Below are 57671 nucleotides of genomic sequence, written 5' to 3'. Positions count from 1 at the left end.
AATCGACGCGATTAAGATCAGCTTTCGCCGAAAGTAAGTGCTCCGGCAGGACGACTCCGTTGCTTCCACCGGCGAAGGCCGTAAGGGCTGGCGCCCAGGGACGCGTCAAGACGATCCGTACCGTACGCTTATCCGGCGTTTCGATGCGAACGATATTGTCGAAGTGGCTGTTGCTGCCGGCGTTCAGTTTCGGATTGCGATAGGCGGCCAGCGAGAAGGCTACGTCCCTTGATGTCACCGGCACGCCATCATGCCAACGCGCATTCCGCACGAGGTGATAGGTCAGCACCTTCCCATCCGCTGAAATGCCCCCATTCTTCAGCGTTGGAACGGCTTCGGCAAGGTCGGGGATCTGATTGCGACGGTCATCGAAGCGCGTCAGCCCGTCATAAACGAGCGCAGAGATATCGTTATCGACTACCAGCGTGCCGGTGAGCGGGTTCACCGAGTCGGGTTCCTCAGCGAGCGCGACACGAAGCTCCGGAGTCGCCGCATAACTTGCACTCGATGAAACGAGCGCTAGACAGCCGATGAAGAAGGCGGCACGGTCGATCATCTTCGCTTAACGATATGGATTAAACGGACGATAAAACGATTGACGCCCGTCGATCGACAACGGGATCGGCTTCTGCGCGCTCGTCCATGAAATAAAGTTGAATGTCGGATTCTGCCGGCTCAGAATGGTAAGCCGAAGGTTATCGTATCGCAATGGTTGACCGCGCCGAATAACCGTTGGCCTTCTCCCGACGACGAGATATGCGCGCGCACCGGCGTCATCCCCCATGATATGTCCGACGGAGTGCCGATCGATCACGATCGCCGAGCCCTCGTCGACACCGACGCCGAGAATTCTGGCCGGTCGCGTTTTCACCATGTGGTCAGCGATCAATCGAGCCATGAAGACGGTCATACGTCCAAGGCGATCGCGCACGGCGAGATGCGTGTCCGCAATGGCGTTGCGCAACGCCGGAAAATTGAAAAACGGCCCGGACACGCTGATGCGAGGTTCGTACGGATTCTCGACAGCGTCTGCACTCGTCGTGTACGCTTTCAACGCGGTTGCCGCAGCTGCGTCGTAAACGAAGTTTCCCAAAATCGCGAGACCCGCGCTGACGCCGCCCACCACACCACCACGCTGATACAGTCGATCGATTGCGGCAGTGATCGGAGAGTGGCGCCACGAGACGTAATCTGATTGAGCGCCGCCGTCAATATAAACGCCTTCGGCACCGTCGATGGCTTGCGCCACTTGAACGTATGAATCCGCGGAAGCGCATGTCGGGATATTGAAGGCGACCACGGCGTTGAAATCTCCCAGGCGCCGCAATGTGTTGCTCGGGACGCGGTCATCCGGATACGCCATCGCGGTGATGAACACGACATCCGCCTTGGGCGAACCATCGCCACGGATCGTGCGCCCCATCCAGGCAAGCGACGATTTTCCATAACTACCTCCTCCGTTGAGCACCAAACCGGGACCGCCAGGGGGAAATGGCGCGGGATTCGGAGTTCCCGCAACCGGATAGACGTGGATACTGCAGCTCGCCGCAGCGGGAGCCGCAGCGATCCCGAAGAGCATGGCTGCACATGGGATGACTAACGATGTTATGCGCGCGCGAATACCCACGGGTTCTATTTCGTGGAGAGAACGGAGACATGAAAATTCAAGTATTGTTCACCGTACGAGCCTGACCCATTTAGCGACTTCCATAGGATCGAGTTAAGGTTTCGTTCTACACGAAAACGTAATACACGCGGCGCACTGTGCTCGTAGCCGCTAGGCAATGCGCTAATATCGGCACGAGCACTGGAAAGCGGAAGCCTCGCCGCGGGACCTTCGAAAACCCACGCCGCGCCCGGACCTTGAACGTCGTTGTCGGCATTGCTAGGCTGCACTGGCCCGAGCATCGAGTTGATCTTTCCCACACGCAGCACCGCAGGCCAGTTTCCTCGAGACCGACGTGGACGCACCAAGACTGCTCCGATCTCGAATTCCTGAGTGGTCGAATCGTAATCGAAGGACGTATAATAAAGCTCCGCGATCTTTACACAGCATCTTGCATTTGCAATGAGACTGCGTCGCCGACTCGCGACGACACCGTCTTCGTGCTGATCCCGAATACGCGTCACGTGCAATTGGTCATTTACTGCACCGGGTGGTGACCATAGCGCATAAAATGACCCATCCGGCGCGGCGACTAAGGAGTTCCCCCGTAACACCGGTTCAAAGGATCTTCTAAAATCGGCGATGCCCAGGTCAGCAATGCGAAAGGCTGAAGCGGTATTCCCTTGCCCGTACGTAACGGTGCCACTCTTGGAAAGAATGTACACGTGTTGGGCAAGCGCTTGCCCAACCGTTAGTTTCGGATAGTCTTCGCACGGGTTGAGCGGAAGGCTGTTTCCAAAATGCTGGCCACCGTCGCGCGAGAATGCGACGCGCCAGCACCCACCACCCTCGAGCCAGCTTACAGCGACAACGCCGTACTTGTTAACAGCAATGCTCGCATCCGCCGGAGCGGCGTTACGTCCAAGACGGATTGTCGCATCGTCTATGGGACGAGCCGGCGACCAATGTATGCCTTGATCATCGGACATCGTCACGAAGATGCGCAGCCGGCCATCGATAATGTTTCGTTCCGTTACGTAGAGCCGACGCACCTCGGAACCTGGGACTGAACCGAACGCGACTCCCGCTCGCGAGGAATCATCAAACACACCACTCATAGCAAGCATTTTCTTAACGTTATTGGACGCAAAGCTTGCGACGAGGAGGGGCGTGCCGATCGGCCGGCCATCGTCGGCCAATCGTGAAAACGTCAACGACATGGCACCACTCTGAAGTCGCCACTCCGTGAACAAGGCACCGAGCGCGCTCGGCCCCAAATCCACTACGGACTCCGTCGCAACCCCGTTGATACAAACGCCCGGTCGTGCCGGCAAGGCGGCTGTGTCGAATATGCCGACGCTCTTTTTTGGCGAAACGCCGCAGTGAACGTGAAACACGCCGAGTGGTTGCGCAGGCGCGGGATTCCACGAGTGTAACTTTCGGATCGATGTAGCGTCGTTATCGAAAATAGTTAGATAACGATCTTCGGAGTGATGTACGCTGTCCGCGAAGTCGAAGACCCGATCGCGACCTGCAGCGTTCTTCTTGACGAGTAATAAAGCCGCGTCGAAGTGGGAAATGTGCGGGCTTAATTTCCACGTCCGACCGAAGTCCGGCGAACGCCAGAGATACATCGCGCCGCCTCTTGATCCATGCACCCCGAGCTTTATAACGGACATGGCGAAATAGATCGTGTCGTCGCCCGACATCGCGCATGACACTTCCGAATTGCTCGGATACGCTGAAGTCGACTTGAGAATCCGCCAACTTTCGCCGCCGTCTACCGATCCGTAGAGAATCGCTTGGACGTCGTGTCCCGTCTTAGCGGATAGCCGTAATGCGCAAACTGCAACATGCTCGGCATTGGTCCGGCTTACGGCAATCTGCCACCAAAAGTGTGGTCCGTCGTCCGCCCAGGAGAGCTGAGCGTCTTTCATTACCACCTGCGGTGGCTGCGCGGACGCTGCGAGTCGAGGAAGAACACACAACGCAGCCAGAGACAGAGCCGTGAGTATACCGCGGCGAAGCTGCGCTGCTAGACGCACTCGCTCAGGCTCCTCGGCGCGTATTATGCCGCTTCAGCCACGTCAGCGTGCGAATCAAGAGATCTCTTTGATTCGCCGGCTTTGCGAGGTTATGGCCCTCGCCGAGGTACAGTACGTATGAAGAATCGATCCCCATTCGACGTGAGGCCGCGGACATCCAAGGCATGGATGGTGCGTCGAGCCCGAGTTCCCCGTTCACAAACAGCGTCGGTGTTGTTATCTTCGCAGCGTGCGCCACAGCCGAGTTCTCAACGTATGCTTGCATATGGTTCATTGGTGTCCCGCGCAATCTCCACTCATCAATACTATTCACACCGTAAGCATTTGCATAATCCCAGAGAACGTCCGCGCCTTCGTAGGAGACGGCAGCGGCGAATGTCGACGTATGGGTTATGAGCCAGTTTACTTCCATGCTGCCATAACTATGTCCAAGCACAAAAATGTGACGGGGATCGGCGATACCTTGGCGTTCGAGGGAGTGAACTCCCGAGAGAATGTCGTCTTGGTCGCCCTGAAAAATCTGACGCTTCTGACGCAGCTTTAGCAACTGATCAAAACCCTCGTAACCACTTTCGCGATAGTCGGGCTGAAAGATCGCGTAACCGTGTTGTGCCAGATATTGTATGAAATGAGCTCCGCCAGGCCACTCCCCATTTGGCCACACCCCGCCGCCCGGTCCGCCGTGCACTAACACGACAACCGGATATCGTTTTCGAGCGCTATACCCGACAGGCAGCGTTAGGGCGCCATCGACTGCAAGACCGTCGCCGCTGCGCCACCCGATTGCTCTCGACCGGCCTGCATGCAACCCGAGAGTCGGATCGTCAATGACCGCAGCCCGTCGGATATTCTCGATACGATTATGCGCAAAGGTTCCGACGTACAATCGGGTGACGTCGCCTGCGTCGAGATTTGCCCATGCGATCAACGTGCCGTGCGGTTCTACGGCGATGCGCAAGATGCGGCTTGTCGTGGAGAGCACTGCAATGGTTCGAATTCCATCTGTGGCGTAAAGGCTCTGGTGAAGTGATCTCCCTCTGCTGTACAGCAGCCAACGCCCGTCGGGCGTCCACGCCTTCGGTCCAAGAGTAGACTCGAAGTGCGTGAGCAGTTTTATGCTTCCGGAAGTAAGGTTTTTGATAGCGAGCTCTCGCCGAAACGGCAGAAACGCCAGCTCGCCCGGGTCCGCTTGAAAAGCCATCCTCGCGCCGTGAGGGTCTAATACTGGCTCATCGACACATTGTTGATTGTAGCCGGACAAAAGCCGTTTTACGCGATGTGTCCCGACGTTTTCCGATACGATCTCGCAGTCCCAATGTGAAGACGTCATCTTATCATTGCGCTCAATCAGAACGTGATCGTTGTCAATCCACGCGAATGCACCCGTCCAAACGCCCACAATCAATACACGATCGGCTCCGGTGCTAAGGTCGATCATGTGAAAGACGCTCGTTCGTGCCGTGTCTTTGAATGGTAGCGGATAAACTCGGGGAGTTTGAGGGGGAGGTGTCGGCTTGAGCCCGCCTATTGCGCCTCCGGGATCCAATGCGTATCCAAGAACAAGCGTATCGAACAATAGCCGCTCTGAGTCAGGCGACCAAACGATTTGATTCTGCGGTATGCCTACCAGCCCGATTCCACCCTTAATGTGCGATATCTGCAGCGGATCACTTCCATTGGAGTTGGCGACCCATACCTGGGTTTCTCGATCGATGCCACCAATGAGCGCGGTCTCGCGCAAGAAAGCAAGATGCCGTCCGTCGGGCGACACTGACGGATCGCTCCCCTGAATGACGCGCACCGACTCCCCAGACGCAGGCCTGTAGCGGAATATCCATGGCTCATCGCCGACATAGGATGAAAAAAGAATTTCCGGACGCAACGGATTCCAGACAAAATCGGAATGAATGTTCCGTCCTGCCCGGCTTTGCGCAAAATCAACGACCGACGCGATCGTCAACCAACCATCACCAGCGGTTTTGTCCGACGAGATTGGAGAGGCGATCGCTGTTAGCGACATCCCCATGAATGCGATACCGAGTAGGGCCAGAACTCGAGTCATAGGCCAAGACTGGCGGTAAGAATCACTGCCCGCGGTCCATACGGTGCAGAATAAGGGGCGGGATAAATGAACGGTCCTACAGCACCTGGGATGACCGGATTCGCGTAGTTGGAATAATAGTGCGCAACGCTTTCGTCGTAAGCGCCCGTGATGTTCTTGAAGGTCGCCAGGAGAGAGATTCTCTTATTGAAAGCATACGCGATGTGCGCGTTCAGCCCCACGAATGCCGGCTCGAAGTACGCATTGTTATTTCCGTAATAGTTTGACTGCAGATCTATCGATCTGCCCGGGCTCCACCGATAACCGAAACCTGCGGAAGCCGTCGCATACGGCACGGTCGCAAGGTAGCCCGCGCTACTATTGAAGTTTAGACCGGGGACGATGCTTTGATTTGCGCACTTTATGCACGGCACCGTGGGATTGTCGTAAAGAGCCGAAGGGACACTTACAACGTAGGCTCGAGTCAATCCGAGATCCGCATTCCAGTAGTAGCCGGATGCGACGTCGTGCTTTGCAGTTAAGTTGACGCCTTCCATCCGGCTGGTACCAAGGTTAGCAAACTGGGAAATAAACAGCGGTAAACCATTGTATGTCGATTCTGCATAAGAATCGAAGAACTGCCCGTAGAGATTCGTGAGGTAAAGATCCGCTGAGAGCAGCGTGTCTCGATGTAGTCGAACATCAGATCCAATGTCATATCCGAATGATTCTTCCGGCTTAATGTTCGGATTCGCGATGCTCTCGTTACAAAGCGTCGGCTGGCAAGTAAGACTGGAACCTGTGAGATTGTATAGTACAGGGAGAGCGTAGCCGCCACCGGCGGATGCTCTCAAGGCAACGTCGGGACTCGCTTTCCACACCGCACCGAACCTTGGCGCATTATACGGAAAGCTGACATCCGTATAGCCGACAGCATTGAGTCCAGGCACGTGGTAATCACCGTGCGCGAAATACCACGAAAGACCAAGTGAGAGTTTATCTCCAATGTCGGTGTTAATGTGCGTCCGAATCTCGCTCGTGGATTCCGCAATATCGGATCCTTGGCTAAACGTGAACAGCGGCGCGCCACTGAAATACAGCGCGCCAGCACCAGGCGAATCGTAATACGACTTAACATACGAAACCCCGACGCTCGAGGAAGAGCCAATCTGTGTCGCATAGCTCGCCAAAATATCGCGGGAAATTGAATTGTTCGTGCTGCTAAGATATTCGTTTGGAAATAACAGACTCGCAGGCGTTCCGTTGTAGACTGTGGTTGTCCCCGGCGTACCGACATTCGCTGTGCCCCAGAGCGTGTATTCGCCGCTAGGCGGATTTTGCGGGGAATAAGGCTCAGAGTTGTACGAATAGTACTGCAGGGCAGCTAATCGGAGGACACCCGCACCTATTGAAGCGGTCACCTTCTCCTCGAAAAGACTGCTCGCTTGCGAGTCCATGGCCAGTCCTTGCGTTTGCATGAGTGCGTAATTCGTTTGACCCGCCGGACTCGGTTGAATACTTCCGCTATAGGCGGGGACGTTGCTTGATGGAGCAAACGAAACAGGGAAAAAACCATACTGCGCGCTTTGCATTGCGCTGGAAGCAGCGTGGAATGCCTCCGCCGTGATGGCCGGGGTAACATCGTAAACCAAATCGACGGCACCGTTATGCGCAGTCCAAGCCGTCGATTGAGGAATCGACGAATACAGCAACGTGTTTGTAGTCGAACAATAGCTGTTCGCAATCCCGCAACCGTTGACGTTATATGTCGCCGTAGGGAGATTGACGACTTGCCCATTGATGGCGGTGGGCGTGCTAAGGCCTCCGAGAACAGGTTTCGTCCCCAGCGGGCCAGGACTATTGTTGATGCCATAGACGAGCGTCGCCGACAGCTTCCCGAAACGTAGTGCGATCTTCGCATTTTCGATGCTTCCCCCATAGGGATCGTTGCTCGCCGAAAACTCGAAGTGATTCGCATTCACCGCTCCGAGCGTGTGAAGCACGAAGCTTCCGCCAACGGAGTCAACGATGCTTGGCGCATTCGCGCCGGGGCCGCGGACGACGTCAGCGGTGCTGAATGCGTTTAACGGTAAAGTACTCAAATCGACGCCGCCGCCCGCCGATAGTGTGGACGAAATCCCTTGGAGAGGCATGCCATCAAGTGTCGTGGACGTCTCGTACGGCAACGCTCCGTTGAGTGAGAGGATCACAGGAGACAACGGCGACCCGACCACCGATGTAACTCCACTCAAGCCATTTGATTCGTTCCCGGAGGTCGCCACCCCCGGGATTTGGTCGAAGACGTGCTTCCACGTGCCTTCACCTTGAAACGCAGCGTCACTTGGACTTATCGAGTCGACGCTCGACGAGCTCGTGTTGATGTGTACGCCAGCGTTGCTCGTCGATACGCGCCCAATTGTCCGGAGTTCACTCTCGGGCGGAAACGCGATTGTAACAGAGATGTCGTTGCTAAGGGTGATGTTGTTGCGAGACACCGTTCGGCCGCGGAATCTCGCCGCGATTTGATAGGTTCCCCATGGCACGCTCGTAAACGCAAACGTTCCGCGTTCGTCGCTCTTTGTGGAACGCCGGGCCGAACCGGTGAGCTCGATGTCGGCACCGGCGATAGGCGCACCGTCGTTTCCCGTGACTCTACCGGTAATATTGGCTGTCTGAGCCGCTGATTGCGTTGCTCCCGGTGCAATCTGCGAAAACGCCGGCTGTATTGCGGCCATCAGCAGCGAGACAGTGCATAGAGTTAACGCCACCGTCCTGCGAAACCACGTGAATTCCGGCGATGATTTCATTGTGAGCAACTCCCGGCAATAGCGAAACGCATTGGACTATAAGCGCCCAGAGGCAAGCCGTATAGCACCTTAAGTTGCGTTAAACTATATCGCCTCGCTCGCCGGCCTACATGGTGCAGATGCCCCATCATGCGGCCTCCCTATGTGTGGGCGGCACGTATCTGTCCAACGATGTCGCCCGCGACGTTATGCACTTGGACAACCCCGAAGGGTTCCAGCACATCCAATGTTGCGTTGCTTGGAAACAGCTTGCGAAGCACTGCCACCGTCGCGGAAGGCAGAGCCCGAAGATTGCCATCCTCTACTTTAATCGCCACGCCGACGCCAGCCGCAGGATACGCGACGCCCGTAACGCCCTCGGCGCCCCCCTTTAGGAGAAGTGCTTCACGCATCGCATGCATCGCCTGAGTATCGAAAGAGCCCACCCCTCGAACGAGTTCGGGATGTAAAAGCATTGCATCACGAACAAGACCCAAAGGGCCGGCATCTTCATCGGACAGGCCATCGAGAGTTGCCAGCCTCGCGAAACCTATGGCGATGTTACGAAGCGGTGTCGCCATCACGGGAAGTCCGCATCCGTCAATCACCAACAGCGGAGCGTCAAATGCCAGCACGCGACGGCAATAATCAAGCACGTGGTGCTGCACAGGTCCGCTCAGCTCGCGATATTTTTTGACATCTGACTTGAGCAAAATGGCGAGGGCGAGCAGGCCGGCATGTTTACCGGAGCAGTTATTGTGCAGTTGCGAGAGAGGCTCGCCCGCGCGCTGCAACCGCGTTGCTTCGGCTTCATCTCGAGGTGCGTGGACGCCGCATTGTAAATCGCTTTCGGAGAGTCCGATCTTTTCAAGCAGCCTCTGGACTGCTGCAACGTGGACCTGCTGTCCCATATGCGAGCCGGACATGATCGCCAAGTCGCGAGAATGCAGACCAAAGCGATGAATCGCGCCCAATCGAGCCACAGCGGCTGCGATGAACGGCTTCTGCACGGAGCGAAGAACAACGAGATCGTCCTGACAATCTGACTGCAGCAATGTCTCGCCGTTCGAGTTGACGGCGAACACTTGGATACGATGACGAGACTCGACAATGGATCCGCGAGTTACCTCGACCAGCATACTATCGACCGTAACGCCTGCGGGCGAAACTTTCGCGGGGTATTCTCCCCATCAATTTTGGGAGAGCGTGACCTCACCTGATCCGACAAGAGCTGCGAGCTGAACGCGCGACGTAATGTCGAGACGATTGAAGATCGACTCGAGATGATGTCCAACGGTATTCTCGCTGATGTTGAGGTGTTTGGACACATCGCGATTCGACATGCCCCGCGAAACAAGCGCGGCGACTTCAGCTTCTCGCGGGGTCAAGGCGCTATTGGGGCGGCCGCGCGCACGCCGTTTCGGCTGCAATCCTTCAAGCCGGCGCACCTCCGATACGGCTCCCGCAGATCGATAAAGCTCGAGCGCTTCCGCTTGCTGACTACCCGACTCGCGAGAGCGAGCCTCGAAAATTCGCCAGCCGCATTCGTTGAAGATAGCTGCCGCCGCCAAGGCCTGCGTTCGTCCATCACTACCGGAACGCTCAGCTTTGTAACTGCGGAAGAGAAGCAGGAACGCTCGTGAGATGTTGTGGCCGGGCACCGAAGCCGCTTGCGAAAGCAACTCCTCAGCCTCTCCGAATCGCTCCTCTCTGCCATAAAGCGCTACCTGACAGAGCATCCACCATGACTGGGCTGCGTTCTCGATCAAGCCGATACCACGCTCCAAAATACCTCGAGCCTCGTCGTGTTTACCGCGCGCAATCGCCAAATCCACAAACGCGCTCGCAACTGCCCCGATGCGCTCGCTGCTTTCCGACGCGAAAACGCCTTCGAGAATTCCCGGAGCCGACGATCGCCGCACGAGTGCATCGTCCCCTAAGAGAAGGCCGAGGGAAATGCCGATCTCAGCCAATACAACTTCAGTTACCGGCGTAAGAGCGCGCTCGATTCCAGTGTCAATCATTTTACGCGCTTCGGCGAGATCGCCCATCCGCAGGAGCGTTCGGACGAGCCCGAATGCATTGAAGCCCGCTTGTACGATGTATCCCTTGCCGTCCGCAATTTCCAGCGATCTCGAATACGCCCGAAGCGATTCCGAACTGCGGCCCAGCCAGGAATTGACGAAGCCTAAATTGTTAAGCGCGACTATTTGGATTTCGGTATCGTCGAGGGATGACGCGATTGCTACCGCCTCCTCGAGATCCGATAGGCCGGCGTCGATCATTCCAAGATTCGCGCGCGCCATTCCACGTACGTCCAGAAAGCTCGCGCGTGCCGTGCCGCTGACATCGTCTAGGAGAGGCTCGACGATCTGAACCTGACCGAGGCCCTCTTCCCAATGCGTAAGCAACACTTCATAACGTGCCACGAGAAGACGCGCGGTGACCTCTTGTTCGAGAGTTGTTGTATCCTCCAACACCGAGAGCGCTCGGTTTGCAAGTTGAAGGCTCTCCTTCGCATTGTTTATGGCGAAGTGAATCCGCGCGAGATGCGTGAGCAATACCGGTATTCTCGCCGTCAGTCCGAGCTTTTCGAATTGGTCAATCCCAAGGTCTGTCCATCGTCGTGCTTCTTCCGATTGGCCGGCCAAGTAGCACGTGAGCGCAAGCCGTTCACAGAGCTCCGCAGCTTCGCGCGATGGATTATGATAGAAATGATATGCCCGCTTCAAGAATCGTGCCGCATCTGTGCGCGCGAATGCCGAACCAGCGGCGTCCGCGGCTCTTAGATTGTAGTGAATTGCCTTGGCGGCATTTCCCGCTGCTGCCCAGTGGTAAGCGAGCTCAGCCACCGGGAGCGGTTCGACTTTCTCGAGTTCCTCTGCGATCCACTCGTGCCAAGGGAGTGTCTCTGCTGCAAGGAGATCGCGATACACGATTTCTCGAATCAGGGCATGTCGAAAGGCAAACGTGACGGGGTCAGTGTCACGCTCCACGATCAAGTTTAAGTTCTTCGCCTTCCTCAGCGCCCTATGAATCAACTCAGGAGATTGGTTCATGAGACGCCCCAGGAGCGCGGAATCGAACGTCCGGCCGATGACCGAAGCTTGCTCGATGACATTCCTTTCAGTGACGTCGAAATCGCGAAGCCGTTCGATGACAGAAGCGCGTAGAGACATTGGCAATGAGCTTGGCTGCGAGAGATCACTTACTTGCCGACTTAGTGCCGTGCATAGCAGCTCTTCGGCGTAGAGAGGGTTCCCATCCGCAAGGTCGGCGATGTGCTGTAGGGTCTCGACGAGCACCTCGCCGGATCGGGCGGCGCTTTGCAAGCAAACCCGGATCTCTGCCTCGCTCAATCTGCCAAGATCGATACAACTTGCACCGTCGCGCTGGAGAATCGCGGTGACCTTGCTTATCTGCTGCGCGTCATCTATGGGTTCTGAGCGAGCGGTAAGCACCACGAAAATCCGCGTCGTACCGATTCCGCGGCTAATAAACTGGAGCAACTCGGTTGAGGCAATATCCGCCCAGTGGAAATCCTCAATGACGAGAATGACTGGCCGAATACGGCTGAGCGACTGAAGCTCATTGAACACGGTGCGGAATTCCGCGAGCTTTTGGCGATCGTGTTGACTCAAGTGAGCGTCTTGAGGCCCAGCAAGTTCCTCCCAGCGCGTCAGCACGCGTGCAACCGATCCCGATTCCACATCTCGACGTTCTGCTCTCTTTGGAACCGGAAAGAGACCTCGTAGCGCGTCTCGGAATGGCATGTATGGCGAGCGGACGTATTCGAGGCATTGAGCCATCGTTCGCCAGCAGGCCTCAGGAGCAAGTTTGTTCAGGAATTCCTCGAGCAGCCGTGTCTTCCCGATACCAGACGCGCCGACGATCATGACGAGGTTGCCATTACCGCGCTCGGCACGCGAATAGCATTCACGTAAGTGCGCGAGCTCCCGCGTACGACCAACAAAGACTTCGCTTCGAACGGCCTTCCTAATCATCTAGGGCCTGTTTCTCCGCCGGTGCGTGCTGAGCATTTGCGCCAGCGAGCCTCACGACCAGACGGAACGATTTGCAACCGGGCGAGGAATAGCAGCCGGACGAACCATGTCGTCCAGGTTTCGCATATCCGTCAAGTACACGCTTGTCCTAACGACGTGGACTAAATCGAGGCCCGTCGCAGAAAGAGTTGCGGAGATGTTTGCAATAGCCTGACGTGTTTGCTCCCGCGCGTCGCCGCCAAGGAACTCTCCGGTGTCCGCGCTTACCGCAAGCTGCCCGCTGCAAAACACAAATCCGAAGCTATCGACGGCCTGCACATATGCGCCGCTCGGTTTCGGAGCATGCTCGGATCGAATAACACGCAAATTGATTGGTCCTACTGAAAGAAGTTGCGCTTCTTGAGCCGCTTGTGCGGCTAGCTGTATTTCACTCTGCCCGCACGAGAGCGCCCCATCAGTTCAACGCGAGCATCATTTGACCGAAAACCAACGGAACACGCGATTCCAAAGATCGCGAATATCCGCCGGAGACTCGAAGTTGTGACCGTCGCCCCAATAGCGAGCGAGCTCGGCACGCTTCCCCTGGCGTAGTAACGCCTGAAACATCATATCCAAGTGCGCCGAGTTAAAGTCGTCCATCTCCCCTTGCAGCATCAACAGGGGCGTTGAAATGTTTCCGCTCCAGTAGATCGGGCTATTCCGTACATAGCGACCCGGATTTGTCCACGGTGTTGCGTCGAGCGACATGGAATCCCACCCTCGTTCCATGTCGGGCATGATCGTGAGCATTCGCTCATAGTTTTCAAAATAACGAGTTGGACCGCCGAATGTAAGATACTCTAATGTAGAGTCTGATGAACCATTCGAAGCCGCGGCAGCGCGAAATATTTTTGTTTTGGTGAGCAAACCCATGGTCTCGTATCCACCTTGACTGTGCCCGAACAAAAAGACCCGCGACTTGTCAATATGCTCAGCTCTTATTACAGCCTTGACGGCCGGCAAAACTGCTCGCACACAAGCCGCTAGCGGTTCGTGGGTCCACGGCTTCACTGGCGGATAGAGTAAGACCGTGTAGCCATGCGACGCAAATAGGAGGTCCGTGTACCATCCGGAGCTATTCATCTCTCTAGCGATATTGAAATCGCCCCTTGTAACGGGCTTGGTCACTGGGTAGACGGCTACGACTAGAGCCCTGGGCGATGCGCTGGCAGCTCGAGCCGCCTGCAGAAGGCGTGCAAGTACTTCATGACCGTCCGCGTCGGTGTATGGGACGTACTTCAATACTGGAACCGCGACGCTTTGCAAATGCTGATTGATGGCTAGGATCTGCGACCAAGCGCTTTTCGCGTCTCTCTTGGCCCGCAATATTGTCCCATGCGTTGTAACACACAAGGAAAGAGAAAATCCCGTGCTAGCTGACCTATCCATTTCGCGGCAAGGCGGCGTCATCCGCCAATATGTAGTGGGCCGTAGATAATTGAGGTCGCGCGGCAACGAACCGGCCGATCTCTTTACGACGCCATTGATCCCTAGACTGAGCACGACCGGACGACCTCGCTTTACGCTTGCAGCGAAATTAACGCGTCCGTTCCTCCAACGCATGATATCCAAGAAGAATGGATCAGTGTACTGGCTCTTCACCCACTTGACAGGCGCTTGCCCGTCAAGATGAACCACCCCAATTCGTCGGTGCACGAATAGCGACGTTTCGAAATTGCCACCTGTATAGCCGTCAAATAGGTCTGAATAATCTAAGAGTTCATCGGGCCGCAGTCGACGGCGACCGTTGTCGGCGATTACCGCAACCCAGCGTCGATCCGGCGAAATGGCAGCTGCACGAATGTTCGCCCTTGTCAGCAAATTTATCTGACCGGTCGTAACATCGATCGTTACAAGGCTACCCTGCGGGCGACGCGTCTCTGGAAGAGGTGTCCCGGACTGTAGCACGTTTACTGAGGGAAAACGTCCCGAGTCCGTTATGAGCCACCGCTTTCGCGTCAGCGGTCCGAGCGAGTCTTCCCCCTCGCTATAGATCCTATCTTCTTCGCCAGCTGGCAAGAACTCGGCAAGAACGTGCGTAGCATCCACCCAGGCCACATTGGACTTCGATTCGCCGATCGCAAGTGCAAAGTTACCATCGAATCCGTCCCTGCCGATTCGCGTCAATTCGCCCGTTTGACGCTCCCAAATGCAAAGGTGAACGGCCACGCCGCCGCCCTCACTCGTTAGAACCGCTAAACGCTCCGAATCCGGCGACCAGTGGGGCTGCCAATATCCAAATCCGTCAGCGCTTGCGATGATCTTTCTGAGCTGCCACCGATCGCGGTCAAAAAGCCAGATTTCTGAGCGATTAAGATCCGCAGCATTGTCGGGTCCTCCGAAATGCCCGAAAGCATCATGTGAGCGAACGCGCACGATTGCGGCGTAACGACCATTCGGAGAAATAACAACCGAAGAGATCTGCTCGTTTCGGAGAATATCACTAAGAGCAAACTGCCGTGTGCTCGCAACAGCGTCTCGTGGCAATATTGCGAGAACACATACGCTGACGAGCATCGCAAAGACGCGTAAACGTATCCCGAACGTGCACACGCACTTCGTGCATATGCCAAGATATAGACGCACCGTGCTACAAGAATTCATCTGTGCGGAAAGGACGCCTTTACTCATTATTTGCGTGACATCAAACGATGACGATCGCTCTCATCACCGAGGTGTCGTGAATGATTGCGCAGGGCCTTTGGCGGGTGCAAGTCACGATAGCAGGACTGGCCGGCGGCGACAAGCCGGATCATTCTTTGATTGCGACGTTCAAGGTTAACGATCGCGCTTGATAAGGCGAGGCGAAGATCGCGCCTTGATAGTATCCGTTGGCCCCCGGAATAACGGGAACCGCTCGGGAGGGATTGTAGTTCTCAATTGGTTGATCGTAGGCGCCGGTAATGTTTGTGAAGCTCAGTACCAGGGAGACGTTCTTTTTGAGCGCATATCCAGCGTGGGCATCCCATCCGACAAATGCGGTCGGCGTGTTGTAAATATTGTTGTTTCCATAGTATGTCGCCGATAAGTCGACATACTTCCCTAGCGACCACTTGTAGCCCAATTGTGCAGAGGCACTTGTGTAAGGCACCGTCGCGAGAAAGCCGGAGGCGGAGTTAAAGTTCGGCCCTGGGATCAGACCTTGGTTTGTGCAATTCGTGCATGGAATGCTCGGGTTGTTGTAGACGCCCGCAGGCAAACTAAGCGCGTATCCGCGCGTGAAACCCAGGGTTCCCCGCCAGTAATATCCCGATGTGACATCACGTTTCGCATCAAGGTTGATGCCTTCCATACGACTCGTCCCCAGGTTCCCAAACTGCGTTATGTACAGAGGTGAACCTTGGAACGTTGAGGACGTTGTCGATGTGAAGAACTGGCCATAAAGATTGGTACGATAAAGGTCAAGCGAAACGACGGTATTCCGTTGAATGCGCGTGTCAGCTCCCACGTCGAATCCAAACGATTCTTCGGGTTTGATATTCGGATTTGGAATCGTTTGCAAGTACTCCGGCGCTTCATACGCCGGTGGCGACCCCGTCACGTTGGTGAGCGTTGGTAGTGCGTACCCGCCGCCGGCCGAAGCTCGAATTGCGATGTCGCTACTTGCGGACCAAACAGCCCCCAGTCGCGGCGCACTGTACGGGAATGATAGGTTTGAAAATGCTCCCGCCGTAATTGGAGAGGGGACGTGGAACGAGCCGTTTGCGAAGTACCATGACGCATCAAGGGCTAACTTGCTTAGCGCGGTGTCAACGTGCAGACGCGTCTCCCGCGTCGTCTCCGACACCGCGGTCGACTGACTGATTGCCGGCAAAGGACCGCCACCATAATCGATGGTTAGATAATTTGGGGCGTTATAGTACGACTGCGTGTATGACACTCCTGCGCTAGACTTTGGGCCGAGCTCTATCGCGTAACTCCCGAGTAGATCACGGTTATTTGTCCAGGCGTGAGAATCGATTGTGAGCGGCGAAAAGGTGAGAGCTTGGCTTGTGCCGTTATACGCCGTCGTAGTGCCGGGGGTACCGACATTAGCCGTACCCCACACCTGATATGTTCCGTTCGGCGCGGTATCGTAGTAGTTCAGAGAATTGTACGTGTTGTTCTGCAACGCTGCGATGCGTAGGACGCCGCTGCCGATATACGCCGTAAGCTTCTCCTCGAGGAGACTGGTCGCTTCTTCTATGGGCTGAGACGCCTGTGCTGTCAACAGCGAGTAATTTGTAGCCATGCCGGGACTCGCTGCTAAGCTGCCGCTATAAGGCGGCACGGCGACTGACGGCGCAAAATTGAGCGGGTAGTTGCCAGCCAGATCGTTAACGATCGACGTTCCTGCCGCATAGAACATCTCTACGGTCACGGATGGAGCGATCTCATATGCAAGATCGGCCGCACCATTGTGGGCTGTCCACGCAGTCGATGACTGCAAAGGGGGCCCCTTGTAGAGAAGCGTGTTACTAAAGGTACAATAACAGTTTGTAATGCCTTGCCCATTAGCGTTCTCGCCAGTAGTTGGCTGATTAACGGGCTGCCCACCGATCGTTGCCGGCGAGGCAAAGGACGTCGTGAGCACGCTCTTAGTGCCAAGAGGACCAGGGCTGTCATTGACACCGTAGATAAGAGTAGCGGCTAGACGTCCGACACGAAACTGCGCCTTCGCGTTCGAAATAATGCCCCCATAAGGATCATTGCTGGCGTTAAACTCGAAGTGGCTTGCATTGACCAATCCAGGCCCGTGCAGCACGAAGCTTCCGCCGATCGAGTCAACAATACTCGGGGCGTTTGCTCCCGGACCTCGGACAATGTCTGCTGTGTCGAACGCATTGATTGGCAGACTGCTCAAATCGAAGCCGCCGCCGACTGCAGCTCCAAGCACAGCGAAAGTGGTCCCTTGGAGGGGCATACCATCGAGCGTTGTCGACGTCTCGTAGGGCAGGGCTCCGTTTAGTGAAAGCACGACGGGAGTCTGCGGCGATCCCTGCGTGCTCATCGTGGTGGCATCACCGCCGTACGTATAACCGGAAGGCGCCACGCCGGGAACCTGTGCAAAAAGCTGTGTCCACGTACCGTTTCCCTGAAATGCGTATTCGCTTGGCGTCACCGAGGTTATACTCGAGGACGTCACATTGATATGAGCACCGGCTCCCCCGGTTGAAACATTCGCAATGGTGCGAAGATCACTTCGCTGCGCGTACTGTATAGAGACGTTGATATCGCCACTGATCGCGACATCGCTGCGCGTAGCTGTGCCCAGACCCGACGTCACCGAGATCTGATAGATTCCCCATGGCACGCTTGTCAGAGTGAACGTTCCACGATCGTCCGTCTTTGCAGATAGAATCGCCGGGCCGTGTAATTTTACATCGGCGCCGGAGACGGGAGTACCATCGGCCTTTGTAACCGTCCCACTAAGATTGGCGGTGTGCGCAGCCGATTGCGTGACTCCCGGAGCAATCTGTGCTTGCGCTTGCGTCGACGCAAGCAACATAGTTGCGATGATCGACATCGCAATACGTGAAGCCGCAACTTGGCTTTGGTGTAGAAGCGTCGTCGCGGCCGATGCGTGCCGAGCTCGTCGATCCACTGAGGCGAGAACTGCTCTCCGTGAAAAGGAGACAAAGAGATACCAACAACGACTCGCAAGCACTTGGAGAAAGATAGGCATTGATTCTCTCCCATATACGCTGCACGCATGGGCGGTTAAGCCGACATAAAGCCGACGCTAACCAAACGCTATCATCCGCCTAAGGGAGATTACTACCCTGAGTTCCCACTATTGTGAAGAGCGTCTATAGTCACTAGTGGATTTCCAGGGGTGCATTTGGCGCGATGATGACGCAGAATCGTATTCAATTTCGACAAATGGCCGGGTGTGGGCCGCCTCTGGAGATTCTTGACACTGGACACCATCCCCACGAGCACGGACGGAATACGATCTACAAACCCCCTGCGCGTTCGAGTGACACGTGGCGGGAGCGTGGAGTCCGTTCACCTCGTCTCGTTTTGTATTGTCGACGCGACGGGTGTCGTACTCAAACACCAGGGAGAGATCGAATCCCCTGTTTTCCTTCGGTCTGCAGCGAAGCCGCTTATTGCAACAGCACTCATTCGGGCAGGCGCAACAAAAACGGCCGGCTTGACCTCTCAAGAGATCGCGATCGCAAGCGGATCGCACTGGGGTCAGGCGCTTCACCTTGAGTGCATTGAGGGACTACTTGCGCGAAATGGCCTAAGCGAAAGCGCGCTACTGTGCGGAGCGACGGCTCCGAAAGACGAAGCAGCAGCTCATCGAATCATTCGAGCGGGAAGCAGCTTTCTTCCAATACATAACAATTGCTCCGGGCAGCACGCGGCTCTCGCCTGTTTTGCGTCAACGTTTCCCGACGAAGTACCCTACATAGAATCCTCGCACCCAATCCACGCAGCACTCGATCGAATTATTCAGCGGATCTTTCGCCTAGACGTCGATGCCGCGCCAAAGGGGGTTGATGGTTGTGGGCTTCCGACCCTCGCATTCTCGCTGCGCGACACAGCCCGTGCCTTCGCACTCTTCTCGCATCCAAGCGCATTTCGATCGGAAGATGCCGAAGCGATTGAAACAGTTACGCATGCAATGACGGAACATCCTGAGTACGTCGGCGGCGGCGGATCCTTCGATACCGCCCTCATGCGCGCCAGCCCTGACATCCTCTCAAAGTCGGGCGCCGAAGCCTTCTACAGCGCGACCGTCATGTCAAAGCATTGCGGAATTGCCGTGAAGGTGCACGACGGCTCGCCACGCGCCTTACCCGTTGCGATTCGCTCGATCCTCGAGTGGCTCGGTGCCTGCGACGAACGCACAAGCCGGGCGATCGAACCGTTCCTTGGTCCGATACGAAACGCTTCGGGAGCCGCAGTTGGAAACTACGAAGTCTTAGCTTCGGACTGACCTGTTCGGCTGAAATAGGCTGCCAGTTGCGAACGCGATCGTACGCCAAGGCGCTCGTACATCACGGCGAGGTGGTTCTCAACAGTATGCTCGCTAATGAATAGGCGTTTGCCGATCTCGCGATTCGTGCATCCCTCGGCAACGAGTTCGGCGACCTGCGCCTGGCGCGCCGTAAGCGCAACGTGCTCACCTTCACGGCTCGCCATCAGCGCTTTCTCTTGCCGCCGCGCTGACTTCAAGCTTCCAATCGTGAGATTGAGCGCGAGCGCTTCTTCAGGTTCGCCGGCGAGCTCGTGTGCAAGCGCTTCGTACGTCGGCCAGCGCAAATGCTTAAATCCTTCGGCCGCCGCCTTCGCGAGGGTCATCGACAAAGCCGCTTGACCCTTTCGCTTCTCAATGTAGGCCGCGCAGATGTTTTGGAAGGCCGCCGCGGCTTTATTTGCCTCGGATCGACGCCCATTAATGAGCCTCATTAAGGCGTCCGCGTCAGCAATGTCTCCGAATGCTGCGACTTCGAGAGCAAAGTCCCAACACCGATGAAGCCGATCGATCCGACTCAGTGCTTTTCGCAAAAGATCAGTGGCCTCGTCGATTTTTCCCTGCTCCCGATACAACAGGCTGAATGCTGCCGCGACGCTTCCGATACGCTGCGGTTCACCCGACCGAAACGCTTCCTCGACGGCACGAACATCGCTGAGATCCCGAATAAGTTCCTTGTCGTCGAGGAGAACAGCAACGCGCAATCCGACTGCCGCTGCGCGCGTCCGAAGCGTCGAACTCTCGAGCCCTTGACCAAGCGCGCCTCGAATCAAGTCGCGCGATCGTTGAAGGTCACCACACAAAAAGGACGTCCCCGCGGCCCCGAGACGCGTATAAGCATCACGCCAAATCAGATTCGCGTGACCGGAAGCGGAAAGTGCTCGTCGATGGGCAGCGACTGCCGTATCAGTTAATCCCAAATCGACAGCGCTGAGAGCGTAGGCGTTTTCGATCCGTACGAGACCGTCGACGTTGCCGGCTTCGTTGGCGAGCCGTGTCGCCTCCTCAAAGGCCGATAGGAAACCTTCGACATCGTCGAGAGCGGCGAGTGTCTCTCCGAGCACCTCGTAATATTGTGCCTGCCACGGCGCGTCGAGGTCTTCCAAACTCCCCGAAGCGAGCTTTAACGTCTCGGCTGCGGCGGTTGCGTCCGCAAGCGTGATCAAAAAGCGAGCATGCGTGATTCGAGCGCGAGCAAGAATTCTTTCAGAATTCGAACCCAGAGGAAGCGTGGCTGCTTCTTGCGAGGCATGCAAGCTTTCCGTCGTGTTTGATTCTTCCCAACGTTGGCGGGCGATGTGCAAGAGCACATTTGCCACTGCGTCAAAATCGCCGAGGTTGCGGTACTCGTTGGCAGCTGCGTTGAGGCAGAGTCCAGCCTCGTCAAATGACCCTTCAATACTGAGAGCGAGTCCGAGCTTTTCGTAGAGGCGAGCTCGACTCGTGCCCTGGGGATGCGCCGCGAGGGCCTTACGATAGAAGCCCGCGGCGTCATGACACGCAACGAGGTCAACCGCCGAATCGCCGGCACGCTCGTGGTAGACGACCGCCTTGTCGTCTCTTCCGGCTTTATCCCAATGGTGAGCCAGCTCAGCTGCACTTCCCTCACCTTCGGCCTCGAGAACGCTTGCAACACGGTCGTGCATGCCGTGTGCTACAGGTGTTAGCAGTTGCGCGTACAGTGCTTCGCGGATCAGCGTATGGCGGAATACGTAGGGGACCGGTTGCCCCGGAAGCTCCTCGATGAGTTGATGCGCGCGCGCCTTTTGGAGGATGCCGAGAACGTCGCTGTAGGCAGCGCCTGTCACCTTTGAGAGAAAGATCGCGTTGAAGCGTCGACCGATGACGGCCGCAAACCGCAACATTTCGATTTCCGCTTCCTCGAATGCGCGCAATCGTTGCGCGACGACGGCAGAGATTGTTAGCGGAATCCGTACCGGTGCCTCGGGATCGTCGAGTCGATCGACCGCGGAGCGCAACATCTCTTCGGCGTAAAGCGGATTCCCTTCGGACATCTCTTCAATTTGACGCCGCAGCTCGACCGACGGCATACGATGACCTTGAAGGGCCCGATGGATCAGCTCGCGGGTCTTTTCGCGCTCTAATCCTGCCAGATCGATTTCGATTGCGCCGGCACGGTGCAGTCCAGCCAAAATCGCGAGAACGTCACGCGAGTCGAACGCATCCTGCCGCATCGTCGTAAGCAGCATGACCGGCGCTTGACGCAGATTGTTCGCGAGATATGCAAACAGTTCCACAGTCGCGCGATCAGCCCACTGAATGTCTTCGATTATCAAAATAACCGGACGACGTGCGCTTCTCTTCCGAAGCGCATCCGCGACTGTTCGAAAATAGCGGATCTTGCTATCCCCGCCGGGTCGCTCGGCACTGGTCGACGTCTCGGCGCGAGCGGGGCGCTTGCGGAGATCCTCGAGGAGATCATCAAACGGAACGTACGCACCGCTGACACTGTCGTAGCATTGACCAACGTAGACGGCGGGATCGTGCTCCAGGACGGCTTCACGGAATGCATTGACGAGACGCGTCTTCCCAATGCCGGCTTCGCCGCTCACGACGACGGAGCAACCCGCGCCAGCGAGCACGCCTCCAAACGCGGCCTGCAGCGCACGCAATTCCGTATCGCGCCCAATGAGCTCGCGACAGGAAATTGGTGACGAAACCGTCGTTGGCATGTCTCCAGGTTAAATTCGTTAATCTGTCTCGCCGGTCCGCTACTAAAGTATGAAGCGATACCGAACCCCGGAAATCCACTAGTCGCGTGATCCTGAGACAGATGTGAGCGCCGTTCGGATTCGTGCGTCGCGTCGTCGACGAAGACCAAGAGCGTGCATTTCGGCGCGCGATCTTCGAACCAGCGGTGATGGGAGCCGTCGATCTGGACGAGTTCACCAAAGCAGGGCCGCCGCTCGCGTGGTGGATGCGTCGCTTTGCGCTTCGAGCGGCGCGGCTTCCAGAGTCTTGCCGTGATCATTGCCGTGCGCAGCGTTTCCTTGGGGATCGTAATGCCGTCGCGTTCGGCCAATTTCTCTGAGGCCAGCGTCGGCCCGAAGTCCGGATACCGTGTCGCGATCAGCTAGAGAGCTTGCTGCAACAACGCCGGATTGGTGCGATGGTTGCCGGGTTTGCCGCGTCTTTTGGAGACGAGTCCGTCTGCGTCTTCGCGTCGGTATGCGCGCCAAAGTCGCTTGACCTGACGTGTCGTGAGTCCAAGTTGCACAGCGACGTCGTGTTGCTTCAGATGACCGCTCTCAAGCCGTTGCATCGCTTGCAGCCGCGTAATCTCGCGCTGGCTCATGGTCGTTAAGTCGCTCCTCATAGAGCGGCCTTCGCAACCAGGTCGGGGACATTTCTATCCGGTCAGAAAGGGGACATCTGTATTTGGCCCTGATATTACATCGAAGGCTACTTGACTACGCTACTGTCTCGTGTTACGGTCACCGCGATGTTTAGCGCGCACGCGATCATGATGATGTGTTGTATCTCGCCCCTGCGGGGATCGGCGTAGAGGACACACACGCGTGCCTTTCATGGCTGCGTAGAGCCCTCGCCGATTCGGCGGGGGCTCTTCATTTTCTCTTCCCATCGCACTAGGAGAGATAGTCATGGAAGCGCTCGTTGACACAACGAGGCACGTCCTCAGCTTGGCTGTTGCCAAGTTCCACAATCGTATCGCGCTTACGTGTTCCTTCGGTGGCCCGTCCGGCATCGTCTCGCTCGATGTCGTGCACCATACGCAGCTGATCCATGAGTGATCATCTGCTCGACCTCGGCTCCGGTGCCGGCAGCAAAGTCGAATCGGTCAAGGCCGGCAGCGCATTCTTGCGCGGCACGATCGCAGAGCAACTCCTCAGCGATAGCCCTAACCTTCCGGAGGCCGACGCGCAGCTCCTCAAGTTTCATGGAAGCTATCAGCAAGAGGATCGCGACCAGCGCCGAGCGCGTCGCGACGAGGGTACGGGCAAAGCGTATCAGTTCATGATCCGCACGCGGGTGCCCGGCGGTGTGTTGTCCGCGGCGCAATACTTGGCCGAAGACGCACTCGCGGACAAGTACGGAAATGGCACACTTCGCATTACGACGCGGCAGGGATTTCAGCATCATGGCGTCCTCAAGGGAGACTTGCGCAGTGCGATCGCGGAGATCAATTCCGCCGATCTGACGACGCTTGCAGCCTGCGGGGACGTGAATCGCAACGTCATGACATGCCCAGCGCCCATCCGGACGGAAGCCGATGAGGCGATCGTGGGCGTCGCGCAGGCAATCGCGCGCCACCTAACCCCTACAACGCGCGGATACCGCGAGATCTGGGTCGACGGTGAACGCGTCGAGCAAGCGGCGCCTGACGTCGAACCGATTTACGGCTCGACGTATCTACCGCGCAAATTCAAGATCGGCATTGCGCGCCCAAATGACAACTGCGTCGACGTCTACACGCAAGACATCGGCCTGGTCGCAAATGTCGAGGCTGAACGTCTCGTCGGCTTCACGATACTCGTTGGCGGCGGCATGGGCATGACGCATGGCAAAGCGGCGACCTATCCTCGGCTCGGTACGCCGCTCTGCTTTGCCGTCCCGGACGACGTGCTCAAGATCGTCGAGGCCATTGTCACGACGTATCGGGACTGGGGCGATCGCAACAACCGTAAGCACGCGCGTCTCAAATACGTCGTTGAGGAACGCGGCATCGCGTGGTTCCGTACGGAAGTGCAACGTCGAAGCGACCTACCGCTACGCGCCCCGCGACCCGTTCGTTTAGACAATGTCGACGATCACCTTGGCTGGCAGCCGCAGCCAAACGGGCGTTGGTGCTTCGGTCTATTCGTCGAGAACGGCCGCATCAAAGACGACGAAACGTCGACATTGCGGAAAGCACTTCGCACCGCCATCGACCGCTTCCAGCCCGGGGTGCACCTCACGGCACAGCAGAATATCTTGCTGACCGATATTCACGTCTCCGATGTACCTGAAGTGACGCGGCTCTTCGAATCGTGTCGCGTCGCCGTCGATCCGCAAAAGCTCGGAACGCACCGGCACGCCATGGCGTGCCCCGCACTACCGACCTGCGGCTTGGCGCTGACCGATGCCGAGCGCGTGCTCCCCGATGTCGTTGCTGAGATCGACGCCGAACTCGAACAACTTGGTCTCGACGATCGGCCGCTCAGTATTCGCATGACGGGATGCCCGAACGGTTGCGCTCGCCCGTACATGGGCGATGTCGGTTTCGTCGGACGCTCGAAAGACCTTTACGACATCTTCCTCGGTGGCGATTGGGCAAATACGCGTCTAAACTGGATATTCGCGACAGGCGTTCGCCTGAATGAACTTGCGTCGACCGTCGCGCCGCTCTTACGGCGTTGGCAGCAAGAAGGCGAGGGCGAGGAGAGCTTCGGCGATTTTTGCCATCGCCTTGGACGTGAGGCACTCGCCGGCGCAGCGGTGGCGAGCTGATGGATCCACGTTACACTTTCGCCGGCTTTGTCGTCGGGTGCTTCATCGGTTTCTCGGGCGTCGGATCATCATCTCGGCAGCAGCGATTGTATACTGATCCCCTTCATTCGCAGACCCGGACCGGAAGAGGACCGCGACAACATGGCGTGGGGCCGCGGACTGCGATGTCAACTTCTACGTGCTCGCCGTTTATGCGAATGGCGTGAGATCTCGCGCAATTCCTACGCGAGTTGCGGTGCAAGGATGCGTTGCACGATGCGCGCGACTTTTCTCCGGTCAGCATTCGGGAGCATTCCGATACGCTCTGCATCCTGTGCATCGATCGTTGCAATCTTCGCGCACCGCACGAGCGAGGGAACGGGAAGTCCTGCGCGTTTGTGATCTGAAATGAGCACGTCTTCGGACCAGCCGCGGTTCTCAGCGCTGGTGATCATTAGCACCCAAAGTAGGGCGTGTGCGCCTGTCGACGCGATCACAAGAGCCGGGCGGTGCTGCCGCACTGGCCGATCGGTGTACGGAAACGGAACGCGAACGATGCTCCACGGCGCAGAGTCAGAGGTCGCCATAGGCTCGACGGTCGTTGTCGGACGCCCATTCGCCGAATGTCGCGAACGGATTATCGGCGAGGTTCTGGTGCGCCGCCTTGGTTAGAATGACGCGGTTGCCATCGATCGTGTAGGCCAGTTCGTCGCCGCTTGCAACGCGCAATGCGGCGCGGACAGGTTGCGGAATTGTTGTCTGCGCCTTGCTCGTGAGCTTGCTCGTGATCATTGGTAAGGATTTTCCTTTCTGACAGGCATTTTCCTTTCTTCATGTTAGAGTCGGCGCCGTCCAGCAACTTTCGCGATAATTCGTGGCCGCCAATCAGTGCCTAATCGCCGTCTAAAGCGCCACAGCTGTCGCCTAGGACTTGGGACCGCACGCGAAGGGCCGGGATCCTCCTACTTCGAGGAGACTTTCGATTTGGTCATCGGCTTAACCGAAGAAGGCGTCGATCGATCGGGCACAATGTCAAACATAGCGTACGTCAATTTGGCAAAACAAATAGTCTCCGCTCGAACCTGCGCCGTAACGGTGACAACCGCCGCGGTTCGTCGCAAGTTGACCACCATCGCAATCAGCTCCAGAAGATCGCCAGGGATTGCCTTTCCTGTAAAACGCGCAGTGACAATTCCGGAAAGATACGCCATCCGACTCAGATAGTTCGCGGGACCGACAGCGAGTAGTCCACCGAGTTGCGCCATCGCCTCAATCAGTAGTGTTTCGGGAAAGCTACCAACTGTTTCCGAGAACCACGGTTCATTCGCCGAGATGTTCTTGTAACCGCTCGCTTCGGTTAGCGATAATACCTGGATGCGATCCAGGAGCAGCATCGGAAACCGGTGCGGAAGAATGCGTTGGATGGCTCTCGCATCAAACGACTTCGGTTGACTGCTACGTTCGGTTTGCGACTTATTTGACGGCATCGTTTACGTGAATCAGTGGTCCGACTCGAGCAGATCTGCGGCCTCACGCAGCCCAATTTTGATCTGATCGGGACTCGGCGGACAACCTTTGACAATCACTTGTGCTCCGAGTTCTTCGACCGCGCCCCTACCGCTTGCCGGCGCGTCTTTCCAGGGGCCTTCGTTTGCGGCACAATCTCCGATTGCGACGACGATTCGTGGTAACGGAGTTCCCTCGATCGTTGCGTGCGCCGCCGAGCGCATCGCGTCGGTGATCGGGCCGGTTACCGTTACGACGTCCGCGTGCCGCGGTGAAGCCACGATATCCCATCCGTCGGCAGTCATGTCGTAGAACGAATTCGAAAGCGCATTCATCTCGTGCTCGCAGCCATTGCAGCTTCCGCACACCAGGTGGCGAATCCCAAGCGACCTACGAAACGCGCTCATCGATCCGCACACGCGTAGCACAGGTTGAAGCTCTTGTTAACGAGCGGAAAATCTGGGACGATGTTCCCGTCCATTGCGCGCGTAACAAGGGGCCAATTTCGATACGAAGCCGCAATGATGTGGACGCGCTTGAGTTTTCCGTCGCGTCCGATTTGGACAGCGACTAACTCGCGTCCGCGCGGCCCCTCGACAACGCCTATTGCGCTCCCGGGTCGCACCCGTACGTGCATCTGTTGTGACCTGACCGGGACTCCGTTGAGGAGGCGCAACGCCGCAGCAAGGAGACGAAGCGATTCACGAAGCTCGTCGCGCTTGACCTCGCAGCGCGCGAGCGCATCACCGGCGTAGGCGCGTGCCGTTCGCGGCGCGAGCATGCGGTATGCTCCGTAGGTCGTAAACGTGCGCATGTCGAGCTCTCCACCCGACGCACGATACGCAGGACCGACCGCACCGAAGACGCTTGCCGTTTCGTGCGAAAGGACGCCCGCGCCACTCCAGCGCGACAATACCGATCCGTTCCCGAAGAGTGTAGCCAGGTAGGATTCTACATCGCGCCTCAGTGTCTCGACGTGGTCGGCGATATCCAGTTGCGCGATACGGACGCCTCCGGGTACGATCGCATCGAAGAGCAAACGGTGACCGCCGGCTGCAGCGCACAGGCGCATAGCACGTTCTTTGAGACCCATCGCATGCGTGAATCCGGGATTCCATCCGGCTGCCGACGCGCACGCGGCGAGATCTCCAAGGTGATTATAAATCCGCTCCAATTCCGCAAATATGATCCGCACGAGATCGATCTCAACAGAACAGGTCACGCCTGAAAGCTGTTCGAGCGCGAGCGCATAGGCGTACGAACGCGCCGCACTGCATCCGCCGCAAATGCGTGCGATCAGATGCGCTGCATGAATCGGGTCTAGTCCTTCGAGGTGACGCTCGACACCGCGATGCGCGTAGCCGAGCTGCGCATCGAGATAGACCACGGTTTCGCCGCCCGAGCTAAACGTGAAACGTCCCGGTTCGATGATGCCGGCATGTACGGGGCCGACGACCAGGTGCATGAGCCCCTCGCCGTGCGCGATGATCGGTGACGGCATTATGCCGGCTTCGCCCCGTAGCGGTCGAGCGTCCGGAAGCCCGTCAAACTCGACTGCCTGTTCCTGCGCCATTTCTCGCTCGTCCCATGCGAACAGCGGCAATATCGCGGAGACGGAACGTAAGCTCCGTCCCATCCAGTTGAATTCGTAGCGCAGCTCGTACGGGGAGGTGCGATCCAAAAACACATAGTGGCCTGCATCAGGGGTCGCATACGCGCCAATCGGAATGCTGTGTGAGGATTCACGAATGATATCCGCGTGGAATGCTTCCTTGGAGTTGGACACACGCGAGTTTACCATCAGAAGCGTGCGATGCTCTGGACGACGGATTGAAAGAGATCGCCGGCCGGAGTCCACGGCGAGATTGCGAGCACGAGCGCACCCGCAAGTACACATGTGGTTGCGCCGATCGAAAGCCTCGGAATCGTCGCCCCCTGGGGCCTTTTGTTGTGGTCTCGTCCGGCCTCGATCTCAATCGCCGTTCGCGCGAGCGCGACGAATGCGAGCGTCATTCCAAGCAATCCCACAGCGAGCGGCAGCCACTGATGCGCACTTATGCCGGCCCCGATCAGCAAGAGCTCACTAACAAAGAGACCAAATGGCGGCAAGCCGCATAGCGCCATCAAAGCTCCAAGCAGGGTACGTCCGGCGGGACCACTCTCCCACAGCCCATGTAAGTGACGCAACGCGGTTGTTTCCCGCTCCCGCTGCACCATCCCGGCAGAAAGAAATGCCGCCGACTTTGCGGCCGCATGATTCACGATATGGAAAAGCGCGGCGAAGAATCCAAGCGGACCACCAAAGCCTATTGCCAGCGCCACCAGTCCGGCGTGTTCGATCGTCGAATATGCGAGCATGCGCTTGAGATCGTACTGTACGAGCATCAATGCACCGGCCACGACCGCCGACGCGGCACCGAGCGCGAGGAGCATATGCTGCAGTAAGGCGCTTTCGCCGTACGCGAATGCGACGTTCGTGACGCGCATGATCGCGTACAGCGAGCATGATACGAGCACGCCCGAAAGCAGCGCACTAATTGGCGCTGGCGCCTTCGAATGCGCGTCGGGCAGCCACGCGTGCATCGGCACGAGACCCGCTTTGGTAGCGAAGCCCAGGATCAGCAAGCCGACGGCGATCCGTGCGAGGGGCGTTGACGGATGCGTTCCAAAATCGGACCAATCAAGCGTCTTGGCGAGCCGCGCGAGCATTAGAATTCCGAGCAGCGCAAAGCCGAGGCCGACGCTGCATAAGACCAGGTATTTCCACGCGGCTTCAAGAGCCTCGCGCTCTCCGCTAAAGCCGACGAGGAACGCCGTCGCGAGGGTCGTCATCGAGACGCCGAGCCACATCACACCGAAGTTCGTAGACAGAACCACGAGCAACATTGCACTCCAGAACGCGCCCAACAAGAGAAAGTACACCGATTTGCGCGACCAGACTACGTCGCCGACGCCCCAGTCGAACGAGTACATTCCCGTCGAGAACACGGTTGCACAGTAGCTGAGTACCGACACGATGCCGACGAAGAGCAGCGAAAGCCCATTGACGCTGCCGATGAGTGAGAGCGGAAGCAGTGCAGCGATCGTCACGAGCGTCAAACGTACGTATCGACGAATCTGCAACGGCCGGAACGGCATCGCGAGAATCGCTGCAGCAACCGGTGCCACGATGACGCCCACGATCACCCGCGCAACCTCCGCAGTGATGCAACGTCGAGCAGTGGATTGTGCGCGAGGAACGCGCGAACGATCGCGAGCCCGATGAAGGTCACGACGAGCGCATCGAACGATGCACCGAGCTCGACCGCCACCGGCAAGTCGGGAGCGATCGTCGACCCTGCGAGTGTGATACCGGCGCTGAATGCTAAGAGCCCAATGATGTGCGCGATAAGATTCCGCTGGACGACGAGCATGCCGAGCGCGCACAGAATGACGAAAGCGGCTATGTCGACCACAGCGACGTCCTTGAAAGCGACAAATCCAGCGACGACCCGAGCGGCGATAGCGATCACGACCACAAGGACGAGGCGGATTGGAAGCAGTAGCGATGGCCGAAGATCGCGCGTCGCGGGATTTGCGCGTATGAAGAGGTAGATGCCGACCGGCGCGACGACCAGCTTCAAAAATGCCGATCCAATCAATAGCGCGAGGGCAAGTCGCGAGCCGGCTGTTGCGGGAAGAATTGATGCCGTCGCGATCGCGGCGATCGCGAGGTACGCTACTGCGGTAAGCAGCGTGCGCGAACTCAAGATTAGTGCTGCTCCTGCCACCAAGAGCCCCAACTCCAAGGTCATGACGGCAACACCCCGATACGCAGGCAAATGCTTGCAAGCGCCAGGATCAAGGCGCTCGTCATCAGCTGCGGTATTTCGAAAAGCCTGACTTTCGCGAGGGCTGTTTCCACAACTGTGATCGCTATTGCGAGCCCAGCCACCCACACAAGATGCGCTTGCCAATCAGAGCCCGGCAACAAGAAGGAGGCCAGCAGCAAGAAGCAGAGCTGACGGATTTGCGCGGCGAGACTCATCAGCGCCAATTGCCAGCCGCCATATTCGAGAACCAGACCCTCGTGGATCATCGTCAACTCATAGTGCGTCTCTTGATTGTCGATCGGAACGCGCGCGGTCTCCGACAGAAGCACGAGAAAAAACGCTGCGATTGCGAGCAGTCCTGCGATTCCAAACGGAACGCCGACGAGCGATCGAAGTGCGGTTCCATTTCCGATCGCAGCGCCGCCCAAAAGCGCGATCAAGAGCGCCGGCTCGGCTAGGCTCGCAAACGTCATCTCGCGGCTGGCAGCCATTCCGGCAAATCCGCTGCGCGTATCGAGCGCCACGAGCGCCGTTACGAAACGACCGAGCGTAAGGAGCATCGCGAGAGCCACGACGTCAACGATATTGCTTGCAAACGTGTTCGCGAGTGGGATCGCCGCGGCAAATGTCGCAGCGACGCCGAGAGCAACACCTGGAGCGATCAGCGCAAGCACGGAAACGCTATCCGGCAAAAGCGCTTCCTTACGCCATAGCTTTGCAAGGTCGCGATATGCTTGGAGCGGCGACGGTCCCGGCCTTCCCGACAAGCGCGCGCGAAGCGACCTCATGCATCCTTGCAACAACGGAGCCAGGGCGGCAATCGCCAGCACTTGTGCAACGCTCGTCATCGCGTCACCACAAGGGTCAGGGCCATCGTTAGGATTGCGTACATCAGATAAAGCTGGAGACTTCCGCTTTGCACCAACCGCATTCGCCGCGCATTCAAGAGCAGCGCAGCGGAGAAGCGCCGCGCGACTTCATCTATAAGATAGCGGCTTGTCGTACGGTAAGTGATCCGCCGCGGAAACCACGATGAAAATCCGACTTCGACGACGCGGCGACGCTCGGGGGCGAGAAAGAACGCGAAGATCGTGCGCAGCGGCTTGCTGAAGCCGGTTGCGGAATATTGCGCGGAAACTGTCACGGGTGACCCGCACGTCCACGTCGCTACTGCGCGAATGCCGCGGCGACGCGCGAGGGCGTAGGCGGCGAACGCACCGAGAGCTGGGAGAACGATCAAGAATGCCGGCAGTGCCGGTCCTGTTGGGAGCGCGAGCGGCGAGGTTCCGAAGAGCGATTGCGCCACATGCGCAAGGGGGACAATCGCGAGCATGGGGACGATGCCGAGCGTCACGCAACCTATTGCAAGGAGCGCCAGCGCCGCCGCACTTGGATCGAATCGCTCGCGAGGTGCCGTTCGCGCTTCTCGCGCGCGTCCCAAGAACGCGACCCCGAAAACTTTTACGAAACACGCTGCGGCTAGACCGCTCGTGAGCGCGAGCGCGGCGATCGTCGCAATCAATGCGAGTTTGACCGCAAGTCCTGCGTTCGTGATCCCGGCAATCAAACTCTGAAAGGTCATCCACTCGGAGACAAAACCGTTGAATGGCGGCAAGGCGCTGATCGCCGCGCAGCCGATCAAGAAGAGCGGCGCCGTCCACACGAGATCCGCCCACAAACCGCCGAGCCGTTCGAGGTCGACGGTTCCAGCACTATCGGCTACCGTACCCGCGCCGAGGAATAGCAAGCTCTTGAACAAGCCGTGATTGATCGTGTGAAAAAGAGCGGCCATCAGAGCAAGTGCTGCCAGCGCATACGCTCCGGTCGCTTGCATCGTCAACGCCACGCCGAGCCCTATGGCGATGATCCCGATGTTTTCGACAGAATGATACGCGAGCAAGCGTTTCAAGTCGTGATCGACGAGCGCATAGAGCACGCCACCAACGGCGCTGGCCGCTCCGATGAGCATAATCGCAATTCCCCAACCCGTGGTCGCGGGCGCGGCCAGCTCGAGCATTACAAGTGCGAGACCATAAATCGCAATCTTTAGCATCACGCCCGAAAGCATCGCCGATGCATTGGGAGGTGCGACGGGATGTGCGCGCGGCAACCAAAAATGTAGTGGCATCAAACCCGCCTTCGAACCGAAGCCGATGAGTGCGAACGCGAACACGGCGTCGCGAATACCGGCAGGTAAGATCGGCGCTCCGGCAGCGATTCCAGCGAACGACGCGGTTCCCGCATTGATTGCGAGCAGAACAAGCGCAACGAGAATGCACAGCGCACCGCTTTGTGCGACGATAATGTACGTCAAAGTTGCGCGGCGCACGTCGCGCCTCTCGTGGTGCGCCGCAACCAAGAATGCGGAGACGATCGACATCGCTTCCCATGCAAGGAAGAATGCCGTAACGCTCCGCGCAAGCAAGACCAACAGCATCGCAGCCGCGAAAGCCGCGATGAACATAACATCGATAGCGCGGCCGCGGTGCAAACTCCATATGCCGACCGGAATCGCAACCAGGGCGAGCAACGCCATAAACGGTGCGGCAAAGATGACGACGCCGAACTCGAGCCGAAGCATTGGGGAGAACGCATCAAGCGTCCAGATTGACGCCGGGCCATGCCCAAGCGCAACGAACGCAAGAATGGCCGCGACGAACGCCACTCCGAAGAGCGCGCCGACTCCAATCAAGCGCGCCGAATGAGAGCCCACCAAAAAAGCTGGTAACGGCACGAGTATAGTATAGCGCGCCACACGGCTTTTGCGATGACTCTTGTGGCAACTCACCCTTTCCGTTGAGGCGATTCGCCACATAAGGACTCTCGCTACAAGGCCGCTCTCGTCCATCCATGGACTCCGCGGCACGTACGCATCCTGCTACAGAAAGCGAGATCTTCATGTCTATCGCGCCGGCTGCGCTCGAGTTCGGCATTTACCGCGACGGTGACAACAATCTCGATCACGAGCAGGCACTCGTGATCAATCAGGCGTTGAACGTTAGCGACCGCGACTCATCGATTGAATTCGTCGTCGAAGATACGACGTCGCGGCGCGGTCTTCTTCACGAAGGCGCGCTTCGAACCGAGAGCTACCTGATCCGCGACGGGGCCGCGACCGACGTGAAGGTCGAGACGCCGCACGATCCGTCGAGCCGCGAGAATCTCGCCGCGTTCGTTGCGCGTACGCTCGACCGCGCACAGCTGAGCGGTGCGCAACAAACTTGGATCGAGCTGGTCGATCACGGCGGCGGCGACGGCGGAGGACTCGAGAGCGCATCGCACGGTTCGATGATGAGCGAGCGGGACATCGCGGGCGCGATTGCGGACGGGACTGCAATGCACGCGAACGCTCATCCCGAGGACGCAGATCGCAAAGTCGATGGTGTGGTCGCAAACCAGTGCCTAATGGGGACACTCGGCTTCGCCGATGCACTCTCGGCCGCGGGCGTCTCACGCCTCGCTGCGAGCAACGAAATTATGATCGCGCCGGGCGTGCCGACGACCGTCGCTTCGGCAATCGCGCAGCACCTCGAGGATCCCCAAGCGATGGCTCAAAGCATCGTTGCCGCAACAATGGGCGCGCGTTATACGATCGGAAGTGAGGTCTTTGCGCCGGCCGCTTCCTTTTCTGTCCTGGATACGTCGCCGGAAAAAACGGCGCAGATCCGCACGGCCGTGAAAACGCTTGACGACGATCTCGCCGCGGCGATCGAAAGAAATCCGGAGCTCGCACCGCACGTTCGCGCGGATGAACGCAGCGTGCAAGGGATGGCGCGCGGTGAAAAGCAGACGCTTCCATGGCGCGCCGACCGGCCGGCGATCGCGCTCTACGACAAGCTCGCGAGCGACGCGCGTCTTCCGCAAAAGGTACGCGACGATGCAACTGCGGCGGCTGCGTCGGTTCGCAGCTCGGTGCTGGCGCATCGCGAGAGCCGCGAATTTGCACCCTATGGCGGCGTCAGCTACAGCGACGCGGTTGGTCCGACGGTTCACGCGCCGATTCGCGAGAATCAGATCGATCCGTGGGTTCCCCAGATGACCGAGACTGCCAACGCCTTTTGGAAAGCCGTCGATGCCGGTCGCTTGACGGACGCGCTCGTCGCCTAATACGCCCTCGCTTCCTTGGGGATTGCGTCATGTATATAATCTATGCATACTGATGCATATGAGAACCACACTGATACTTGATGACGAGTTGGTTGACAGGGCTCGCGAATTGACTGGCATTCAGGAGAAGACGGCCCTTGTACACGCGGGCTTGAGGATGCTCGTCGAGCGCGCAGCGGCACGGCGCTTGATGCAGCTTGGAGGCACCATGCCTCAAGCCCGTCCTATACCGAGGCGTAGGCAGTCGCCTGCAAAGCGGTGACCCTCGTCGACACGTCCGTTTGGATCGACTACTTTCGCCGCGGGAATTCGAAGCTCGAAGACTTACTCGAAGACGACACGGTGCTAACCCATCCATTCGTAATCGGCGAGCTCGCGTGCGGTGCGTTGCCGGATCGACGCCGGATCCTCGCCGATCTTGCAGTTTTACCGAGGACGAACGTTGCACATCACGACGAGGTGTTGCATCTCGTCGAAAACCGCGCTCTTTGGAGTCAAGGCGTCGGCTGGATCGATTGCCATCTACTCGCGTCCGCCATCATTTCACGCTGCAACTTATGGACACTCGATCTCGCCTTGCAACGCGCGGCCGCGGCCGTTATACGCTGAGAAGCGAAGCCACGTCGTCTGGGCTTTCACCCCGCGTGCTTCCTGTGCGCACGATTGCACCTCGCTGCATCACGTAGTAGCGTTCCGCAATCGACCATGCAAAGTCGAGATGCTGCTCGACAAGCAATACAGCGACTCCGAAGTCTTTACGAATCGACGCCAGCGCCGCCTCGATTTCCTGAACGATCGAAGGCTGAATGCCTTCAGTCGGCTCGTCGAGGAGTAAAAGACGCGGCTCGCCGATGAGCGCACGCCCGATCGCCAGCTGTTGTTGCTCGCCACCGCTTAGGACGCCGCCCTTTCGAGCTCGAACGCGCGATAGGGTCGGAAAGAGCCCGAAGACGCGATCGAGCACCGAGTCGGAACGCTTGGGGCGGCCGGTCAGCGCGGACGCGCCCATCGCAAGGTTCTCCTCGACCGTGAGATGCGGAAAGATGCCGCGACCTTGCGGAACGTATCCGATACCGATGCGCGCACGGCGATGCGGCTGCATCGACGTCACATCACCGTCGTCGAAAAGGACGCGGCCCTGGTTGTTGCGGTGCAGTCCGATAATCGAACGCAGCAGTGTCGTTTTCCCGACGCCGTTGCGGCCGAGCAGCGTCACGGCTTCGCCGGCGCCGACCGTAAGATCCACGCCGGAGAGGACCTGGCTTTCACCGTATGCCGCGCCGACGCGTTCTAGGTTCAGCACGCTATGCCACGTTCTCGCGTCCGAGATAGACGGCCGCGACCTGCGGATTGCGACGCACTTCTTCTATGGTACCGTGCGCCAGAAATCGTCCCATGTGCAGCACGCTGACCGGCGCAGCAAGATATCCGACGAAGTCCATGTCGTGATCGATAACGACGAACGCGTGACGGCCCGCAAGCGAGCGAATCAATTGCGCCGTCAACTCCGCTTCGCGATGGGTCATGCCTGCGGCAGGTTCATCGAGCAGCAGCAAATCCGAATTCGAGGCAACGACCATCCCGATTTCGAGCCATTGCTTCTCCCCGTGGGAAAGATGTGCGGCAAGATAGTCGCGCTTTGGAGCCAGGCCGATCGTCTCGAGCACTTCGTCGACCCGGGCGCGCGAACCGTTGAGCGTAAATGTCCCCAGCGCTCGCAGCGCGCCTCGGTTGTGGGTCGCCGCCACGGCGAGATTCTCGCCTACACTCAGCGCCTCGAGCACCCCGGGCGTTTGAAATTTGCGGCAGATGCCGCGCCGAACGATTTCATGTTCGGGCAGCGCGCTGATGTCTTCGCCCTTGAACATGATACGTCCGGACGTCGGACGCACGCGGCCGATGATCGCATCCAGCAATGTGGACTTGCCCGCACCATTCGGCCCGATCAGAACGTGCACGGCGCCGGTTTCGACGCCAAACGTAACGTCGTCGAGCGCTTTATAGCCTTCGTACGAGACCGTCAAACCGTCGACGAGCAGGAGCGACCGATCCGAGCCGCTCATTCGATTGCGGGTTCCACGCGTGGACGGCGCTTCATCAATGCGGCAACGCGAACGGCGGCGACCTGCGCGAGCGGGACGAGCCCACGCGGCGCAACGGTCACGACAACGACGAAGAGCGCACCGACGATATACAGCCACGCGTTCGGAAACGCGCTGCTGATCCAATCCTTTCCGAAATTGACGAGCAGCGTCCCGACGATCGCGCCAAGCAAGCTGTCGCGGCCGCCGACCGCAACCCAAATGACCATTTCGATCGAGGGGACGACGCCGAACATTGCCGGCGAGATGTCGCCGATGCTGAGCGTCACGAGCGCACCCGCGATTCCCGCAAGCGCACCTGCGATCGCGAATGCGATCATCTTGAACGGAACTGGATTATAGCCGAGGAATCGCACGCGGTTCTCACCGTCGCGAATCGCAAGGAGCAGCCGTCCAAAACGTGATTGGATGATGTAGCGCAAAACGTAGAAAGCGACCGCGAGGATCGCGAGCGTCACGAAATAGAGTGCGAGCTGCGTTTTCGGATCCGTGAGCTGCAATCCAAAAACGTCGCTAAAGTTCGTCAGCCCGTTGAATCCGCCGGTGTACGGCTGCTGGCTGATGATCAGTGTTGCGGCAGCCAAGACGAGCGCTTGTGTGATGATTGCGAAGTACGGGCCGCTGACGCGACGCCGGAATACGAGGAACGCAAGTACGAGAGCTGCCGCGCCGGGGACGACGATGACCGCTGCCAGCGCGACGGCCGGATAGCGAAACGGCTCCCACCACCAAGGGAGCGTTGAGACGCCGTTCCATTCCATGAAGTCGGGTAGTTGGCCGGGACCAGCGGCTGAAAGCTTCAGATACATCGCCAGCACGTAACCGCCGAGACCGAAGAACAAACCCTGTCCAAGGCTGAGGATTCCACCCGTCCCCCAGATCAGCGAGATGCCGAGCGCGAGAATCGCGAACGCTAAGAACCTGCCGAGTATCGTGACTTCGTATCCGGAAAGATACAACGGCGCGCATGCCGCGATTACAAACAGGGCCGGGTACAAAAGCTCTTTGCGCGGGATGTTCATGCTTCGTCGAGCGCCCTCGAGCGCGACGACGCGATACCGCGCGGCCGGAATTGAATGAAGACAATAACGAAGACGAGCAACAGCACGTCGGAGAAACTTTGACTGGTGACGATCTGTGCCGTCGCCGAGAACAGCCCGACGATTACGGCTGCCGCCAGCGTTCCGGCGAGGCTACCGAGACCGCCTAAGATGACGACGAGAAATGCGTAGACGATATAACCTTGGCCGACCGTCGGTGTGACCGGCGCAATCAAGGTGAGCGCTGCACCCGCCAATCCGGCTATGCCGGTGCCGAGTGAGAACACGCAAAGGTCCACCCAACGCGTGTCCGCGCCGAGTGCGTCCGCCATTCCGCGGTCTTGATGCACCGCGCGCACGAGCATTCCAAGCCTCGTGCGCATGATCAGCAGTGTCACGCCGCCCAACACGATCGCCGCTACGACGATAATGAAGACGCGCACGAGCGGGATCGAAAGCCCGGTCAATGCCGTGCCTCCAATGGCTAATGATCCCGCAAGCCACGACGGCGCAGTCACCTCGACGCCGATCGGGCCGAAGATACTGCGCGCAGCCTGTTGTAAGATGAGACTCACGCCCCACGTCGCGAGAAGCGTGTCAAGCGGCCTCCCGTAGAGCTTTCGGATGAGCGTCGCTTCCATCAGCGCACCAAACGCGGCGGCGCCGAAAAACGCGACGACCAAACCGATGAGAAAACCGGTGCTCTTTCCGAAAAGCAGCGTGCACACGTATGCGATGTAGCCGCCCATCATCAACATCTCGCCGTGCGCCATGTTGATGACACGCATTAACCCAAAACTCAGAGCGAGTCCGAGCGCCGCCAAGAGGAGAATCGAGGCGACGCTAATCCCATTGAAAAGCTGACCTGCAACGAGAACGGACTCGCTCATCGCGATATGGTGCCTTTTAGACCGAGCAGACCTTGCCCGGGAAGGAGAGCGGATCGTAAGGCACCGGCGCGATCGGTCCCTTCGATTGCCAGATGATCTTGAACTGTCCGCTGGGCAAGAGCTCGCCCACGAATCCTGTCTGGACCAGGCTTTGGTTGGCAGCGAACTTCGTTTCGCCCATCCCATAGTCGGAATACTTCAGCCCTGTCGCGGCCTTTCGAACTTTGTCGATATCGAAACTCTTGGCTTTTTCGACTGCGGCCGCCCACGTATAGACGTCGAGATAACCGTGTATCATCGGGTCGTCGATCGGTTGATCGGGATATTTGGCATGATATGCGGCGACGAACTTCTTGTTGACCGGATCGGGAAGACTTTCGAAATAGTTCCATGCCGCATAGCTGCCTTGCAGCAACGACGGCCCGATGGACTTTGCTTCGGGTTCGGCGATGCTGAAGGACATCACGGGAAGTTTGGATTCCGTGAGCCCGGCGGCGGCCATTTGCTTAAAGAACGATACGTTGCTGTCGCCGTTGAGCGTATTGAAGATGATCGACGGCTGCGCCAGCTTGATCTTGTTGACGATCGCGCTGAAGTCGGTGCCGCCGAGCGGTACATACTCTTCGCCGGCAACGGTGAGCCCGTCGTGCACGATGTGCTTCTTCAAGATCAGGTTCGCCGTCCGCGGAAAGACGTAGTCCGAACCGAGAAGGAAGTAACTCTTATATCCTTTAGACTTCGCCCAATCGAGCGCGGGAAGAATCTGCTGGTTCGGCTGCGCTCCCGAATACATGATGTCTTTCGAGCATTCGTTGCCTTCGAACTGAACCGGATACCATAGCAATCCGTGGAAACGTTCGAAAACGGGCAACATTGCCTTGCGGCTCGCCGACGTCCAGCCGCCGAAAACGGTGACGACTTTGTCTTGTTGGACGAGCTTTTGAGCTTTTTGCGCAAAAATCGCTGGGTCGGAACCGCCATCCTCGACGACCGGCTCGATCTGCTCGCCCATGACGCCGCCTTTGGCGTTGATCTCATCGATCGCCAACAGTGTCGCGTTCTTGACGGTGACTTCACTAATCGCCATCGTGCCGCTCAGCGAGTGCAGCACGCCTACCTTGACCGTGCCGGCAGCGGATGTCGGCGTTATCGATAGCGAGCTAAGCAAAAAAAATGATGCCGCGAGCAAACTGAATGCTCGCGCCAACGGTTGTTTGGACATTCTTCCTCCGAGCCGTTATGTGTGGAGTGCGGGCTTTCCGGAGTTCAGAGTAGGCCGCCGTTCGCTATTTGGAACACCATGTCGCAGGACGGCTGTCATTTTGTCCGTGGCGCGACGTGGCTATGGCGAGGACGATGGGGATGGTTCCACAGATGGCGTTTCGCTTGGCAACGGACTTGGCGAAGGCGATGGTTTCGGGAAACACCCGTCGGGCGCGCTTTGCGGTGGAACCGCCGGAAGCGGCGCCGTACTCGTCATCCCGATCTCAATCGGGTAATTCGAGCCGCCTTCCGTCATCGTTATAACCGTCGATGCAGCTTGCTGTTGCGGCGGCATCGTGTACGCCATGACTTGATAGCGCTGCGGAACGCGCACGCAACCGAGCTCCTTGATCTGTCCGTCGACGATGAACGTGCTTCGCGTTGGCCCGCCAAGCGGCTTCTCATAGAGATAGAGCGTCTGCGGCGTATTTCCGGGATTGTCGATGTCGAACGTAATACGATGAATGACGCCGTAGTCACCGTAGTCGTGCCCGGGGCCGCTCGGATCGAGGTTACGTGGCGTCGTGTCACGCGTACCGTACTCGTAGGTCACATCCGGTCCTCCGACGCTGTACGTCAGCGACTGAATTCCGAAGCCACCGAGATCGAACGTTCCGCGCCGATGGTGCCCGTCGGGCGATGCGAATCCCGCTGTGTATTTGTGCCAGTCGTCTCCGGCCGGGTACGCGATAACACTGACCGTCACCGGGGCACCACCGACTACGCGAACATCAGCCGCTCCCGCAACGAGCTCACCCGCCAGTATCATCGAGTTGCGTAATATGAACGGCGTCGCCGGCGTAACGCTGGTGACGATTCCCTCGTTGCGCGGCTCCGCCAGCATAAACGCTTTTGAAACGAGATGACCGACGCTCATGACGTCGAGATCGGGACCGCCGTCGGCGTCAATTACTTGAACTTGGCTCTCGCCATCCGAGCTGATGACGATCGCGATGTCTTTCGGCAGATTCAAGTCGTCATGATAGTAATAAAGTCGCGTCGGCTTATCGACCGTAACCGTACCGCTAAAAAGCACGCCGAGTCCGCTGACGTATTCCGGATCGTCATCGTAGAAGAGTTGCACCGGTGGTGCCGGCACAAGCGTCATGTTCGTCACCGTGACGCTCGTGATGCCCGTTACCGTCGCAGTCGCTTCGGAACCCGCGACTGTAACCGGGATTGCAACGTTCGCGACGCCTTCGGGTTGCAACGGCGGCGGATCGCGCGGCAAAGGTCCATAAGCAATTGACGCGCCCGCAACGAGTGTCGGGCGAATTGCGCGATCGAGCTCAGCTTGGATTTGCCGCATCAAGAATTGAGGGCCGGCCGGCGATCCGGTAACGGTCAGCGACAGCGTCGCGGGAACTGTTCCGGCCGGCGGACCGACACGCACTTGCACGTCGACCGATGCGCCGGCTTGATCGATGATGTGCAAGGTTGCTGCACCCAGCTGCTGTCCGATGACGTGGATCGTCGTTTGATCGACCGTGACTTGCGCAATCGGGTTTGAGAGTTGCGCGGTCAGCGCGCCGGTCGCGCCGAGAATCTTCACGTCCTGGCTTCCGCCGACCGTAAGCGTAAAACTCACGGGTTGGGCCACCAAGAACGGCGCGGGTGTCGGACTCACAGATGGTAGCGGCGTCGCAGTCAGCGGAGTTGGAGCCGGCTCGGGAGTGGTTTGCGCTTGCGCTGGGACGGGCGCGTGAACGAAGGCTACCAGAACGACGAGTATTGCGAGTCTACGTGCGCCGATACCGGTACATACCTGCTTGCTGAATTTTCTCAACGCTGCCATTTGCGCGAAGGTGTTCGAGATGAGCCAACGTCTCAACAAGGGCAAAGCTCCGTTCGCTTGCCGGTAGATCCTCGAAGCGGCTCAGGTTCCTTCGCCATGTGAGCTGCGACGCCACCTCCGTACCCGTCATGAGTCCGCTCAGAACATTCTGGAGTTGCGTTTCGCGCTCGGCGTGGTGGGCGATCAGTTCTTCGATCCGCCCCGGAAGATCATCGATGGGTTCGCGGTGCGCGGGCAGTGCGCTCTTCGCGCCGAGAGTCGCTACTTTGCGAAGCGATTCCAGAAACATTCCGAGTGGATCGCCGTCGTCCGCGTGCCAAAAACCGATGTGCGGCGTAATTCGTGGAAGCACGTGGTCGCCGCTCAGCAATACCTTGCGCTCGTCGTCATACAAGCAAATATGTCCGGGCGTATGACCCGGCGTCCACACGACGCGAAAGCGATGACTTCCGATGCGCAGCTCTTCGCCGTCCGCAAGTTCCCGGTCGGGGGCTTTCAGCGTGTAGCGCCGAGCGAAGAGCCGCCCGCGATCTTCCGCGGCGTGGCCTTCGATTGAAAATCCGTTACTTGCCAGCCACGCATCGCGCCGCTGCAAATCGGATTCGATGTGCCGAAAGCGCGTATCAAGAATTGCCCAATCGGCCGGATGCATCATCAGTTTTGCACCACCAAGCTCGGCGATCGTGCCGGCCATCCCGTAGTGGTCGGTATGATAATGGGTCGCAATCACCCACGAGATTTGATCGATGCTCTTGCCGAGGTCGCTCAGCGCGTCTTCAAGCGTCTGCAAGACTTCGGGCAGTCCCCATCCGCAATCGACGAGCGTGTAGCCGTCGTCGCCCTCGATCAAGTACGCATTGATGTACTTGAGCGCATGATCCGTCATCGGCAGCCGAATCTGTTCGATGCCGTCGCCGCGTGAGCTGTGCGTCGTTTCGATTATCGGTGTCCCTCAGTTTCAGTTGGGACGACAACTCCATGACCGTTACCGTTCTTGCCGTTCGCGAAGCGCGCACGCAATGCGCCGAGCGGACGCAAGGGACGATCCCCGTCCTTACGGCTGAAGAGCCGCACGATGAACACATAGAGCACCGGGATGACATACAAATTGAGAATCGTCGAGAGCACCATCCCGAAGAAGACGACGGTGCCCAGCGAATTGCGCGCGTGGCTGCCGGCCCCGGTCGCAACGACCAGTGGTACGACCGAAAGAATGAACGCGATTGACGTCATCAAGATCGGGCGCAGACGAATCTCGGCTGCCATCTTGACGGCTTCTTCCGGCGTCTTTCCAAGCTCACGCTGCTGATTCGCGAACTCGACGATCAAGATGGCGTTCTTGCTCGCGAGCCCGATCAACATAACGTAGCCGACTTGCGCGTAGACGTCGCTCGCGAAGCCGCGTGTCCAGAGTCCGATCAACGCGCCCAGAATCGCAAGCGGAACGGTGAACAGAATGATCAGCGGTTCCGTGAAGCTCTCGTATTTCGCCGAGAGCACGAGAAACGTGAAGAGAATTCCTAAGAGGAAGATCATCAGCGACTGCCCGCCGGCGGTCGTCTCTTCGAGCGCGATACCGGTCCATTCGTACTGAACGCCGGCCGGCAGATTCTTCGCCACACGTTCCATTGCAGCCAACGCATCGCCGCTGCCGTGACCGGGCGCTGCTTGTCCGAGCACTTCGATGTTGCGGAAGAGATTGTAGTGGGTGATGACGGGCGCTGCCAGACCCGGATGCACACTAACGATATCCGAAAGGGGAATCGAACCGCCGCCGGACGAGCGTACGAAAATTCGTTGGAAGTTTAGCTGCGAGAGCCGGTACGACGTATCGGCCTGAGCGTAGACGCGGAACGAACGGTTGAGATACGTGAAATCATTGATGTAGTCGGATCCCATGTAGATCGCAAGCGTACTGAACACGTCCGCAATCGAGACACCGATTTGCTGCGCCTTGTCGCGATCGATGTCGACGACTAATTCGGGAGCATTCGCATGGAAGGTCGTGTAGATCGAGCGTAGGTTCGGATCTTGGTTCGCGCTGCGAACGAATTGCTTCGCCGCCGCACTTAGTGCCGAAAGGCCGATGTTGCCGGTATCCTCCAGCTCGAACTGAAATCCGCCGACGTTACCGACGCCGGAAATTGCCGGCGGATTGAACGCTACGATCGATCCCTCGGGAATCTGCGAGAGCTTGGCGTTCAAGCGGCGCAAGATCGCGGCTAGAGTGTGCTGCGCACCAGGCCGCTCGCCCCACGGTTTGAGATGCGCGAACATCAATCCGAAGTTCGGGCCCTGTCCTACGAAGCTGAAACCTTGAATACTGAAAAGATCGAGCACATCGGGCTCCGCACGAATGACCTGCTCGGCTTTGAGCGCGACCGATGACGTATGGGGTAGCGACGACCCATCCGGAGCCTGCAACAAGACGAAGAAATAGCCGACGTCCTCGTCCGGAATGAACGCGGTCGGCGTGCGCGTAAAGACGTATCCGGTTACCAGCAACCCGATTGCGAAGAGCGCGCCGACGACTTTGCCGTGCCGCATCGTCGGCACGAGCGTCCGATCGTACGCCGTCCGCATCCACTGAATGACGGCGTTGATGATATCGAAGAATCGGCCGTGCGAGCCTTCTTCGGAGCTGATCAACAAGCGCGAGAGCACCGGCGTGAGCGTCAGCGAGCAGAATAGCGAGATGCCGATCGCGCATGCGATCGTCAGCGCGAACTGCTGATAAAGCCGTCCCGTCGTTCCCGGAAAGAAACCGACCGGAACGAAGACCGAGAGCAGCACCAGCGAACTCGCGATGACGGCGCCATAGATCTCTTTGAGCGCCTGCTGCGCGGCCTCCATGCGTTCCATGCCTTTGTCTTGGATGAAACGCGCGATGTTTTCAATGACGACGATCGCGTCATCAACGACGAGTCCGGTCGCCAACGTCAAGCCGAAGAGCGTGAGCGTATTGATCGTGAAACCGAAGACCTTCATTAAAAAGAAGGTTCCGATCAATGAGATCGGGATCGTGATCGCCGGGATCAGCGTGGTGCGCCAATCTTGCAAGAACAAGAAGATCACGATGACGACCAGCGCGATCGCCATCAGCAGCGTGATCAAGACTTCCTTGATCGACTCGCGGACGAACTCGCTCGAATCGAAAGCCAGGCCGTACTTCATACCGGGCGGGAAATGTTTGGAGAGCTCGGCCATCGTCACGCGCGCGCGCTGCGAGAGATCGAGTGCGTTCGCACTCGGCAGCTGAAGCACCGCGATGCCGACCGACGGGCGGCCGTTGAAGCGCAGCTCGGTTGAATAATCTTGCGCACCGAGCTCGACGTGACCGACGTCGCGCATGCGTACGAAGCCGCCGTTTGCCGTCGTCCTCACGATGATGTTGCCGAACTGCGCCGGATCGGCTAGGCGGCCGCTGACGTCGATCGGGATCTGGAACGGCGTATCGTTCGGAATCGGCGGCATGCCGAACGCACCGGCCGGGACTTGCACGTTCTGCGCTGCGATCGCATTGGTGACATCGAGGGCGGTGAGTCCGAGCGCATTCAACTTCTTGGGGTCGATCCAGACGCGCATCGCGTACCGGCGATCGCCGAACGTGTGCACGTCGCCCGCACCTTTGATGCGTTTGAGCGCGTCGACCAAATAGATGTCGGCGTAGTTGGCGATGAAGAGCCGGCTGACGCTCGGATCGGTGGCGTAAAGGCCGAACGCGATCACGAACGAGCCGGAGTTCTTCTTGATAACAAGTCCGGTCTGCTGTACTGCCAGCGGCAGGACGCCGAGCGTGCTGTTCGCAGCATTCTGTACGTCGGTCGCGGCGATATCGAGATTCGTATCGAGCGAGAACGTGCACGTAATCGTGACCGTGCCGTTATTCGTGCTCTGCGAGCTGATGTAACGCAGGCCCTCAGTGCCGTTGATCGCTTCTTCCAGGGGGATCGTAACGGTTTGCTCGACCGTCTCCGCGCTTGCGCCGACATATGTCGCGGTGACGGTGACGGTCGGCGGCGCGATTTGCGGATACTGAGAGATCGGAAGCGCCGGGATCGTGATCAACCCGACCAACACGATAAAGAGCGAGCAAACCGATGCAAAGATCGGCCGCCGCAGGAAGTAATTCACTCGCCAAGGAGGTTGGCCGCGAGCCCTTGGAATTCCGGCTTATGGCTTCCAAAGCAGCCCCTCGGCCGCTCCGCGGCGTGCGCGTCCTCGATTGCGCAACGATGATCGCAGGACCACTGTGTGCAACGCAACTCGGCGATTACGGCGCAGAAATCGTCAAGCTCGAGCAACCGGGTAAAGGCGATCCCGCGCGACACTTCGGCGCGGAGAAGCACGGCGAAGGGATTTACTGGAAAACGCTTTCGCGCAACAAAGCGAGCGTCGCACTCGATCTTCATAAAACTGAAGCGCAGCAAATTTTTCGACGCTGGCTCGGAACGTTCGATATTTTGATCGAAAATTTCCGGCCCGGTACGCTCGAGCGTTGGAATCTCGATCCAAACGAACTTCTCGCGCAACATCCGCGCTTGATCGTGTTGCGCATGACGGCATTCGGACAACAAGGTCCATATCGCGACCGCGCTGGTTTCGGAACACTCGCCGAAGCGATGACCGGAATCGCGGCGGTTACCGGTTGGGAAGACCGTCCGCCGCTTCTTCCACCCTTCGCGCTCGCCGACACGATGGCGGCGATGTTGGCGACGAGCGCAGTTCTCGCAGCCTACCTTCGCGCGCGAGATTCAGGCGAAGGCGAGATCATCGACTGCGCAATCTACGAAGCCGCAATGAAGCTCACCGAGCTGCACATGATGGACTACGATCAAACGCGCCATGTTGCGATTCGCAAAGGCAACGAGCTCGAGTTCACGGCGCCGCGCGGCGCGTTTGCGTGCAGCGACGGTTTGTGGGTCGCCTTATCCGGCAGCTCCCAATCGATCGCCGAACGGTTTATTCACGCCATCGGGGGCGACGAGCTGGCGAAGGATCCGCGCTTCAAGACGAATACGGATCGAATCAAAAACGGCGATGCGCTCAATCGTGCGATCGAAGCCTGGTGCAAAGTCCGCACGCGACCAGACGTTCTCGACACCTTGATTCCGCTCGGCTGCGCAATCGGACCGCTCGAAACGATTCAAACGATCTTCGACAATCCGCAGATCCAGTTTCGCGAATCCTACGTTACAGTCGAAGATCCGACCTTCGGCGCGCTGCGCATGATGCGCGCGCAACCCGAATTCTTGCGCTCGGAACCGGCCACGCTCGTACCTGGACCCTCGGAAGTCGGCGCCGACACGGCGCGGTTATTGAAGCGTGACCTCGGCCTATCGGACGCGGAAATCCAGGCGTTGCGCGGCCAGAGTGTCATCCCGAGCGTAGCGCCGCAGGCGCGTAGTCGAGGGACAGAAACCATCATCGCTTAAGCATTTTTCGCGGTCTCTCGACTACGGGGCGCTTTGCGCCTCTACGCTCGGGATGACAAGGCGAGAACTCGATCGACCATCGCGGCCGATAAACCAACGTAGCTGCGCGGATCGAGCAATTTCTCGAGCGCCGCACGATCGAAGATCTTCGCGATCTCGGGATCCGCAGCCAGGAGATCGATCAACCGTCCCTTGCCGTTCGCAACGGCGACGCAAATTTCGGCGATCTTGTCGTGCGCGATCTCGCGTCCCATCTTCGGACCGAGCGCCATCATGACGTTCTCAGTATTGATCAGACCGTCCGTGATCTGCAAATTCTTCAGCATGCTCTTCGGATGGACTTCGAGACCATCGAGCATGAATTTGGCTTGCGCGAGCGCTCCGGCTGTCAAGCAAAAAATCTCAGGCAGCACGAGCCACTCAACCTCCCACGGCCCCGTAGCGCGCTCGAGGTCGGAGCCCATTGCGGTGAGCAGTCCGGCAACATGCTGGCGCACGACGGCCGCGCAGGCCGTGATGTACGCGCACGAGATCGGATTGCGTTTTTGCGGCATCGTGCTCGAACCGCCACGCTGACCGCCACCCGCCGGTTCTGCAACTTCGCCGAGTTCCGTCATCATCATCAGCTTGACGTCGAGCGCGATCTTTTCGAGCAAGCCACACAGGAGTCCGAGGAAATTGCCGACTTCGCAGATCGTATCGCGCATCGCGTGCCAGGCAATCGGCGGCCGCCCGAGCCCAAGCTCATCCATCACCGCGTCTTGAACTTCGAAGCCGCGCTCTTTCAGCGTTGCGAGCGTCCCGACCGCGCCGCCAAGCTCCCCGATCAAGACGCGCGGCTTCATTTCAGCGAGCCTTTCCACCTGACGATGGAACCCCGAAAGCCACACGGCAACTTTGTAGCCGAACGTCATCGGAACGGCCTGTTGCAGATGGCTGCGGCCAACCATCGGAGTCTCGCGATGCGCACGCGCGAGCTTTGCGAGCGCATCGACGACGGCGTGCATGTCGCGCTCGATCAGCTCGAGTCCGGAACGCATCTGCAAGACCGTCGCCGTGTCGGTGACGTCTTGCGTCGTCGCGCCCCAGTGACACCATTGCCCGAGGCCATCGGCGCAAGCTGCCGTGAGCTGCTGCACGACGGGCATGATCGGAAAGCCGACGCGTTCGGTGGCCGTCTTCAGCTTTTCAAAGTCGATCGCCTGGGCCGTGCAATGTTTTGTGATCTCGGCGGCCGCGTTCGGTGGAATGATGCCGAGCCGGCCTTGCACGACGGCTAAGGCTCTCTCGAAGTCAAGATAGGCCTGAATGCGTCGTTCATCCGACCATACGGCGCGCATCGCGGGCGTGCTGAAGATGTCGCGGTAGATCGACGAATCGATGACCGTTGCGTTCGAATGCATCCCTACCTCTTCTCTTGCTATTCGACGAGCTTGGCGTTTTGCGGATAGATGGGGCGATTAATGATCCGTTCGAGCATTTCCGGAGATTCCGCGAGCACGAGCGAGCAGAAGCGCGCAAAGCTCTCGCGTTCGGCTTCGCCTTCTGCAAATCGCGCGTTCTGCGTCAAGTCGATTTTTCCGGGGACGTCGAGGATTCGAATGAAACGCCCGTCATCATCGGTGCCGACCTCCGCCAGACCGGCATCTGCAAAGATCAGGAGCGCGAAGCCTATGGTCGATGCCCGAACGTTGCGCAGATTCAGGCTCGCGACGACCGTCTCATTGTCGACGCGCGCGATCCCGTCCCGTGCAATGCCGCGAAGGGAACGGTATATCTCGCGCAACGTCTCGAGCCTCGGCGCATCGCAATCAATCAGAAATTCGTTGAGCCCTTTATCGGTCTCTCCAAAAAGAAGGTGGACGTTGGCATCGGCGCCGTCACGCCCGGCTCGCCCCGCTTGTTGGTTGAACTGCGTGAAATCGAAACTCAGATGATAGAGAAAGACGTTGCGCACGTCCGGGAGATCGATGCCCTCGCCGAACGCCGAGGTAGCGACGACGACACGCAGATCGCCTTCACGGAAATAGTTTTCCACCATGGCGCGATCGGCCGAGCCCATGCCGGCGTGATAGAACGCGACCTCGTTGCCAAGCGCCACGCGCAGCTTCTCGGCCACATTCGTTGCGCCGCTGCGCGAATTGCAGTACACGATGCCCTTGCCGCCGTTGCGCAGGACGTCGATCAGATAGGCTTCCCTCGCGCTGGTATTGCGCGCGTCGACGACGTGCAGGTTTTCGCGGATCGTCGCATCGATCACCCAAGCGTCGATGCCGAGTTCGCGTCGAATGTGATCGAATGCGGCGTCGGTGGCGGTCGCCGTCAGCGCCAGCACCTGCGGCATCCCGAGTTTCGGAAGTTTCTCCGGAAGTTTCGCGTATGCGGGCCGGTGCGTCGATTCATAGACATGATGGCCTTCGTCGATCACGAGCAGCGACGGACGGCTTTGCGGCGTGGCAAAGCGCTCGATGTGAAACTCGATGAACTCGGGCGTCGAGCAGACGATATCCCATTCGCCGCTTTCCAGCGCCGCCATCAGCTCAGCCCGCTCTTCGCCGTCGATCGCGCCGTTTGCACGAAACATTCGTATGCCGAGGTCGCCGAGTTTACGCTCGAGCGCCGAGAACTGATCGTTCGCGAGCGCACGTAGCGGGTAGATGACGAGCGTCTTCGCTCCGCGTTCGAGTGCGCGAATCGCGGCGGGATATTGAAAGCAGAATGACTTGCCGCGGCCGGTCCCCATCACGGCAAGCGTGTTACGTCCACCTTCGACGCGATCGATGACCAGTGATTGCGACTCGCGCAGCGGATGCGTCCCGATCAGTGCGCGTACGACGTCGTCATGTCGCGGGGGGCCGGCAGCCGGAAAGGCACGCGCGCGCTTTCGAATGAGATCGCTGCGTCTCACTCTCACATTGACACCAAACGAACGTCCTGCGCCACCGCCCGTTATGTCTGTAACTTCCGCGCCGTAACGGCGCCCTTCGGCGTCGATGAGCGGCGCAAGCTTCTGCGCGAGACTCCGATTCAAGAAACCGAGCTGCAAGCCCCCGTAGAACGCTGCGATCGCATTCGCGTCAAACTTGTTGCCGGGTTCCCGCCGCAGCTCGAGCGTGGCCCCGGGCCGGATGCCGGCGACGATATCTTGACGCCCTTCGAAGCTCACGCCCGCGAGCTTAGTATTGAACTCCGCGGAATCGCCGATGTTCGCATAACGGTCGCGGTCGAGAAACTGCCCCGACTTTGCGAAAAGCGCGTCGACGAACGCACTCGATTCGCTTTTTTCTTCATCAAACGTCGTAAGGAGCCGCTCGAATGCAGCCTCGGACGGCGTCGGAGGTGGAAGAGACTTACTCGGTCTCTTCGAGATTGAGTTTTATCTCCTCATGGCCTTGCTCGAGCGCTTCGTCGTGCAGGCCGGCGCGTTGCGCATCGAGCGGATCGATCTCGGGCTCGATCGTTTCCGTAGCTGCCGTCACGATGCGACGCTTCTTGTAGCGTGTTTGCCGCGGGCCGCTACTTGGATCGACCTTTTCCTTTTCCTTGCGCTCTTTGCGCGCAGCCAGAATCGCTTCGCGTTCTATTGCAGTCCGTGACGCCTGCGCCTTGGCCTCGGCAACCGTACGCGGACGCGAGACCGGCGCGCTAAGGCCGAGCGCGCGACGCCGCTCTGCGCGTTCCACCTGCTGCTTGCGCAGCCGAACAACCAGGGGCGCCGAGTAAAAGATCGAGTGATAGCCGCCGGAGCAAATACCGACCAGCAGCGCAAATGCGAAGTTCTTGAGCGACGCTCCGCCAAGCGCCAGAAGCGCGACCAGCGTGATGACGACGGTTGCCAGTGTATTCACGGAGCGCGTCATCGTCTGCAAGATCGACGTGTTGACGATCCGCTCGTACGGTTCACCGTCCATGACCTTCGTGTTCTCGCGAATCCGGTCGAGAATGACGATCGTATCCATGACCGAGTAGCCGATGACGGTCAGAACCGCAGCTAAAAACGCGTCGTCGACGCGCTTGTCGGCGATCGCATAGATACCGATCATCATCAGCGAATCGCGAACGAGCGCAATGATCGCCACGAGCCCGAAGATGTAATTCCAGCCGAAGCGGAACGCGATATAGATGAATTGGATCGTGATCGCAATAACGAGCGCGTAGAGCGCGTGCAGCAGATACTCGTGCGATAGCGTCGGTCCGACCGTCGATATCGAGGATTGCGCGCGGTCGACTGTCCCAACCGTGGCGAGTGCGGTCCACAGTTTTGCGGTGTCGTTGCCGAAATCGGTTTGCGTCTCGACGCTCCAGCGCGAATCCGGGAGATCTCCCGACTTGGTGAGCGTGTTGATCCGCTCGTCACCGACGCCGACCGTCGAGAGAGCCGAGGCGATCTGCGCTTGCGTGACGCTCTTATCGAATTTCAGCGTCAGATCGGTTCCGCCGGTGAACGATAGACCGAGGCGCAGCGGTGCGCCGGTATTATGCCAATGGACGCCCATTGTGATGAGGCCCGCCGCGATCACGGCGTACGATATCGCCGAGACGATGCGGAACCAGCCGACGATGTTCCAATTCAGGCGCCGGAAGAACACGCTAGGCTCCGGCTTTCACGGCGGCGATGTCACCCGCACTCGCACCGTATGCGGCAGGCGACGTCACGATGTCGGTATCGACGACGACATCCATAAAGAAGCGCGTGATGTAGACGGCGGTACCCAGCGAGAATACCGTTCCCCAAAAGAGCGTGTATGCGAAGCCTTTCACCGTTCCGGTTCCAAGCAAAAACAAAACGCCCGCGCCGACGATCGTCGTCACGTGGCTATCGAAAACCGTCGTAAAGGCGCGCGCGAATCCGGTCCGGACTGCGGCGCGCAACGTCTTCCCGGCCCACAACTCTTCTTTGAGGCGCTCGAAAATCAGAACGTTGGCGTCAACCGCCATACCGATCGAGAGAACGAAGCCGGCGATGCCGGGAAGCGTGAGCGTCGCTTTATTGACTGCGAGCAACGCCAACAAGGCGACGACGTATACGACAAGTGCCAAGTCGGCGAGCAATCCCGGTAACCGATAGACGATGACCATGAATACCAGGACGAGGCCGAGACCGAGCGCCGCAGCATACAGCGATTCCGTCAAGTCGAGCTGACCGAGTACCGGACCGATCGTGTCGTCCGAGATGATCACGACGGGGACGGGCAACGCACCGGCGTTGAGCTCGTTTGCGATGCGTACGACATCGTCTTCCGTGAAGTTGCCGGTGATCTCGCCGCTTTCACCGATCGGCGATTGAATCACGGGCGACGAAACGAAGCCGCCATCCAAGAAGATGCCGAGGTTTTGATGCAAATACTTGCGCGTCAGCGAATCGAACTTGCCGGGATTCTTCGTTTGAAAGTCGATTTTCGGGTGGCCGCTTTGATCGTAGGAGGCCTGAGCGCCCTTCAGCTCGGCACCGCTATAGATGGTCGCACCGCTGGCGAGGAACGCCGGCGACGGCTTCTCGACGCTTCCTTGAATATAGGCTTGATCTTTGCCCGAGGTTTGCGCTGCATACGCGCGGGTCGCAACTTGCTCCGGCACGATCTTGAATTCGAGGTGCGCGACGTCTTTGAGCGCGCGAATCGCTTCGTCGGGATTCTTCACCGCCGGAAGCTCGACCAATATCCGATCGTTGCCCACGCGCGTGATCTGCGGCTCCGTTACGCCCAAGCCGTTGATACGATTGTCGATGACCTGCACGACCTGGCTCTGCACCTGGCTCGTGATAGCAGGGACCTCTTTTGTGGGTTGCAACTGCAAAATGACCTGAACGCCTCCGCGCAGGTCGAGACCCAATCGTATTTTCTGTTGCACGGGCAGAATCGCCCAAACGCAAAGGGCGACGAAGACGAGCAGCAGTGCCGCCTTCACGGGATTTTTGAATCTAGACCACATTTTCCGCCAGCGGGAAGGGGAGAACCGCAAGATTGTAGCAGGGTCGGCATCCCGGGTCAAACCGTGAATGAGGGCGCTTGAGATGGTGGATGTTAAGGGGGTCGACGCCGGCCTTCTTCAGACGAAGTATCGTCTGACGAAGCAGCGCGCCGCGATTCTGCGCGCCCTGGATGGCGCAGCACATCTTTCTGCCGAAACGATTTTAGAACGCGTTCGAGAAGAGCTTCCCGGCGTTAGCCTTGGAACGATCTACCGCACGCTCGACATTCTGCGCGAACTTGGCCTCGTGCAAGTATTTTCGCATGCAGGTTCAGCGGCACGCTTCGAAGCCGTGCTCGAAAAACATCATCACCTGTTGTGTACAAAGTGCGGTCAGCTCGTCAACATCACCGCGCCCGGACTTGCGGATCTCGCCGCAGCGATCGGCTCGACGCGCGGATTTTCCGAGATCGACTGCGTGTTGACCGTCACCGGACTCTGTCCATCGTGTTCGACGACGAGCGTTCCGATCGGTTCGAGCGGCATTTCGCGCGGCAGCTCAGCGTAAGAGAATACCTCGACTTCCAGTCCCCACCGAACGACAAGCTCGCTGAGTAAGGGTCGCGCACGCGAGCCCGTGACGATTGCGCCGGCGTGCGCGAATCGGTCGGCGTGGGCGACGATCGCAGCGCGCAAACCAAGCGCGAAACCGGGATCAGGCGCGACGCCGAGCTCCGGATCGTCGTAGTATAGCAACGTCTCCTCGAGGTCGGGCGCAGCCACGAGCACATGCGGCACGCGATTACGACGTCGCAGCTCGACTGGTACGATGCGCCTGCGAATCGCCTCGGCGAGATCGCGCGGTTCACGCGTACCGCCCGCATCGATGAGGGCTTCCAGCGCAACGAGCGGATCGCGCGGCCACATCTTCTCGCGCAAGAGCAGCACGAACGCGCGATGTGCAAGTGCTACGGGGATCGCTTCGCCGATCTCTTTGACGAGCGCCGGTGCTACGGCGCGAAGATGTTCGAGCAGCGTCGCAAACTCTTGGCGACCGAAAAGCTCGGCAGCGTGGCGGCGCGCGACCTCCGCCAAATGCGAGCCCAGAATCGAAATCGGATCGAAGACGATCAGGCCCTGCTTTTCAACGTCGCCTCGAAGCGCAGGATCGATTGCGCGTGCGGCGAGGCCATAGACGGGCTCGCGAGCGGCATCACCGGCGACGCTGGCTAAAAGCTCGTCGTTGCCCACGGCGAGCAGACGGTCAAGCCGTAAGCGACCTACGGCCGCAACGGCATCATGCACGCGAATTGCGTACGTGTCTCTCTCGCGCGTGAGATCATCCCGCAGGCGTACCCCGGGAATTGCGATTCCGATTTCAATTGCAAGGGCGCGGCGAATTTCTCCAATCCGGTCGAGCAGCATTTCGTCATGCGGCGGTTTGAGCAGCGCGAGCAAGTCCGCACCGACGTCGATTGCAATCGCATCGACTCCAACCAAACCGAGCGCGCTTTCCGGACGACGCAACGCAACGCGGCGCGCATCGGAATGTTTCTTTCGCGTGGACGTATTCTCGTCGCGCGCCCGACGCTGCGCGAAATGGGCAGCAAGAAATGCCGCCCCGGAGAGCGTGGCAAAGAGCGGCCCGGGCAGCCCCGGCACGAAGGCCAGAATTCCGACGAGCGCAGCTGCTCCGCGCAAGGCATCGGGCCGCGCAAGCAACTGTTGTGCCAGATCGCTCCCGAGCGAACGCTCGACGGCAACCCGCGTCACCATCAGACCCATTGCGACCGAAATCAAGAATGCAGGTAAGGTCGTTACGAGCGCATTCCCAATCGAAAGAATCGCGTAGCGTGCGAACGCGTCGGCGGGCGCGAGGCCATGGGTGAGCCCGATCGCGATTCCCCCGCAGAGATTCAAAAGGACGATAACGAGCGCGGCAACGGCATCGCCTTTTACAAACTTTCCGGCGCCGTCCATGGCTCCATAGAAATCGGCCTCAGCTTGGATCCGTGCGCGACGCGCGCGCGCCGCTTCCGCATCGAGAACGCCGGCGTGCACCTCGGCATCGATCGCCATCTGTTTGCCGGGCATCGCATCGAGCGTGAACCGCGCGGCAACCTCGGCCACGCGCTGCGCACCCGTGGCGACGACGACGAATTGAATCGTAATCAGAATTGCAAACACGATCAGTCCGACGATGGGGCTTCCACCCACGACAAACGACCCAAAGGCTGGGATGACGGCACCGACACCGCCCGCCTCGTCGCCGTGCGAGAGAATCAGCCGCGTCGCGGATACATCGAGCGCTAGACGATAAAGCGTTGCAACCAGTAGTGCGGGCGCGAACGCAGAAAATTGAAGCGGTTCCTCGACACGAATCGCTACCAGCAGCACGAGCGCTGCAGCCAGGATGTCGACGCCGAGAAGCAGGTCGAGCAGCGGCGGCGGCAGCGGAACGACGAGTACAAAGACGATGCCGAGGACCACGCCGGCGAATGCGTATGTCGAACGCATCACTCTTCTCGCTGCAATGCCGCGATGATCTGTGCGACGGCGAGGTACACTTCGGGCGGTATCGGGCCAAGCGCATCATGCGCGAAGAGCCGGCGCGCCAACGGCGGGTCCTCGATAAGCGGTATGCGCAACTCCGCCGCGAGCTTTCTCACGCGCAGTGCGCCGTCGCCGGCGGCTCGAACCAGGATCATCGGCACCGGCATCTCACCCGTAACATAGCGCAACGCAATCGCGATGTGCGTTGGATTGACGACGACGAAGGTTGCGCGACGAACGTTTCGCAGCGCACCGCGTATCACCAATCGATGCAGGCGACGGCGGCGTGCGCGCGCTTGCGGATCACCGTCGTTCTCGCGCATTTCACGGCGTAGCTCGTCGAAGGTCATCCGCAAGCGGCGTCGCCAGCCTTTGCGCACGACGAGGACGTCCACGATTGCTGCAACGATGCCGACAGCGACCACGCCTTCGATCGCGCGCCCGATTGCGCTAGGAACCGGTTTGATCGCGCATGCAATGACTACCAGACACGCCAGAGCGGAGAGCGTGCTGCGCGCCACGCCGTGTGCGGCCTCGATACCAAGCGGTGGGCTGATATTGAGTCGAAATGGTAAGGGCCGCATCGAAATCCCACGCGTTTGCGCTACGGTTGCCAGCGCCGCGGCAAGAGCGCTGCCGGCTCCCGTCGCAGCGACGGCAATGAAGCCCGCCCTCATGATGCGAGCCAGATCGCCGGGATTCGCAATCGCGTGCATGCCCTCGAGGAAGCCGGCTCGCACGACGGGCAACACGGCCGAAAAACCGAGCAGCGCACCGCAGAACGACGCGACCGAGACGGCATCGCGCGAGACCGGATGATCGCCTTCGCGCCGCGCGCGTTCGAGTCTGGACGGGGTCGGCTCAAATGATTTCAACGCGAAGCCATGTCACGAACGTTTCCGAGCGAGATGAATGCGACGAGCAGCACGGCAGCATACGCGAGCGGATACGCGAGCGACAAGCTCCCGAAGCGTGGGATGACGCGCGTCAGCACGGCCAATCCGGCCTGAATGGAGATGGCCACGCAAATGCCCGGTGCTGCGAGCTGCAGCGTAATGCGCGCGAATTGCGGCGCATACGCGAAGCCGAAGCTGCGTAGTGCATGCGCGTCGATCGCGGCTCCTAACGGAACCGCGAGAAATGTCTTCGCAAAGGTTACGATCAGCGCATCGATTCCACCAAGTGCAAAGTACGCAGCGATGAAAACGAGCAGCCACAAGCCGCCGAAACCAGCCGGCGCAACGCTTACTCCCGGGACGCTCGCGCGCAGCCCAACGAGATCGTCGAGAAGACGTCCGGCGGCCGAAAACCCCTCGAAGACAAGCGTTGCGCCCAGCCCGAAGACCGCGCCGGTCAACGCCTCGCCCATAAGAAGTACGAGAAACGCCGCGGCCGAGTGCTCGCGAAGGTTTCCGGCGCTCGGCGCAACCGCAATGGCGAGTGTGAACGCAAACAGCACGCGAACGCTGGCCGGGACGTTGGCTCGCGAGAATCCCGGTGCGCGCACGAAGAAGCCGATCGCGCGCGCGAACACCGCAAGCAGCGTCGCCGTCACGCTCCGTGAACCAGCGCCGGAAGCGCGCTGACGGCGGCCTCGAACAGACCACTGCAGAGTCGTAACCCGAAGGCACCGAAGACTACGACGAGCGCGCCGATCGCCAGCAATTTCGGCAGCAGCGTCAGCGTCTGTTCGTGAACTTGCGTCGCGGCTTGCAAGACTGCAACCGCGGTGCCGACGATCGTGGCAACGACGACGGCGGGCAACGCGAGCACCGCACAGACCACGCATGCCTGCCGTAGCAACGCATCGAGCTCGCCCATGCCGCGATACTACGCGAGGTAGATTACGAGACGGTTACTTCTTAGTTGTCATCCCGAGAGTAGCGCCTGCAGGCGCGGAGTCGAGGGACAGCGGCCAGCGGTTTGCGGCACGAAGTGCCGAGCACACGGCGCGACTTGCCGGCGAGCGATTCAGCGTGTAAAAGTGGATGCCCGGTGCACCGCGCGCGAGCAAATCAGCGCACTGCAGCGTGGCATATGCAACGCCGAGATCGACGACGGCCTCGGGTTCGTCCACGCGGCGCTCTAGCTCAGAGCGCAAACGGAACGGGATCTCCGATCCGCACATCTCGGTAAAGCGCTGGATCTGACGGTAGTCGGTGATCGGCATGATGCCCGGAAGAATCGGAACCGTGATTCCCATGCTGCGCGCGCGCTGTACGAACGTGAAATAGCGTTCGTTGTCAAAAAACAACTGCGTCGTCAAAAAATGCGCGCCGGCCCGAACCTTCTCCGCAGCGTACCGCAGATCGGTCTCGGCAT

44 protein-coding genes (1 of these 44 running past the window's edge) are annotated in these 57671 nt (G+C 58.8%); 7 read left to right on the top strand and 37 right to left on the bottom strand.

All coding sequences use genetic code 11. The features are described 5' to 3' along the window. The 9 genes from VGG22_16820 to VGG22_16780 all read right to left on the bottom strand — a co-directional run. Positions 1 to 556: the 5' portion of a peptide ABC transporter substrate-binding protein gene (locus VGG22_16820; GenBank protein ID HEY1730034.1), read on the bottom strand. The gene continues 1037 nt to the left of window position 1, outside the view; 556 of the gene's 1593 nt are visible here — the first part of the coding sequence; its start codon is at positions 554 to 556; its stop codon lies off the left edge, out of view. 6 nt (positions 557 to 562) lie between these two features. After that, positions 563 to 1627 carry a hypothetical protein gene (locus VGG22_16815; GenBank protein HEY1730033.1) on the bottom strand — a complete coding sequence of 355 codons (1065 nt, stop codon included), beginning with the start codon at positions 1625 to 1627 and terminating at the stop codon, positions 563 to 565. A gap of 5 nt (positions 1628 to 1632) precedes the next feature. Further along, the gene (locus VGG22_16810; protein HEY1730032.1) at positions 1633 to 3543 is read right to left on the bottom strand and encodes a hypothetical protein; all 1911 of its coding nucleotides are present in this window, start codon (positions 3541 to 3543) and stop codon (positions 1633 to 1635) included. A gap of 112 nt (positions 3544 to 3655) precedes the next feature. Next, positions 3656 to 5713 carry a prolyl oligopeptidase family serine peptidase gene (locus VGG22_16805; GenBank protein HEY1730031.1) on the bottom strand — a complete coding sequence of 686 codons (2058 nt, stop codon included), beginning with the start codon at positions 5711 to 5713 and terminating at the stop codon, positions 3656 to 3658. Further along, positions 5710 to 8427: a TonB-dependent receptor gene (locus VGG22_16800; GenBank protein HEY1730030.1), complete on the bottom strand. Its 2718-nt coding sequence runs from the start codon at positions 8425 to 8427 to the stop codon at positions 5710 to 5712. Before VGG22_16800 ends, VGG22_16805 begins: the two co-directional genes overlap by 4 nt. A gap of 212 nt (positions 8428 to 8639) precedes the next feature. Continuing rightward, on the bottom strand, positions 8640 to 9617 hold the full coding sequence (locus VGG22_16795) for an asparaginase (protein HEY1730029.1): 978 nt from the start codon (positions 9615 to 9617) through the stop codon (positions 8640 to 8642). Positions 9618 to 9668: 51 nt separating this feature from the next. Beyond that, positions 9669 to 12482, bottom strand: a complete 2814-nt coding sequence (locus tag VGG22_16790; GenBank protein ID HEY1730028.1) for an AAA family ATPase — start codon at positions 12480 to 12482, stop codon at positions 9669 to 9671. A gap of 471 nt (positions 12483 to 12953) precedes the next feature. Continuing rightward, positions 12954 to 15074 carry a prolyl oligopeptidase family serine peptidase gene (locus VGG22_16785; GenBank protein ID HEY1730027.1) on the bottom strand — a complete coding sequence of 707 codons (2121 nt, stop codon included), beginning with the start codon at positions 15072 to 15074 and terminating at the stop codon, positions 12954 to 12956. A gap of 199 nt (positions 15075 to 15273) precedes the next feature. Beyond that, positions 15274 to 18009, bottom strand: coding sequence for a TonB-dependent receptor (locus VGG22_16780; protein HEY1730026.1), 2736 nt, complete (start codon positions 18007 to 18009; stop codon positions 15274 to 15276). Positions 18010 to 18393: 384 nt separating this feature from the next. On the opposite strand from VGG22_16780, the gene VGG22_16775 reads away from it, so the two are divergent. Next, positions 18394 to 19449: an asparaginase gene (locus VGG22_16775; GenBank protein ID HEY1730025.1), complete on the top strand. Its 1056-nt coding sequence runs from the start codon at positions 18394 to 18396 to the stop codon at positions 19447 to 19449. Here VGG22_16775 and VGG22_16770 read toward each other — a convergent pair. Continuing rightward, positions 19425 to 22181, bottom strand: coding sequence for an AAA family ATPase (locus VGG22_16770; GenBank protein HEY1730024.1), 2757 nt, complete (start codon positions 22179 to 22181; stop codon positions 19425 to 19427). The two genes, VGG22_16775 and VGG22_16770, sit on opposite strands and share 25 nt — an antisense overlap. Positions 22182 to 22303: 122 nt before the next feature. On the opposite strand from VGG22_16770, the gene VGG22_16765 reads away from it, so the two are divergent. Further along, entirely contained in the window at positions 22304 to 22540 is a 237-nt protein-coding gene (locus VGG22_16765) for a hypothetical protein (GenBank protein HEY1730023.1), read from the top strand. A 42-nt stretch (positions 22541 to 22582) separates the two neighbouring features. On the opposite strand, the gene VGG22_16760 is transcribed toward VGG22_16765, so the two are convergent. Next, a complete protein-coding gene (locus tag VGG22_16760; GenBank protein ID HEY1730022.1) occupies positions 22583 to 22825 on the bottom strand; it encodes a helix-turn-helix domain-containing protein in 243 nt (80 codons plus the stop codon). 286 nt (positions 22826 to 23111) lie between these two features. Here VGG22_16760 and VGG22_16755 point away from each other — a divergent pair, with 286 nt between their 5' ends. Both VGG22_16755 and VGG22_16750 read left to right on the top strand, forming a co-directional pair. Next, complete coding sequence (locus VGG22_16755) at positions 23112 to 23261, top strand: hypothetical protein (GenBank protein ID HEY1730021.1); 150 nt, start codon at positions 23112 to 23114, stop codon at positions 23259 to 23261. After that, positions 23254 to 24957, top strand: a complete 1704-nt coding sequence (locus VGG22_16750) for an NADPH-dependent assimilatory sulfite reductase hemoprotein subunit (protein HEY1730020.1) — start codon at positions 23254 to 23256, stop codon at positions 24955 to 24957. The genes VGG22_16755 and VGG22_16750 overlap by 8 nt, the downstream gene beginning before the upstream one ends. Positions 24958 to 25178: 221 nt before the next feature. Here VGG22_16750 and VGG22_16745 read toward each other — a convergent pair whose 3' ends face one another. From VGG22_16745 to VGG22_16705, 9 genes are all read right to left on the bottom strand, one after another. Further along, positions 25179 to 25523, bottom strand: coding sequence for a type II toxin-antitoxin system PemK/MazF family toxin (locus tag VGG22_16745; protein HEY1730019.1), 345 nt, complete (start codon positions 25521 to 25523; stop codon positions 25179 to 25181). Further along, on the bottom strand, positions 25510 to 25728 hold the full coding sequence (locus VGG22_16740) for a type II toxin-antitoxin system PrlF family antitoxin (protein ID HEY1730018.1): 219 nt from the start codon (positions 25726 to 25728) through the stop codon (positions 25510 to 25512). The genes VGG22_16745 and VGG22_16740 overlap by 14 nt, the downstream gene beginning before the upstream one ends. Positions 25729 to 25898: 170 nt before the next feature. Then, positions 25899 to 26423 carry a hypothetical protein gene (locus VGG22_16735; protein ID HEY1730017.1) on the bottom strand — a complete coding sequence of 175 codons (525 nt, stop codon included), beginning with the start codon at positions 26421 to 26423 and terminating at the stop codon, positions 25899 to 25901. Between the two features lie 12 nt (positions 26424 to 26435). Then, positions 26436 to 26849 (bottom strand): hypothetical protein, encoded by a 414-nt coding sequence (locus VGG22_16730; protein HEY1730016.1) that lies wholly within the window; start codon positions 26847 to 26849, stop codon positions 26436 to 26438. After that, the gene (locus tag VGG22_16725; GenBank protein HEY1730015.1) at positions 26846 to 28228 is read right to left on the bottom strand and encodes a hypothetical protein; all 1383 of its coding nucleotides are present in this window, start codon (positions 28226 to 28228) and stop codon (positions 26846 to 26848) included. Before VGG22_16725 ends, VGG22_16730 begins: the two co-directional genes overlap by 4 nt. A gap of 14 nt (positions 28229 to 28242) precedes the next feature. After that, complete coding sequence (locus VGG22_16720) at positions 28243 to 29628, bottom strand: proton-conducting transporter membrane subunit (GenBank protein ID HEY1730014.1); 1386 nt, start codon at positions 29626 to 29628, stop codon at positions 28243 to 28245. Next, a complete protein-coding gene (locus VGG22_16715) occupies positions 29625 to 30191 on the bottom strand; it encodes a hypothetical protein (GenBank protein HEY1730013.1) in 567 nt (188 codons plus the stop codon). Before VGG22_16715 ends, VGG22_16720 begins: the two co-directional genes overlap by 4 nt. Before the next feature lie 41 nt (positions 30192 to 30232). Then, positions 30233 to 31102, bottom strand: coding sequence for an NADH-quinone oxidoreductase subunit H (locus VGG22_16710; protein HEY1730012.1), 870 nt, complete (start codon positions 31100 to 31102; stop codon positions 30233 to 30235). Continuing rightward, a complete protein-coding gene (locus VGG22_16705) occupies positions 31099 to 32946 on the bottom strand; it encodes a proton-conducting transporter membrane subunit (protein ID HEY1730011.1) in 1848 nt (615 codons plus the stop codon). The genes VGG22_16710 and VGG22_16705 overlap by 4 nt, the downstream gene beginning before the upstream one ends. A 206-nt stretch (positions 32947 to 33152) precedes the next feature. Between VGG22_16705 and VGG22_16700 the strand changes: the two genes are divergently transcribed. Together VGG22_16700 and VGG22_16695 are read left to right on the top strand one after the other, a co-directional pair. Continuing rightward, positions 33153 to 34361, top strand: a complete 1209-nt coding sequence (locus tag VGG22_16700) for a hypothetical protein (protein HEY1730010.1) — start codon at positions 33153 to 33155, stop codon at positions 34359 to 34361. A 258-nt stretch (positions 34362 to 34619) separates the two neighbouring features. Further along, positions 34620 to 34970 carry a PIN domain-containing protein gene (locus tag VGG22_16695; protein ID HEY1730009.1) on the top strand — a complete coding sequence of 117 codons (351 nt, stop codon included), beginning with the start codon at positions 34620 to 34622 and terminating at the stop codon, positions 34968 to 34970. On the opposite strand, the gene urtE is transcribed toward VGG22_16695, so the two are convergent. The 8 genes from urtE to VGG22_16655 all read right to left on the bottom strand — a co-directional run bounded on the left by urtE (position 34960) and on the right by VGG22_16655 (position 45585). Beyond that, on the bottom strand, positions 34960 to 35664 hold the full coding sequence (gene urtE / locus VGG22_16690; protein HEY1730008.1) for an urea ABC transporter ATP-binding subunit UrtE: 705 nt from the start codon (positions 35662 to 35664) through the stop codon (positions 34960 to 34962). The two genes, VGG22_16695 and urtE, sit on opposite strands and share 11 nt — an antisense overlap. Position 35665: 1 nt before the next feature. Beyond that, complete coding sequence (urtD, locus tag VGG22_16685) at positions 35666 to 36424, bottom strand: urea ABC transporter ATP-binding protein UrtD (GenBank protein HEY1730007.1); 759 nt, start codon at positions 36422 to 36424, stop codon at positions 35666 to 35668. Then, on the bottom strand, positions 36421 to 37485 hold the full coding sequence (urtC, locus tag VGG22_16680; GenBank protein ID HEY1730006.1) for an urea ABC transporter permease subunit UrtC: 1065 nt from the start codon (positions 37483 to 37485) through the stop codon (positions 36421 to 36423). Before urtC ends, urtD begins: the two co-directional genes overlap by 4 nt. Next, complete coding sequence (gene urtB / locus VGG22_16675; GenBank protein ID HEY1730005.1) at positions 37482 to 38393, bottom strand: urea ABC transporter permease subunit UrtB; 912 nt, start codon at positions 38391 to 38393, stop codon at positions 37482 to 37484. Before urtB ends, urtC begins: the two co-directional genes overlap by 4 nt. Positions 38394 to 38409: 16 nt before the next feature. Further along, positions 38410 to 39615, bottom strand: coding sequence for an urea ABC transporter substrate-binding protein (gene urtA, locus VGG22_16670; GenBank protein ID HEY1730004.1), 1206 nt, complete (start codon positions 39613 to 39615; stop codon positions 38410 to 38412). 120 nt (positions 39616 to 39735) lie between these two features. Further along, entirely contained in the window at positions 39736 to 41451 is a 1716-nt protein-coding gene (locus VGG22_16665) for a hypothetical protein (protein HEY1730003.1), read from the bottom strand. Further along, a complete protein-coding gene (locus VGG22_16660) occupies positions 41396 to 42337 on the bottom strand; it encodes an MBL fold metallo-hydrolase (GenBank protein HEY1730002.1) in 942 nt (313 codons plus the stop codon). Before VGG22_16660 ends, VGG22_16665 begins: the two co-directional genes overlap by 56 nt. Before the next feature lie 53 nt (positions 42338 to 42390). After that, entirely contained in the window at positions 42391 to 45585 is a 3195-nt protein-coding gene (locus VGG22_16655; GenBank protein HEY1730001.1) for an efflux RND transporter permease subunit, read from the bottom strand. On the opposite strand from VGG22_16655, the gene VGG22_16650 reads away from it, so the two are divergent. Beyond that, the gene (locus tag VGG22_16650; protein ID HEY1730000.1) at positions 45552 to 46886 is read left to right on the top strand and encodes a CoA transferase; all 1335 of its coding nucleotides are present in this window, start codon (positions 45552 to 45554) and stop codon (positions 46884 to 46886) included. The genes VGG22_16655 and VGG22_16650 overlap by 34 nt on opposite strands. A gap of 41 nt (positions 46887 to 46927) precedes the next feature. On the opposite strand, the gene pcaB is transcribed toward VGG22_16650, so the two are convergent. The 9 genes from pcaB to VGG22_16605 form a co-directional block, all read right to left on the bottom strand. Beyond that, positions 46928 to 48289 carry a 3-carboxy-cis,cis-muconate cycloisomerase gene (gene pcaB, locus VGG22_16645; GenBank protein HEY1729999.1) on the bottom strand — a complete coding sequence of 454 codons (1362 nt, stop codon included), beginning with the start codon at positions 48287 to 48289 and terminating at the stop codon, positions 46928 to 46930. A 17-nt stretch (positions 48290 to 48306) separates the two neighbouring features. Continuing rightward, the gene (locus tag VGG22_16640; GenBank protein HEY1729998.1) at positions 48307 to 50091 is read right to left on the bottom strand and encodes a DEAD/DEAH box helicase; all 1785 of its coding nucleotides are present in this window, start codon (positions 50089 to 50091) and stop codon (positions 48307 to 48309) included. A gap of 145 nt (positions 50092 to 50236) precedes the next feature. Further along, positions 50237 to 51475 (bottom strand): protein translocase subunit SecF, encoded by a 1239-nt coding sequence (secF, locus tag VGG22_16635; protein HEY1729997.1) that lies wholly within the window; start codon positions 51473 to 51475, stop codon positions 50237 to 50239. 1 nt (position 51476) lies between these two features. Beyond that, positions 51477 to 52793 carry a protein translocase subunit SecD gene (secD, locus tag VGG22_16630; GenBank protein HEY1729996.1) on the bottom strand — a complete coding sequence of 439 codons (1317 nt, stop codon included), beginning with the start codon at positions 52791 to 52793 and terminating at the stop codon, positions 51477 to 51479. Between the two features lie 396 nt (positions 52794 to 53189). Further along, positions 53190 to 55313 carry a flagellar biosynthesis protein FlhA gene (locus VGG22_16625; protein ID HEY1729995.1) on the bottom strand — a complete coding sequence of 708 codons (2124 nt, stop codon included), beginning with the start codon at positions 55311 to 55313 and terminating at the stop codon, positions 53190 to 53192. Then, positions 55313 to 56224, bottom strand: coding sequence for an EscU/YscU/HrcU family type III secretion system export apparatus switch protein (locus tag VGG22_16620; protein HEY1729994.1), 912 nt, complete (start codon positions 56222 to 56224; stop codon positions 55313 to 55315). The genes VGG22_16625 and VGG22_16620 overlap by 1 nt, the downstream gene beginning before the upstream one ends. Then, complete coding sequence (locus VGG22_16615; GenBank protein HEY1729993.1) at positions 56221 to 56904, bottom strand: flagellar biosynthetic protein FliR; 684 nt, start codon at positions 56902 to 56904, stop codon at positions 56221 to 56223. The genes VGG22_16620 and VGG22_16615 overlap by 4 nt, the downstream gene beginning before the upstream one ends. Then, the gene (locus VGG22_16610) at positions 56901 to 57170 is read right to left on the bottom strand and encodes a flagellar biosynthetic protein FliQ (GenBank protein ID HEY1729992.1); all 270 of its coding nucleotides are present in this window, start codon (positions 57168 to 57170) and stop codon (positions 56901 to 56903) included. The genes VGG22_16615 and VGG22_16610 overlap by 4 nt, the downstream gene beginning before the upstream one ends. Before the next feature lie 34 nt (positions 57171 to 57204). Beyond that, positions 57205 to 57671: methylenetetrahydrofolate reductase (locus VGG22_16605; GenBank protein ID HEY1729991.1), on the bottom strand; the 467-nt coding region annotated here is incomplete at its 5' end.

This window comes from Candidatus Baltobacteraceae bacterium (assembly GCA_036489885.1).
Lineage (GTDB): Bacteria > Vulcanimicrobiota > Vulcanimicrobiia > Vulcanimicrobiales > Vulcanimicrobiaceae > JAFAMS01.
This window is presented reverse-complemented; position numbering and strand designations above follow the sequence as displayed.

What these genes read in the sequence shown, in the direction of transcription:
- VGG22_16805 (HEY1730031.1), bottom strand. Translation starts at nt 5,713, where the DNA reads ATGACTCGAGTTCTGGCCCTACTCGGTATCGCATTCATGGGGATGTCG.
- urtB (HEY1730005.1), bottom strand. Translation starts at nt 38,393, where the DNA reads ATGAGCGAGTCCGTTCTCGTTGCAGGTCAGCTTTTCAATGGGATTAGC.
- VGG22_16800 (HEY1730030.1), bottom strand. Translation starts at nt 8,427, where the DNA reads ATGGCCGCAATACAGCCGGCGTTTTCGCAGATTGCACCGGGAGCAACG.
- urtC (HEY1730006.1), bottom strand. Translation starts at nt 37,485, where the DNA reads ATGAACATCCCGCGCAAAGAGCTTTTGTACCCGGCCCTGTTTGTAATC.
- VGG22_16735 (HEY1730017.1), bottom strand. Translation starts at nt 26,423, where the DNA reads ATGCCGTCAAATAAGTCGCAAACCGAACGTAGCAGTCAACCGAAGTCG.
- VGG22_16750 (HEY1730020.1), top strand. Translation starts at nt 23,254, where the DNA reads ATGAGTGATCATCTGCTCGACCTCGGCTCCGGTGCCGGCAGCAAAGTC.
- VGG22_16795 (HEY1730029.1), bottom strand. Translation starts at nt 9,617, where the DNA reads ATGCTGGTCGAGGTAACTCGCGGATCCATTGTCGAGTCTCGTCATCGT.
- VGG22_16610 (HEY1729992.1), bottom strand. Translation starts at nt 57,170, where the DNA reads ATGGGCGAGCTCGATGCGTTGCTACGGCAGGCATGCGTGGTCTGTGCG.
- VGG22_16770 (HEY1730024.1), bottom strand. Translation starts at nt 22,181, where the DNA reads ATGCCAACGACGGTTTCGTCACCAATTTCCTGTCGCGAGCTCATTGGG.
- VGG22_16710 (HEY1730012.1), bottom strand. Translation starts at nt 31,102, where the DNA reads ATGACGAGCGTTGCACAAGTGCTGGCGATTGCCGCCCTGGCTCCGTTG.
- urtD (HEY1730007.1), bottom strand. Translation starts at nt 36,424, where the DNA reads ATGAGCGGCTCGGATCGGTCGCTCCTGCTCGTCGACGGTTTGACGGTC.
- VGG22_16730 (HEY1730016.1), bottom strand. Translation starts at nt 26,849, where the DNA reads ATGAGCGCGTTTCGTAGGTCGCTTGGGATTCGCCACCTGGTGTGCGGA.
- VGG22_16665 (HEY1730003.1), bottom strand. Translation starts at nt 41,451, where the DNA reads ATGGCAGCGTTGAGAAAATTCAGCAAGCAGGTATGTACCGGTATCGGC.
- urtA (HEY1730004.1), bottom strand. Translation starts at nt 39,615, where the DNA reads ATGTCCAAACAACCGTTGGCGCGAGCATTCAGTTTGCTCGCGGCATCA.
- VGG22_16780 (HEY1730026.1), bottom strand. Translation starts at nt 18,009, where the DNA reads ATGTTGCTTGCGTCGACGCAAGCGCAAGCACAGATTGCTCCGGGAGTC.
- VGG22_16650 (HEY1730000.1), top strand. Translation starts at nt 45,552, where the DNA reads ATGCAAAGATCGGCCGCCGCAGGAAGTAATTCACTCGCCAAGGAGGTT.
- VGG22_16660 (HEY1730002.1), bottom strand. Translation starts at nt 42,337, where the DNA reads ATGACGGATCATGCGCTCAAGTACATCAATGCGTACTTGATCGAGGGC.
- VGG22_16745 (HEY1730019.1), bottom strand. Translation starts at nt 25,523, where the DNA reads ATGGCGACCTCTGACTCTGCGCCGTGGAGCATCGTTCGCGTTCCGTTT.
- VGG22_16810 (HEY1730032.1), bottom strand. Translation starts at nt 3,543, where the DNA reads ATGAAAGACGCTCAGCTCTCCTGGGCGGACGACGGACCACACTTTTGG.
- pcaB (HEY1729999.1), bottom strand. Translation starts at nt 48,289, where the DNA reads ATGCATTCGAACGCAACGGTCATCGATTCGTCGATCTACCGCGACATC.
- VGG22_16755 (HEY1730021.1), top strand. Translation starts at nt 23,112, where the DNA reads ATGGAAGCGCTCGTTGACACAACGAGGCACGTCCTCAGCTTGGCTGTT.
- VGG22_16700 (HEY1730010.1), top strand. Translation starts at nt 33,153, where the DNA reads ATGTCTATCGCGCCGGCTGCGCTCGAGTTCGGCATTTACCGCGACGGT.
- VGG22_16740 (HEY1730018.1), bottom strand. Translation starts at nt 25,728, where the DNA reads ATGATCACGAGCAAGCTCACGAGCAAGGCGCAGACAACAATTCCGCAA.
- VGG22_16760 (HEY1730022.1), bottom strand. Translation starts at nt 22,825, where the DNA reads ATGAGGAGCGACTTAACGACCATGAGCCAGCGCGAGATTACGCGGCTG.
- VGG22_16625 (HEY1729995.1), bottom strand. Translation starts at nt 55,313, where the DNA reads ATGCGTTCGACATACGCATTCGCCGGCGTGGTCCTCGGCATCGTCTTT.
- VGG22_16790 (HEY1730028.1), bottom strand. Translation starts at nt 12,482, where the DNA reads ATGATTAGGAAGGCCGTTCGAAGCGAAGTCTTTGTTGGTCGTACGCGG.